Origin of the sequence: Staphylococcus sp. IVB6214 (assembly GCF_025558585.1) — a bacterium.
Taxonomy (GTDB): domain Bacteria; phylum Bacillota; class Bacilli; order Staphylococcales; family Staphylococcaceae; genus Staphylococcus.
Genome location: NZ_CP094723.1, coordinates 1,211,103 through 1,268,773, shown reverse-complemented (window position 1 = coordinate 1,268,773; position 57,671 = coordinate 1,211,103). Strand labels below are relative to the sequence as shown.

Genomic DNA, 57,671 nt, shown 5'->3' with positions numbered 1-57,671 from the left:
AGGTCTGATCGATATGGATAAAGAAATTGCACGCTTAGAAAAAGATCTGGAAAAATGGCAAAAAGAACTGGATCGTGTGAATAAGAAACTTGCAAATGAAAAATTCGTTCAAAAAGCACCTGAAAAAGTCATTCAAGAAGAACGTGACAAACAAGTGAAATATCAAGAAAAATATGATGGTGTGAAAGCGCGAATTGAACAATTAAAAGCATAGGAGTATGAACTATGAATTATCTTGATAGCTTATATTGGATCCATGAGCGTACGAAGTTCGGCATTAAGCCGGGTGTTAAGCGTATGGAATGGATGTTACAGCGACTCGGTAATCCAGAACAAAAGATTCAAGCGATTCACATTGGTGGTACGAACGGAAAAGGTTCGACAGTTGCTTACTTACGAGATGCTTTGTTGAATAATGACTATCAAGTAGGGACGTTTACCTCGCCTTATATTGAATCTTTTAATGAACGTATTAGTTTAGATGGAACACCGATTTCAAATGACGAGATTGTTGAGCTGGTTCGCCGTGTAAAACCAGTAAGCGAAGCAATGGATGAAGAGACAGAACTAGGTGTGGCGACAGAGTTTGAAATTATAACAACGATGATGTATCTCTATTTTGGCGAGATACATCCTGTCGACTTTGTCATTGTTGAAGCAGGTCTTGGTGTAAAAAATGACTCGACAAATGTAATTACCCCGGTATTGAGTGTTTTGACGAGTATCGGTTTAGATCATACAGATATTTTAGGGAGCACTTATATAGATATTGCACGTGATAAAAGTGCAATTATTAAAGAAGGTGTTCCTGTCGTCTACGCTGTGAAAAATGAAGAGTCACTGAAACTTATTCGTGATACTGCTGAAAATATGCGTGCCAAGTCTTTAGAATTTGATCGTGATATTCTTATCGTCTCAGAAGATGATGAATTTACTTATCGATATAAAGATTATGAACTTGAAAATATTGCATTAGATATGTTAGGTGAGCATCAGAAAGAAAATGCAGCATTGGCGATTACTGCACTCATAGAATTGAATGAGCAAGGTCTTATTGAGATTGATTTCAATAAAATGATTGATGGTATTGAACAGGTGAAATGGAAGGGGCGCATTGAGCGTGTATCAGAAAAACCACTTATTATTTTAGATGGTGCACACAATCAAGAAAGTGTTGACGCTCTAATTGATACAATCGAAAAGTATTATCACTTAGAAAAAGTTGATATCTTATTTTCAGCAATAGCTGGCAAACCAATTCATCACATGTTGCATGCATTCGATGAAATTGCAGAGCATATTTATGTAACACAGTTTAACTTTCCCAAAGCACTTCCTATCGAAAAGTTATATGATGAAGTAGATAGTGTACAAAAATCAATGGTTGAGGACTACGTGAGTTTTATCCAAAATTATAATGGGGATGCACTGTTGATAACAGGAAGCTTATACTTTATTAGTGAAGTGAAAACGAAGCTTGGCTATCATTAATAAAAGCTTATCATCATGGAGTGATATATACCTTAAAATATGAAGGTGTATATCGCTCTTTTTTTCATGATTATCAATTTGACGATACTTGCCGTGCACATTATAATAGTCAACAATTCAATTGACATGGAGGAATCATATGCGCATTTTGTTGTTGTTTCTTCTTGGTAGTACACTGATGAGTTTTCTGATGCAATTGGCAGATATACGCCATCTTTCAATACATCAGTTATGTTCACGTTCATGTTGTCAGACATGCGGGCAACAACTGGCTTGGCATGACATCATACCAATTTTTAGCTTTATGATGTTGAAAGGGCGTTGTCGTCACTGCTATACACCTATACCAAAAGACTTGTTTATAGCTGAAGTAACCGGTGGCCTTATTGTCATTTTGCCTATTTATACGACACTATATTTGAATACAATACAATTTTATACGATGAGTTTCCTGTTACTTGTACTTACGTTACAAGATATACGAAATCTTATCGTTCCACATCGATTTCTCTTTTTATTATTCACGTGTTCATTCTTTTTTACTGGAATATCGACATTCACCTTAATTCACTTTGTTTTTTTTGGCACTTTATTTCTATGTAGTCTTTGCTTACATCATTATATTGGTATGGGTGACTTTAAATTAATGATGATATTATCAATTTTGTTACCCCCTTCATTTGTCCTTTTTGTCATCTGGTTAACATTCCCTATTGGTTTGATACTATTTCCTTTTCTATATTATAGTCGATTATTTCATCCCCCATATTATCCGCTTGTTCCAGCGATATATCTCAGTTTTAATGTCGTTGTTTTCTTATATCCCACGTTGTTAGCTTTGTTAGGAGGTATTATATGAGTCAAATTTATGAATTATGTGTTCAAGAAAAACCGAAAGAGCGCTTGATGGCACAAGGTGCGTCGGCATTGTCAAATACCGAATTAATTGCAATTTTGTTGAATACGGGGCATTTGGGGTGTTCAAGCTTGCAATTAGCATCACAATTATTAAGTACATATCAAACATTAGAACAATTAAAAGCTTTAACTATCGTAGAACTCACATCGATGAAAGGAATTGGAGTCAATAAAGCAATTACATTGATGGCAGCTTTTGAACTAGGTGGACGTGCACATCAAGAAAGGTTTCTTAATCTTTCTGAACCAATAGAAGAACCAGAACAAATTGCAGAAAAAATGTATCACTTAATGAGTGGATATACACAAGAGCACTTTGTTGTGTTATTGCTTAACACAAAGCTTCAAGTTATACATCAGAAGACGATATTCATCGGCACATTGAATAGTGCAATTATTCATCCGAGAGAAATTTTTAAAGAAGCGGTGAAGTGGTCTGCCCATGCGATGATTGTCGTTCATAATCATCCTTCTGGAGATCCAACACCTTCACAGGCAGATATTAAAACGACCGAACGTTTAGTGGCTTGTGGAGAAGCTATGGGGATTGATGTGCTGGATCATATTATTATTGGAGACCATCAATTTGTATCCATTATGAGTGATTTCGACACCGAAAAACAACAAAAGAGATGATGGTACAGTGTCGAGAACACACATCATTCCATTCATCTCATATTATTACAAGTATTGCATCATCCATAAAAATAGTTGGTAACCTAAATATATAAGTAATAAGAAGCACCCAAGCTTAAAAGTCCATCTTAATAATGTGAAGCTAAAGCGCACAATAAACACAACCAATAATATAATTAAAAATATTGTAAGCCAACTCATGATTTGATTACCTCCTTTAACTATATTGTACACGATACGCAAAATCTAGACATCCTACTTCAGCATTGTATAGACTCGTACCTTAGTAGGATGCAGTAAAAGTATAGGTAGGATATAATAAAGCAGTATGTATAGTTGGGTGAGTTTACAATTTTAAGCCTACATACCTTTATTGATTCGGCCTATGCAAAAATAAGTAGTTAAAAGAGAGGGATATCAGTATATGACAAAGGTCATAAAAGGTTTTGTGCTGTTATTGTTAATCATTGCGCTTATCGTTACATCATTGAAATTTTTACCGAGTGTCAAAGATCAAGCATGGAATCCTTTCAATCAATCTGGCATGACACAAGCAATTGATGAATCAGGATATGCTGTCCCTGCGCTAGGGGAAACTTATGTTGTAGAAGACAATGATTTGTTTCGAAATGTACCTAAAAGCAGAAGTCGTCAAATTTTCGACTGGATTGATAAGTATGAATTTATGCAAGTAAATGAATTACAAAAAATGGCGTATGATGATGCTTATCTAATCGCTGAACAAAATTCACGTTTTATTTTATACCATTTTGGTGATGACAAGATGCGTGTATATACAACAGAACTCGATATGCAATATGATTTATATCAATTAGGTCATCAACTTGAATTACAACCAATTGCGTCTTTTCAAACAAATGATGATCGAACGAAATAACAAGCAGTGCGAAACTATTAGTCAAGTTCGTCTATTTTTATAGAAAGAAAATGCTTATCTAACAAATATTTTCAATATATTGATGAAACAAATGTGCGTTTGATACTTTATTTAACAAAAAGACTGATATAAAATAGATAGATACAAACAAATACATGTAACTTGAGGTGTTGAGGTTGTCCAATTTTTTTAGAAACAACAAACTTGTAGTGTTGTTTTGTGCAGTAATTTTATTTATCGGTTTAATTGGCTTGTCTATTAGATCCAATGTACAATCAGTACCTGAACAATACGTGAGTGATACGACTTCATTCGGACAGCGTGTGTTCTCTTACCCAGTGCATTTTGTCACTGGCTCAATCACAAACTTGCTTAGCGACAGACAACCTGCGACGAATCAAACAAAGCAACTAGAAGCTGAAAATCAACGATTGCAAGCAGAAAATAAGAAGTTAAAGAAAGAACTTGATATCAAGGATATATCTGAGTATGAGCCTGTTTCAGCTGCGGTCATTGCACGTCAACCCGATCAGTGGATGAATTCACTCGTCTTAGACAAAGGTGCCAAAGATGGTATTAAGCCTGATATGGCTGTTATGACAACAGATGGCTTAGTCGGTCAAGTCACAAAAGTGAATCAGTTTTCTTCACAAGTGAACCTTGTATCAACAAAAGGTCGACTAAATCGTCTTTCTGTTAATGTTATGCATGGAGACAATGAGGTATTCGGTCTTATCGACCATTATGATGAAAAGAATAATCGACTCGTCATTAGTGATATCGACAATAAAGAAAAAGTTGAAAAGGGCGACAAAGTTGTAACGAGTGGATTGGGAGATCAATTACCAAAAGGACTCTATGTAGGGGAAGTTGAGAAGGTACATAACGATCAGTATGGTCTGTCAAAACAAGTCTCGATTAAGACAGGTGCGAACTTGAATCAAATGCTTCATGTCTATGTGGCTAAAAGGGACCCTAAAACTATCACAGATGATGGAGGCGTAGATAAGTGAGAAAGGCATTGATATATGTACTAGGAGCATTATTATGTTTCTATTTGGATACGTTACTCGCTTTTTTATCACCTATTACAATCGGACAAGTCAAATTCATTCTCGTACCACACCTAGTATTTTTAATGCTGATGTTGATGACGGTTTATCGAAACACGAGTACGGCACTTGTCATGGGTCTTTTATTAGGAATCATGCAAGATTTGTACTTTGGGCAGATATATGGATTGTACTTATTTGGTTATTTAATTTCAATTTTAATTGCTGACAAATTTTTGAAGCCATTTTATCGAGATCATACAATGGTTTACTGTATGATTCTGTTAGGTATGATTTTTCTAGAAATATTTGTAGTCGCAGTTTACAATATGCTAGGTTTTATTTCATTTCATATGTTACCATTCCTACTATTAAGAATTATACCGACTGTTTTGATGAATGGATTATTACTAATCGTAATATACTTATTGATGGATAGACGTACAAAAGTAAACACAAGTATTGACATCAAATAATCAGAGTGATATGATGCAATAGTTGAGTAGTTTATAGCTACATACAACCGCTCAAATATAGGTTTAAGAACATAATGTCACCTATATATGGCGTGACTTAAAAATAGGAGGTGCAAAGTATGTTTGCTATTATCGAAACAGGTGGAAAACAAATCAAAGTTGAAGAAGGCCAAGAGATTTATGTTGAGAAATTAGACGTAAACGAAGGTGACACTTTCACTTTTGATAAAGTTCTTTTTGTAGGTGGAGATGCTGTTAAAGTTGGTGCGCCAACAGTTGAAGGTGCAACAGTTACAGCGACAGTTAACAAACAAGGTCGCGGTAAAAAAATTACAGTATTCACATACCGTCGTCGTAAAGACTCTAAACGCAAAAAAGGTCATCGTCAGCCTTATACTAAGCTTACGATTGAAAAAATTAACGCTTAATATATGATTCATGTAGATATCTCGTTAAATGAAGAAGGTCATATTACTGATTTCGTAATGGATGGACATGCTGATTTTGCAGAACATGGACAAGATATTGTTTGTGCAGGTGCATCAGCAGTACTTTTCGGTAGTGTCAATGCGATTATGGGTTTAACATCAGAAAGACCTGATATTGATTATTCGGACGATGGTGGCTATTTTCATGTAAGAAGTGTTGATACAAAAAATGAACAAGCACAGCTTATTTTACAAGCGATGCTCGTATCTCTACAAACAATTGAAGACGAATACAGTGATTTTATTAAACTAAATCTAAAGTGAGGTGTAACTCATGCTTAAATTAAACTTACAATTTTTCGCATCTAAAAAAGGGGTAAGTTCTACAAAGAACGGACGTGACTCTGAATCAAAACGTCTTGGTGCTAAACGTGCTGACGGACAATTTGTTACAGGTGGTTCAATCTTATTCCGCCAACGTGGAACAAAGATTTACCCAGGTGAAAACGTAGGTCGAGGTGGCGATGATACATTATTCGCTAAAATCGACGGCGTTGTTAAATTTGAACGTAAAGGTCGCGACAAAAAACAAGTATCTGTATACGCAGTTGCTGAATAATCTGTCGACATTTAACACCAGAAGGTAACTTCTGGTGTTTATTTATTAGGTCGGATTTTAATAGATATTGTTTTTATATCGTAGACATTTATCATAAAATAATAAGAAAGTGTGTCCTGGCTTGTGTGGAGACACTCATACAAAATGACATAAACATAATTGATGATGTCTCAGCTTAATGTGCATCGAAATAAATAATAGTAAAAGAGGTGAATGAGATGTTTGTCGATCAAGTTAAAATATTTTTAAAAGCAGGTGATGGTGGGAACGGTATTACCGCTTACCGTCGTGAAAAATATGTCCCATTCGGCGGTCCTGCTGGAGGCGATGGCGGCCGTGGCGCATCAGTCGTCTTTGAAGTGGATGAAGGTTTAAGAACATTAATGGATTTTAGATATCAACGTCAATTCAAAGCGAAAAAAGGTGAAAACGGGCAGAGTAGTAATATGCATGGTAAAAATGCGGAAGACCTCGTTCTAAAAGTGCCACCAGGTACCATTGTAAAGGATGTTGAATCGGAACAAACGTTAGCTGACTTAGTAGAACACGGACAACGTGCAGTGATAGCAAAAGGTGGTCGTGGAGGTAGAGGGAACTCACGTTTTGCGACCCCTAAAAACCCTGCACCAGATTTCAGTGAGAACGGTGAACCGGGCGAAGAGTTAGAAGTTGTGCTTGAATTAAAACTTTTAGCAGATGTTGGCTTAGTTGGCTTCCCGAGTGTTGGTAAGTCGACATTGTTATCGATTGTCTCAAAGGCAAAACCAAAAATTGGTGCGTATCATTTTACGACAATTCAACCTAATTTAGGTGTTGTAGTAACACCTGATCAACGAAGCTTTGTGTTGGCAGATTTGCCAGGTCTGATTGAAGGTGCATCTGAAGGAGTCGGACTTGGTCACCAATTTTTACGTCACGTTGAACGAACAAAAGTCATTGTACACGTAATCGATATGAGTGGGATGGAAGGCAGAGATCCTTACGAAGATTATCAAACGATTAATCACGAACTCAAAGCATATCAACAGCGTTTAGAAGATAGACCGCAAATTATTGTTGCGAATAAGATGGATATTCCGGAAGCGGCTGAACAGTTGGAACTTTTCAAAGAACAATTGGGTCCAGATACACCAGTTGTACCGATTTCGTCGTATACACGTGAAAATATTGATCAGCTTCTATATACGATTGCGAACACACTTGAAGAAGTGAAAGATATTGATTTTAATGAAGAAGAGACGGCAGATGAAACAAATCGTGTGTTATATAAACATACACCTTCACAAGATAAGTTTGTCATTACACGAGATGATGATGGTGCTTATGTTGTGAGTGGTAATGCGATTGAGCGTATGTTCAAGATGACTGACTTCAATAGTGATCCAGCTGTTCGTCGATTTGCACGTCAAATGCGTTCGATGGGAATCGATGATGCATTGCGTGAAAGAGGTGCTGAGAATGGAGACATTGTCCGAATTCTTGGCGGTGAATTTGAGTTTGTAGAGTAACAATCTACAAAGGGGGAGATCGAATGACATCTAAATTTTATTTAATTCGGGAAGATGTATTGCCGCTTGTTGTTGAAAAAGTATTAAAGGTAAAAGCATCACTCAAGGAGAATCCTGCAATGACGGTACAGGAAGCAGTTGTTTTACATGATTGTTCCCGCAGTGCTTTTTATAAATATAGAGATACGATTTTCCCTTTAGAAGATATGAAACAAAATCTTGAAGCATTTACAATCATATTATATGTGAATGATAAAGTCGGGATTTTAGCACATATATTAGAGAAATTGTCATCGTTAAATTTTTCGGTATTAACGATACATCAAAGCGTCCCAATTGATGAAAAAGCGTCAATTACTTTGTCGCTGAATGCAAGTAAAGCAACGCTAACTGCTTATGAAATTATCAATGAGTTACGGCAAATAGACTATGTTTATAACGTAGATATTATCGGGATGAATACGTAAGGAGAAGAATGAGTATGTATGCATATATACGTGGTACAGTAACAGAGCTACAACCTTCACACATTGTTGTTGAGACGTCATCTGGTATCGGTTATGAAATTCAAACACCGAATTCTTATCGTTTCCAGAGTCAACTACATCAACAAGTGATCGTATACACCTCTCTCATTGTTAGAGAAGATGCGCAATTGCTATATGGCTTCATCAACCAAGAAGAAAAGACGATGTTTTTGAGCTTGATTAAGGTGACAGGCATCGGGCCCAAATCTGCATTAGCCATTTTAGCAGCGAGCGCACCAGCACAAGTGAAACGTGCTATCGAACAAGAAGATGATGCTTATTTGACACAGTTTCCAGGTATTGGTAAGAAAACTGCACGTCAAATCATTTTGGATCTCAAAGGTAAAGTTACAGTAGATACACCCGTTGAAAGTGGCTTATTCGCAGTGGAATCAAACGAAAATGAACATATTTATAAAGATGCCTTGCTCGCACTGGATGCGTTAGGTTATTCTAAGCGAGAGTTACAAAAAGTTGAAAAAGCAATGCACAAAGAAGCCTTTGAATCAGTTGACGAGGCTGTTAAGTTTGGCTTAAAGCAATTGATTGGTTAGGAGGTACGTTATGGAGCATGACCGTATGATGGATGGACACGAGAATACATTTGATGATGATATAGAGCTGTCATTGCGACCTGAATATTTACGTCAGTATATTGGACAATCGGCAATTAAGTCTAACTTGGAAGTATTTATTCAAGCGGCAAAGCTTCGTGAAGAGCCGTTAGACCACGTATTATTATTTGGGCCACCCGGTCTTGGTAAAACAACGTTGTCACATATTATTGCAAATGAGATGGGCGTCAATATGCGTACCGTGTCAGGTCCTTCAATTGAACGCCCCGGAGACCTTGCAGCTATTTTAACGAACCTACAACCCGGTGATGTACTATTTATTGATGAAATACATCGATTGAGTAGTGTTGTTGAAGAAGTACTATATCCTGCGATGGAAGACTTTTTCTTAGACATTGTCGTGGGTAAAGGGGAAGAGGCGCGCAGTATTCGTATAGATTTGCCGCCTTTTACATTAGTAGGCGCAACAACACGTGCAGGCAGCTTAACAGGACCGTTAAGAGACCGCTTCGGTGTGCATTTAAGACTCGAGTATTATAGCGAGACGGATCTTCAACATATTATTATGCGTACAGCTGAAGTGCTTGGTACATCAATAGATAAAGAAAGTGCATTCGAAATTGCGAGACGTAGTCGTGGCACGCCAAGAATAGCAAATCGCTTGTTGAAGCGAATCCGAGACTTCCAACAAGTGAATCAAGATGACATGATTTATATTGATACAACAAAACATGCACTGCAATTACTACAAGTAGATGATCAAGGTCTAGATTACATTGATCATAAAATGATGGCTTGTATTATAGAACAATACAATGGTGGACCAGTCGGCTTGGATACGATTGCGGTATCTATCGGAGAAGAACGTGTCACGATAGAAGATGTGTATGAACCATTTCTCATACAAAAGGGTTTTCTAGAGCGCACCCCACGTGGTAGAAAGGCAACACCATTCGCCTATGAGCATTTCAATTATGGACAAAAGTGAGGAGTTTGCACGTTGAATATAGAAGCATTTGATTATGATTTACCAGAATCTTTAATCGCCCAGACCCCATTGAAAGATCGAGATACAAGCCGATTATTACATTTGGATAAACAGACAGGTGCGGTTGAAGATTTACATTTTAAAGATATTACAAAGTTTTTCAAACCGGGCGATACACTTGTCTTGAATGATACGAAAGTAATGCCTGCGCGCTTGTTCGGTGTTAAAGTTGAAACAAACGCACAAGTTGAAATGTTGATGCTCAATCAAGTAGAAGGTAATGACTGGGAAGTTTTGTTGAAACCTGCAAAACGAATCAAAGTTGGTCAATCTCTCAGTTTCGGTGACGGCAAGATTATTGCTACATGCGTTGATACATTAGATCAAGGTGGACGCATCATGCGCTTAGAGTACGAGGGTATCTTACAAGAACGCTTGGATGAGTTAGGTGAGATGCCACTACCACCTTATATCAAAGAACGTTTAGAGGATAAAGATCGCTATCAGACTGTTTATGCAAAAGAAACAGGATCGGCTGCTGCCCCAACGGCAGGATTGCATTTTACAGACAGTTTACTCCAAGAATTGCAAGACATGGGAGTTCGATTAGCGTTTGTCACACTTCATGTAGGCTTGGGAACTTTCCGTCCTGTGAGTGTTGATAATATCGATGATCACGAGATGCATAGTGAGTACTATATGATGTCTCAAGAAACTGCTGATCTTTTGAATCAAACAAAAGCAGAAGGCCATCGTATTATATCAGTCGGAACCACTTCGACACGAACACTTGAGACAATTCGTCGAGATCATACGCAATTTGTAGCGACAAGTGGATGGACAGATATTTTTATCTATCCTGGTTTTGAATTCAAAGCAGTTGATGGGCAAATTACAAACTTCCATTTGCCGAAATCAACACTTGTGATGCTTGTGTCAGCATTTAGTACACGTCAATTTGTATTGGATGCATATAAACATGCAGTCAAAGAATCATACCGCTTCTTTAGTTTTGGAGATGCGATGATTATTATTTAATGATAGGAGAGAACATGATGCCAGCAGTGACATATGAACATATTAAAACGTGTAAGCAATCAGGTGCACGACTTGGTATTGTTCACACCCCACACGGGTCATTTGAAACACCGATGTTTATGCCAGTCGGTACAAAAGCAACGGTTAAAACGATGAGCCCTGAAGAATTAAAACAAATGAATACGAAAATTTTGCTCGGTAATACATATCATTTATGGTTGCAACCGGGCAACGATATTGTGAAGCAAGCAGGCGGACTGCATAAGTTTATGAACTGGGATGGGCCGATTCTAACAGATTCAGGTGGTTTCCAAGTCTTTAGTTTAAGTAACTTACGAAAGATTACAGAAGAAGGTGTTGAATTCCGTCATCATACGAATGGTTCAAAACTTTTCTTATCACCAGAAGATTCTATTAAAATTCAAAATGACTTAGGATCAGATATCATTATGGCTTTTGATGAATGCCCGCCTATGCCAGCAGAGTACGATTATGTCAAAAACTCATTAGAGCGTACGACGAGATGGGCTGAGCGTTGTAAAAAGGCACATCAACGTCCAGAAGACCAAGCTTTATTTGGTATTATTCAAGGTGGCGAATACAAAGATCTTCGTCAACAGTCAGCTGAAGCATTAGTTGCGCTTGACTTCCCGGGATATGCGATTGGTGGCTTGTCAGTCGGCGAACCTAAACCCGTGATGTATGATATGGTTGAGCATACTGTTCAATATATGCCAGAAGACAAACCACGTTATCTGATGGGAGTTGGTTCTCCTGATGCATTGATTGAATGTAGTATTCGTGGAATGGACATGTTTGACTGTGTATTACCAACACGTATTGCACGTAACGGAACATGTATGACGTCACATGGACGTTTAGTCGTGAAAAATGCCCAATTTAAAGATGATTTTAGACCGTTAGATGAAAATTGTGATTGTTATACATGTAAAAATTACACACGTGCGTATCTCCGTCATTTGATCAAAGCAGATGAAACATTCGGTATACGCCTAACTACTTATCACAACTTACATTTTCTGTTAAAATTAATGGAGAACATTAGACAAGCCATTCGAGAAGATCGTCTTTTAGATTTTAAAGAAGAATTTTTTGAACAATATGGTCTAAATGTTGAAAATCCGAAAAATTTCTAGATAGGAGTTAAATTATGTCATCACTTATTAGTTTATTACCACTTATATTGCTGTTTGTTGTTATGTGGTTCTTAATGATCCGTCCACAGCAAAAGCGTGCAAAAGAGCATCGCGAAATGGTAGAACAATTACAATCAGGTCAACGTGTAACAACTATCGGCGGCATCAAAGGAACTGTTCGTGCTGTTGATGAAACAACAGCAGTCATTACAGTGAATGGTAAAGGCACTGAGCTTACTTTTGAGAAGCAAGCGATTAAACAAGTTGACCCATCATAAAAGTAGATCTAAGCACAGCTGGGGCAATATTATTTGCTCCAGCTTGTATCGTTTTTGCGCTGAATCATCATGCGGACAAAGTTTTTACGAATCCGCATGAATTTGATATGATAGTAAAGATTAATAGTTAGACTTACACAACGTCATGTTGCATTAACCCTTTTTCTACATAGGTTATATTAAAGTGTTAACTATGAAACAACAATAAAAGAGGTGTTTATGTGAAAAAAGCAAGTAGGTTGGTTGCCTTTTTCGTATTAGTTGCATTGCTATTCGGCATGATGGCAACAACATACAAAAGTGTAATCAAAGATGTTAGCCTAGGACTTGACTTACAGGGTGGTTTCGAAGTGCTCTATCAAGTTAATCCTTTGGAAAAAGGGGATAAAATTGATAGTACAGCAGTGGAATCAACTGCCAAAACATTAGAAAGACGTGTCAACGTACTCGGTGTCTCAGAACCAAAAATTCAAGTGGAAGATAAAAACCGTATACGTGTTCAATTGGCGGGAGTCAAAGACCAATCGCAAGCACGTAAAATTTTATCTTCACAAGCCAATTTAACAATTCGTGATTCAGATGACAAAGTGTTATTAACGGGTAAAGATTTAGTGCAAGGTTCTGCAAAACAAGAATTCAAACAGAATACAAATGCACCTGCTGTGACGTTTAAGTTAAAAGACAGCAAAAAATTTGCACGTGTGACACAAGAAATCTCTGAAAAAGATGAGAATGTCATGGTTGTTTGGTTAGATTTCCAAAAAGGAGATAGTTACCAAGACGAAAAGACGAAAGAAGATCCAAAATATATTTCAGCGGCATCTGTTGAACAAGCAATCGACTCAGAAAGTGTTGAAATTTCTGGTGGATTCCAAGGTGAAGATGGCATTGCAGAAGCGAAACAAATTGCCGATCTTCTGAATTCTGGTTCATTGCCAGTTGACTTAAAAGAAATCTACTCAACATCAGTTGGGGCACAATTCGGTCAAGATGCGTTAGATAAAACAATCTTTGCATCAGTACTTGGTATCGGAATTATCTTTGCCTTTATGTTATTGTTCTACCACATTCCTGGTGCGATTGCGGTGATTACATTAACAACGTACATCTACTTAACAATGGTTGCCTTCAACTTCATCGGTGGTGTGCTGACACTTCCAGGTTTAGCAGCCCTTGTATTAGGTGTAGGTATGGCAGTAGATGCCAACATCATTATGTATGAACGTATTAAAGATGAGATTCGTATTGGACGAACATTGAAACAAGCGTACAAACGTGCGAACAAAAGTTCCTTCATTACGATTTTGGATGCTAACTTAACAACCGTATTGGCAGCAACCGTTCTATTCTTCTTCGGTGAAAGTTCAGTAAAAGGTTTCGCAACGATGCTCTTGCTTGCGATCCTAATGAGTTTCGTTACAGCAGTATTCTTAACACGTATCCTGTTATCGTTACTTGTGCATTCAAACTTCTTCAAGAAGAAAATGTGGTTGTTCGGTGTGAAGAAGAAAGACATTCATGATATTAACGAAGGCTACGACGTGCCGGACCTTCATACACCATATGACAAAATTGACTTTATGAAGGTTGCCAAACCTTTATTTGCCTTGAGTGGTATGATTATCGTTGCCGGTATCGTGATCATTTCTATTTTCAAGTTGAATTTAGGAATCGATTTTACATCAGGTACACGTGTGGACTTCCAGTCTGATCAACCATTAAAACAAGCACAAGTTGAGAAGAAGATGGAAGATATTGACTTGAAACCAAACCAAATGTCAATTGGTGGAGACAAGGATCAAAATGCGTCCATGCAGTATAAGCATGATTTGACAAAAGAAGAAATTTCTACCTTGAAAGATACGTTGAATAAAGCATACAAAGCAGATCCGTCAGTGAACACAGTTTCACCAACAATCGGTCAAGAATTAGCGAAAAATGCGATGTTGGCGGTTATACTTGCATCAATAGGTATGATTATATATATCACATTGCGTTTCGAATGGCGTATGGGTATTTCATCGATTATTTCGTTATTACATGATGCGTTTATGATTATCGCTGTATTTAGCTTATTGCGTTTAGAAGTGGATATTACATTCATTGCAGCGGTCCTTACAATCATCGGTTACTCAATCAACGATACGATCGTTACATTTGACCGTGTCCGTGAGATGTTAGCGAATGTTAAAGTGATCACGAAGGAAGAACAAATCGATTACATTGTGAACAGTTCTATTCGTCAAACATTAACTCGCTCTATTAATACCGTATTGACGGTTGTTGTCGTTGTAGTTGCATTGTTAATCTTTGGTGCATCAAGTATCTTCAACTTCTCATTAGCGTTATTAATCGGGTTAGTATCTGGTGTGTATTCATCGATCTTTACAGCCGTTCCGTTATGGGGTATTTTAAAGAAACGTGAGCTACGTAAATCAGACAATCATAAGCTTGTTGTTTATAAACGCAAACGTACAAATGAAGAAAAAGTATTAGTATAATCTTTATATGAGGTATGTGTTATTTTAGTCGATAACACATACCTTTTTATTTGGGCAATTTTTAGATATAATACGGGTTGTGAAAAGAGGGATATAATCATGATAAAATCCAAATTCCAATGGTGTCATAATGAAAAAAAGCAAGAAATAGATGCGTCATTAATACAAAAATTTAATATTACACCGATTATGCAAAGAATCTTGGAAGGTAAAGGAATTGTTTCAGAATCTGAGTTGTCTGCATTGTTAAATGATGAAACAAATATTCACGATCCAAAAATGTTGAGTGACATCGACCGTGCAATTGCACGAATTCGACAAGCCGTCGCTAATAATGAAGCCATTCTCGTATATGGTGATTATGATGCGGATGGTGTCACTTCTACAACAATCATGGTTGATGCATTACGTAAAATAGGTGCGACCGTCGGCTGGTATATTCCGAATCGCTTTACAGAAGGGTATGGGCCAAGTGAAGCAGCATTTCAAAATGCAGTGGATGAAGGGGTTTCTCTCATTATTACCGTTGATAACGGGATTCAAGGTCACCATGAAATTGAGCTTGTACAACAGCAAGGTGTGGATGTGATTGTAACAGATCACCATGAGGTGGGACCTACATTGCCGAATGCTTATGCAATTGTACACCCAATGCATGATGACTATGCCTATCCATGTCCCTATTTATGTGGTGCTGGCGTTGCGTTAAAAGTGGCGAGCGTCTTACTTGGAAGTGAAATGCCCGATGCTTATTGGGGCTTGGCAGCGATTGGAACAGTGGCAGACCTTGTGCCATTAAACGATGAGAATAGAACAATTGTGAAAAAAGGTTTGAAGGTATTAAATGAAACAATGCCACCTTCAATCTCAGCATTGTTAGAACAAGCCAAGTATAGCGACCAAGTGACTGAAGAAACGATTGGCTTCTTAATTGGGCCTCGTTTGAATGCGGTAGGTCGATTAGATGATGCGGGGTTAGCAGCTGAACTTTTAATGGCTGACGAGTATGAGGATGCGTTATTTCTCGCAGAACAAGTTGAACATTTTAACGTAGAACGTAAAGAAATTGTGCAGACGATTGCAGAGGAAGCATTACAAATGGCAGCAAGTTATGTTGAACGTGGGGATCAGTTTCTAGTGCTTGCACAAGAAGGATGGCATGAAGGTGTACTCGGTATCGTTGCATCACGTATTGTTGAAATGTACCATTTACCAACGATGGTGCTGAATATCGATGATGAAAAAGGACATGCAAAAGGCTCTGCACGTAGTATTGAACAAGTATCGATGTTCGAGGCTTTAAGTATACAAAAGGATTACATTGAAAAGTTTGGCGGTCATCACATGGCGGCTGGATTGACGATGTCGATTGAGCATGTGGATAGATTGCGTGAAAGTTTGAACATTTGGATGAAGAAAATGTTTGAAGGCGTGTCATTACAGCCGACTAAGAATATTGATGCACGATTGGACTTAGAAGATGTCACAGTGGATAACATTCAAGCAATTCAACGTTTAAGACCATTTGGTATGGGATTTAATAAACCAATATTCCAATTATCAGGACTTCAAGTGCAACAAACGAAGGCGATTGGTCAGCAACAAAATCATCTAAAACTGACGTTTGATGGCACACTTTTACAAGCACTTTATTGGAATCAAGGGCAACTCGCATCAGAATTAATGGCAGGACAATCTATTGATGTTCTTGGTGAACTTCAGATAAATGAATGGAATGGTAACCGTTCAACTCAAGTCATATTGTCTGATCTAGCAAGCAATGAACGCCAAATATTAGATTATCGAAGTAAAAATAAAAAACTACCATCTTTTGAACATCAGAAGAATGTGTGTCATTTTATACACCCAAGTCGAGATAAAGAAAATGACCATCAATTTTATTATGGGGAAACGATTCCGGATAACTATGAAAAGTGTGTATTTAAAGACCTTCCTTTAACGATGGAATATATTGAAACGTCATTGCAACAACTTAATGCGTCTCAAATATATCTCGTGTTTGACCACACGCAATCTATTTATTTTGATGGGATGCCACAAATGGCAACTTTTAAACAATGTTATAAAGCAATCTTACAAAAAGGCAATATCAACCTTGCACAAGATGGACTGTCTTTATGTCAATTTTTAAATATTAAGCCAAATATCTTAAAATTTATCTTGAAAGTTTTCCTAGACTTAGGTCTCATCACTCAAAAAGATGGTATAATTGAACCTGTACAGCAATCTGATAAACGACCGATTGAAACAAGTCGTATCTATCAAGCGCGTATACAACGATTAGAAGTTGAAAAACATCTATTATATGATGAATTTAGTGCGATTAAAACATGGATTGAAGTAACGATGACCCGCACGAATTAGGAGGATATCGATGGATTTAAAACAATACGTTTCTGAGGTACAAAACTGGCCTCAAAAAGGCGTGAGCTTTAAAGATATAACGACAATTATGGACAATGGTGAAGCTTATGGCTATGCGACAGACCAAATTGTAAAATATGCAAAAGAAAAAAATGTAGACATTGTCGTGGGACCTGAAGCACGAGGTTTCATTATCGGATGTCCAGTTGCTTATGCAATGGGTATTGGCTTTGCACCTGTCCGCAAAGAAGGAAAGCTTCCTAGAGAAGTCATTCGCTATGAATATGACTTAGAATATGGTAGCAACGTATTAACAATGCATGCTGATGCAATCAAACCCGGACAACGTGTCTTAATTACAGATGACTTACTCGCAACAGGTGGGACGATTGAAGCGGCAATTAACCTTGTTGAACAACAAGGCGGTATTGTAGCAGGAATTGCATTTATTATTGAACTCTCGTACTTAAAGGGTATTGAAAAGATTAAAGATTACGATGTTATGTGTCTCATCTCATACGATGAATAGATTTTCAAGAAGTGGAATGGCTACGGCTATTCTACTTTTTTAATATCAAAACAAACATAGTGGTCGATATAAATATTATGTAAACTATGGAAAGGTTTTTACATTTGACGGTTTAAAATTTTAAGTTTTTCAGGTAACCAATATGTCATAATTTAACTAAGAATTTTCATAAAGTCCCCACTAAAAAGATAGGTTAGATAGTTCAATTATTGCAATGCTTGTAGTATGATAGAATTAATATTGATTTTTGTTGGGGGTGTCCACTTGAATAACGAATATCCATATAGTGCTGATGAGGTTCTTTACAAGGCAAAAACATATCTTAGTGAAGAACAGTATGCGTTTGTACTAAAAAGTTATCATTTAGCATACGAAGCACATGAAGGGCAATTTCGTAAAAATGGTTTACCATATATCATGCATCCAATACAAGTCGCTGGGATTTTAACTGAGATGCGTCTCGATGGACCGACAATTGTAGCGGGTTTTCTACATGATGTTATAGAAGATACACCCTATACGTTCAACGATGTGGCAGAGATGTTCAACGTTGAAATTGCAACGATTGTAGATGGTGTAACCAAATTAAAAAAAGTAAAATACCGTTCAAAAGAAGAACAACAAGCTGAAAACCATCGTAAATTATTTATTGCTATCGCAAAAGATGTACGTGTTATTTTAGTTAAACTTGCGGATCGCTTACATAATATGAGAACTCTACGCGCGATGCCTCGTGAAAAACAAATCCGTATCTCTAAAGAAACACTAGAAATATATGCGCCATTAGCACACCGCTTAGGGATTAATACAATTAAGTGGGAATTAGAAGATATCGCTTTACGCTATATCGATAATGTGCAATATTTCAGAATCGTCAATTTGATGAATAAAAAGCGCAGTGAACGTGAAGCATATATTCAAAATGCAATTCACAACATTCGCAAAGAGATGGATATTATGAGTATTGATGGCGAAATCAATGGACGTCCAAAACATATTTATAGTATTTATCGAAAAATGGTTAAACAGAAAAAACAATTCGACCAAATATTCGACTTGTTAGCAGTTCGAGTTATTGTTCATTCAATTAAAGATTGCTATGCTGTTCTTGGACTTGTTCATACACTTTGGAAACCGATGCCAGGCCGTTTCAAAGATTATATTGCAATGCCTAAACAAAACATGTATCAATCTTTGCATACAACCGTAGTAGGTCCAAATGGTGACCCACTTGAAATTCAAATTCGTACATTTGAAATGCATGAAATTGCTGAACACGGTGTTGCAGCACACTGGGCATACAAAGAAGGAAAACAAGTAACTCAAGACAGTGAAAAATATCATGAAAAACTGAATTGGTTAAAAGACATCGCTGAGACAGATCATACATCCAGCGATGCTCAAGAGTTTATTGAGTCGTTGAAATTTGACTTACAAAGCGATAAAGTCTATGCATTTACGCCAGCAAGTGATGTTATTGAATTGCCTTATGGCGCAGTCCCAATTGATTTTGCTTATGCGATTCATAGTGAAGTAGGGAATAAAATGATAGGTGCGAAAGTCAACGGCAAAATTGTTCCGATAGACTATGTGTTGCAAACGGGTGATATTGTTGAGATTCGTACAAGCAAGCATTCATATGGACCAAGTCGTGATTGGTTAAAAATCGTACGCTCATCTAGTGCGAAAAGTAAAATTAAGGGCTTCTTCAAGAAACAAGACCGCTCATCTAATATTGAAAAAGGGAAGTTTATGATTGAAGCAGAACTTAAAGAACAAGGCTTCAAAGTGGATGAAGTTTTAACTGATGCCAATCTTAAAATTGTGAATGAAAAATATAACTTTGCTAATGAATCAGATCTCTATGCGTCTGTTGGTTTTGGTGGTGTCACGTCGCAACAAATTGTCAATAAATTGACTGAACGCATACGTATTGAACAAAAGCAACGTGCATTGAACCAAGCACAAGAAGTAACCAAATCTGTGCCTATCAAAGATCATATCACGACTGATTCGGGTGTATATGTTGAAGGCTTAGACAACGTATTGATTAAACTCTCGAAATGTTGTAATCCAATACCTGGTGATAAAATACTTGGCTATATTACGAAAGGGCATGGTATCAAAGTCCATCGTACGGATTGTCCTAACATTCAAAATGAAAATGAACGTTTAATTGATGTTGAATGGGTCAAATCTAAAAATGCTGCACAAAAATATCAAGTGGACCTTGAAGTGACGGCTTACGATCGAAATGGTTTGCTCAATGAAGTATTACAATCTGTGAATAGTACATCGAGTAACCTAATTAAAGTATCAGGTCGCTCCGATATTGATAAAAATGCAGTGATTAATTTAAGTATTATGGTTAAAAATGTCCATGAAGTATATAAAGTTGCTGATAAAATCAAACAACTTGGAGACATCTATACGGTAACACGAGTTTGGAATTAGGAGTGAACTAAGAATGAAAATTGTCGTTCAACGTGTAAAATCTGCCGCTGTGACGAATACTTCAATTCATCATGAAATATCACAAGGACTCTGTCTTCTCGTTGGCGTAGGTCAAGGTGATACGATGGCAGATGTAGAAGTATTAGCAAAAAAAATAGCCAATGCGCGTATTTTTGAAGACGAAGCAGGAAAGTTGAATTTAAATGTGCAACAAATTGAAGGTGAAGTATTGTCTATTTCACAATTTACATTGTATGCAGATGTGAAAAAAGGAAACCGCCCAGGATTTTCAAATGCAATGGCACCTGATGAAGCAAATGCATTGTATGAAAAGTTCAATGATGCATTGCGTAGCTTCAATCTCAATGTCGAAACAGGGGACTTTGGAACGGATATGTTAATTGACATACAAAACGATGGCCCTGTCACGATTATTTATGAAACTGAAAATGGCAAGATTGTATGATGAAGCTGAATCAATGGCTGATACAAAGAAGGTTGAATCCTAAGCGTATCTATCTTACATTGTTAGCATTATTAGCGATTGTATTTTTGATTGTTTTGATTATTTTAACGGTGACACATGATGATGACAAAGTTCATTTAGTGGAAAATGCTGAGATTCGCACCGGCCCTAATGCTGGGTATCCGATTATATATGATGTACAAAAGGGTGATACGTTCAAAGTGTTATCACGTTCTGGCAAATGGCTTGAAGTGATATCATCAAAAAATCATCAAAAGGGTTGGATTGCTGGCTGGCATACCAATCTTGATATCAAGGAAGATGTGAACCCTGATCTGAAACCATTGAAGAACAAAACGATCGTACTTGATCCAGGACATGGTGGAAAAGATAATGGCGCATCTAGTCAAACTGCTAAAAACTCACATGAAAAAGATATCACTTTGAAAACAGGACTAGAACTGAAGAAAATGTTAGAAAAAGAAGGCGCAAAAGTGGTAATGACACGTAAAGATGACACGTTTGTAAGCCTGGAAGATCGCAAGGCAAAAGGAGACGTCTTTATTAGCATTCATAATGATGCACTAGCGTCACAAAATGCAAATGGTGCAACTGTCTATTACTTTCATAAAAAACAAGCCCCATTAGCGAAAACATTAAATGCAAGTATTCAGAAAAAAGTATTGTTATCTGATCGTGGTGCAAGACAGGAAGACTATCAAGTGTTGCGCCAAACGAAAAAACCAGCTGTATTATTAGAATTAGGATATATCAGTAATCCGACTGATGAAATATTGATGAACGATCAAAACCATCGTTATATTGTTGAAACAGCAATTGTAGATGGCTTGAAAAATTATTTCCTTTATGAATAACTTGAAAAACGACCATAAAACAGTTATGATGGTATATGAAATTTAAAAACCGTATGTATTCTTGACGATGTATAATGAGATGTGGCAATTGCCAAAGAGAGTTTATCCTAGGCTGAAAGATAAATCATTGAATTATATTGTTCTAACACAAGAAGAGGTACTTTATGAAAATAAAGTCGTGTTGCGCACGTTATCAGCAATTGAGTGGAGATGTGATATGATAGATCACATCTTAATTAGGGTGGCAACACGGCAATTGAACGTCCCTTATATGTGCGAGCATATAAGGGGCGTTTTGTTTTTACCATTGTTGCAATAAAGATGATGATCATCCAAGAAAGTAAGGAGATGTATAAAATGATTAATATCCCACGTGGAACGCAAGATATTTTACCGGAATCTTCCGCAAAGTGGCGTTATATCGAATCAAAGTTGCATGATTTGATGGCGTGTTATAACTATGAAGAAATTCGAACACCTATTTTTGAAAGCACAGAACTTTTTGCGAGAGGTGTCGGTGATTCTACGGACGTCGTACAAAAAGAAATGTATACGTTCAAAGATAAAGGTGATCGTAGCTTAACATTACGCCCTGAAGGAACAGCAGCTGTTGTACGTAGTTACATTGAAAATAAAATGCAAGGTTTACCGAATCAACCCGTAAAACTTTATTACAATGGACCGATGTTTAGATATGAACGTAAACAAAAGGGTCGCTACCGCCAATTCAACCAATTTGGTGTAGAAGCAATCGGTGCAGAAGACCCAAACATTGATGCAGAAGTCTTAGCATTGGTGATGCATATTTATCAATCATTCGGTTTGAAAAATTTAAAGCTTGTTATTAATAGTATCGGTGATGCCGAGTCAAGAGTTGAATATCAGCAAGCATTACGTGAACATTTTCAACCAGTAATTCAAAATTATTGTCCAGATTGTCAAAAACGAATTGAAACAAACCCAATGCGTATTTTGGATTGTAAAGTAGACCGCGATCAACCTGAAATGCAAACAGCACCTGCAATTACTGACTATTTAAATGATACGTCAAAAGCATATTTTGAAGCTGTAAAAGCACATTTAGATCGCTTAGGAATTCCGTATGTAGTAGATCCTAACCTTGTGCGTGGTTTAGATTACTATACACATACTGCTTTTGAATTAATGATGGACAGTGAAGGTTATGATGGGGCAATTACGACATTATGCGGCGGTGGTCGTTATAATGGTCTGCTTGAACTTTTGGATGGACCAAAACAAACAGGTATTGGTTTTGCATTAAGTATTGAGCGTTTACTATTAGCTTTAGAAGCAGAAGGCATTGATTTACCATCAGAAAATCATCTCGACTTGTTTATCGCAACAATGGGAGAAGCTGCGGATGACTTTGCTGTGACATTGCTGAATGATTTGCGTCATGCAGGTGTTAAAGTAGACAAAGATTATTTATCTCGTAAATTAAAAGGTCAAATGAAACAAGCAGACCGTCTGAAAGCAAAATACACGATTGTTATCGGTGATCAAGAGTTAGAAACACAAGAAGTCGCAGTTAAAAATATGGAAACAGGTCAATCAGAGACATTGAAATTTGAAGAAATAGCAAGTTATATCACTAAAGGAGCTTAAAAAATGACACAAAGAACAACTTATTGTGGATTAGTAACAGAATCATTATTAGGACAAGAAATTACGTTAAAAGGATGGGTACACAACAGACGTGACCTTGGTGGATTAATCTTCGTCGATGTCCGCGACCGTGAAGGATATGTACAAGTTGTATTCAACCCAGACTTTTCAGCAGAAGCACTTGAAATGGCTGAACGTGTTCGTTCTGAATATGTTGTAGAAGTAACAGGAACAGTTACAAAACGTGATGAAGAGACAGTAAACCCTAAAATTAAAACAGGTCAAGTTGAAGTACAAGCAAAAACATTAAAGATTATCAACAAATCAGAAACACCACCGTTCGCATTGAATGAAGAAAATTTAACAGTTGATGAAAACATTCGTTTGAAATATCGTTATTTAGACTTACGTCGTGAAAAGTTTGCTGAAACATTTAAAATGCGTCATAAAACAACGCAAGCAATTCGTCGTTATCTAGATAAAGCAGGTTTCTATGATATTGAAACACCTGTTTTAACAAAATCAACACCTGAAGGCGCACGTGACTACCTTGTACCTTCACGTGTACACGACGGCGAATTCTATGCGTTACCACAGTCACCACAATTATTTAAACAATTACTAATGATCAGTGGATTTGATAAATACTATCAAATCGCAAAATGTTTCCGCGATGAAGACTTACGTGCAGACCGTCAACCTGAGTTTACACAAGTCGATATCGAAATGAGTTTTGTGGAACAAGAAGATGTCATGGCATTAGGTGAAGCAATGCTGAAAGAAGTTGTTTCAGAAGTGAAAGGTATTACACTAACAGATGCATTCCCACGTATGACATATGCTGAAGCGATGGAACGTTTTGGTAGTGACAAACCAGATACACGTTTCGGTATGGAATTAATTGATGTATCTGAACTTGGTCATTCAATGGACTTCAAAGTATTCAAAGGTGCTGTTGAAGGTGGCGGGCAAGTTAAAGCGATCGTTGTTGAAGACGGTGCGAAAGATTACACACGTAAGGATATCGATGGATTAACAGAATTTGTTAATATTTATGGTGCCAAAGGTTTGGCATGGGTAAAAGTTGTAGAAGAAGGCTTAAACGGTCCAATCGCTCGTTTCTTTGAAGAGGCACATGTGGCACAGTTACAAGAATTAACAGGAGCGAAAGCAGGAGATCTTGTATTATTTGTAGCTGACTCTAAAGACGTAGTGGCACAAAGTTTGGGTGCTTTACGTGTGAAACTTGGTAAAGAACTTGGCTTGATTGATCCTGAAGCAATGAACTTCTTATGGGTAACAGACTGGCCATTATTAGAATATGATGATGAAGCACATCGTTATGTTGCAGCACACCACCCATTCACATCACCAAAACCAGAAGATGTTGAAAAGTTAGAGACAGCACCTGAAACAGCACAAGCACAAGCATATGATATCGTATTAAATGGTTATGAATTAGGTGGCGGTTCAATCCGTATTCATGACGGTGAATTACAAGAAAAAATGTTCAAAGCACTTGGATTTACAGAAGAAGCAGCACAAGAACAATTTGGTTTCTTATTAGATGCATTCAAATTTGGTGCACCTCCACATGGTGGTATCGCATTAGGTTTAGACCGTCTTGTAATGTTACTTGCTGGTCGTACAAACTTACGTGATACAATTGCATTCCCTAAAACAGCATCTGCTACAGATTTATTAACAGATGCGCCAGGCACAGTATCAGACCGTCAATTAGATGAATTGTCGTTACGTATTAAGCATTAATCATGAACGTATGATAGTCGTTTTACTTGCTAAAAAAAGAGAATGTGTTAATATGAATGTATAAGATAGTCGTCTGGGATGTTCGTAAGTTCGCTTTTTATATTTTGACCTAACACTCTTTGATCAGGGAGTCTAATTGGTTTTCTTGCAGCGCACACGCCTCATTGGAGGACGTGCTAAACAAGAAACAGGACACCCACCTGTATATAGCAGGCCAAAATGATCAAGCACTCATAAACTACGGCATCCATGGATTCTATCGGTACGCAAGACATATTATGTCTTGCGTATTTTTTTATGGGGATATCGACCTTTAAAAGCTGAAAAGAGAGGGTTATCATGACAAAGATATGCAAAGATGGATTTACGGAATGTCCGTTAAATGAACATAGAGATATTTATAATATTACCTACACACAAAATATTTTATCTGGACGCTATAAAAACATCATTGTCTGGATTCTTAAAGATGAAAATAAAAGATATTCGGACATTAAATCGTTTTTACATGGCATTTCACAAGGATCACTGACGAAACAACTGAGAGAACTAGAAGAAGATGGTATTCTTCATAGAGAAGTGTTTCCTGAAGTCCCGCCAAAAGTGATTTATAGTCTGACTGAAAAAGGGAGAGCGCTTATCAAAATTATTGAAATGATGGATCAATTTGGTGAAATTTATGGAGTGTCATCAGAAGAAACCGATATATCTTTTGAACATTAAAGGTACTACAAATAGTACTAAGACAATTTAAATTGCCTTATTTTAAAATATCACCATTTGATTTAATATGAGACTATATAAAATTAAGGAGATGTTTTTATGAAATTTGGCATTATTGGTGCTGGTCCTATTGGTGGCACGTTATCACATAAGTTACACGGTGCAGGACATGCAGTGAAAGTTGCTGATGTCCGTTCAACAGACTTTTTAGCAGATAAGGATTTTAGTGGTCAAGCAGTACCCGTAGAAGAAGTTGTGAAAGACATCGATGTATTGATTCTATCTTTACCATTGTTCGTGATTGAAAATTTAAAGCCAATTATCGATCAATTAGAGAAACATGTCATTATTGTCGACACATCAAACTATTATCCATTCCGTGATCCACAAGTGAAAGAAATTGAAGAAGGGATGCCTGAAAGTGAGTGGGTTTCTAAACAAATTGGTAGAGATGTCGTGAAAGCTTTCAATAGCCAATTAGCCTATACTTTAGCAGAACGTGGAAAAGCTGAAAATGAGTCTGGACGAATTGGAATGGCTGTGTCAGGTAATGATGATAATCAAAAAGCAACAGTTATGGCAATTGTAAATGAAGTAGGTTTTGATCCAGTAGATAATGGTACATTAGAAAATTCATGGCGTCATCAACCAGGTTCACCTGCTTATTGCACGGAACTGAATCGAGATGCATTAAAAGTGGCTTTAGAACGCGCTGATAAAAATGCTGCTCCGAAACAACGAGACGAAGTTGGGAAACACTTTAAACCTGGTATGACACATGATGATGTTGTTCAATTAAACCGACAATTGTATAAAGATTAAAATAATAATAAATGGAGATGTTTTGTGCATTTCCATTTTTGTTTTATTTGATTTTTGAGCAAATTATATGCAAATAAATTCCGAATGTATTAGTATGAATTTAACATATTGATGAAGGGATTCACATGACAAAAGTATTTGTGTTAAGTGCAAACGGTGGCGTTGGACGCTATTTAGTTCAACAATTAAAGGCACAAAATATTGATTTTACTGCAGGTGTTCGTAAAGAAGAACAAAAAGCAGCACTTGAGGCGGAAGGTATTCATGCTACATTAGTGGATGTTGAAACAGATAATGTTGAAGCATTGACTTCCAAGTTTGATGGCTATGACCAAGTTGTTTTCTCAGTAGGATCAGGCGGTCATACAGGTGCTGACAAAACAATTGCGGTAGATTTAGATGGTGCTGTTAAAGCAATTTATGCAAGTGAAGCAGCAAAAGTAGACCATTTTGTTATGGTGTCAACTTGGGATTCACGCCGAGAAGCAATTGAAGAAGGTGGTAACTTACAACCGTACGTTATCGCAAAACATTATGCAGACGATTATTTACGTCGTAGTTCACTCAAAGCAACGATTGTACATCCTGGTATTTTAGCTGATGAGCCAGGCACAGGTAAAATTGAAATTCAATCATTATTTGAAAGTCCTGATGATATTCATATTCCACGTGAAGATGTTGCGAGTGTCCTTTATGAAGTATTAACGCAACCAGAAATTCATGGAAAAGAATTCCAAATTATCGGTGGCAATGTAGAGATTCATGAAGCCGTTGCATCACACAAATAAATCGGGTTATTTTTAAAGATAGCATGTTGCATTGTGTATCATGCTATCTTTTTTATGAGATAAGATAGAAAATGATATCCAAGACTTAAGCGTTGACATTGATATTAGATTGATTTAATATACTAATTGTACCGACCGGTAGGTTTTGAAAACTGATATTTTATTGGTTTCAAAGGAGGGGAGTAGTCATGTCTAAGAATCAAGAAATATTAAAAGTAGCACGTGATGTGATTCATTCGAAAGGTTACAATGCTACATCTATTAGTGATATTCTAAATGCTGCTGATATTGGCAAAGGTCAATTTTACTATTATTTTTCTTCAAAACGAGATATGGGGTTAGCTGTGATAGACGACATCGTTGAAGAATGGACAGAACAACTATTAATAGGCCGACTTCAAGGTAGCGAAAACCCTAAAGAAAATCTAAATGCGATGTTAGATTGGTCATTAAAGTATCATGCTGATATGGTGTCAAAAGCAGGATGTCCTGTCGGCAATCTAGCACTTGAGATGAGTGAACATGATGAAGTTTTTAGAGAAAAAATAGAAGCTTTTATTGATAAATGGATTCTTACAATCAAAGAAAATTTAGATCTTCTATACGAACAGGAGCATGTAAAGGACTTTGACTCTGAAAAACAAGCACAATCTATTTTCTCAACTATTGAAGGTGCGATTATGTTGATGAAAGTTAAACAGGATACGAAATATTTAAAAAATGCAATTGACACAATCAAAAGGCAATATCAATTGACGTGATTTAAAGATCACGTAATTGTTTAAAATAATTGTACCAACCGGTCAGTTTAGAAATAAATAATGAAAGGAGTTTTGACAATGTCGCAAAATGATAGTTTATATAAGAAATCTGATTTTAAAAGATTAGCTGAGGTGAGCAAACTTGCCCCTGAAACATTTAAAAAGTTTATGGCCTTTGACAAAGCATCATTATCAGACGGGCAATTAAGTGAAAAATTGAAGGAATCTATATCTATTGCAGTAGCTCATACAACAGGTTGTCCGCACTGTATTGAACATCACGTAAAAGCATTTAAAAAGTTAGGTGGAACAAAGGAAGAAATGGCAGAGGTGATCTTTGTAGCAACAGCATTAAAAGCAGGTTCTGCAATGGCGCATAGCGTTAATGCACTTAATGCTTATGATGAAATCGATGATGATGAACTGTACAAAGCAACCTACTTCAATAGACTGAAAGAAATGGGTCAAATAGACGAAGAACGTTTTAAAGCATTTGTGCAATTTGATCAACAAGCGTTGAAAGCAGGATTATTCACTGCAAAAGAAAAAGAACTCATGGCAATTGCTGTGGCACATACAACGGGATGCCCATATTGCATTGATATTCATACAAAAGCTGCAAAAAAAGCACAGGCATCAAAGGAAGAAGTAGCAGAAGCGATTATGGTAGTAACAGCATTAAAGGCAGGGTCAGCTTTATCACATAGCGTCAATGCTTTAAATGCATATGATAATTAAAAAAGAATATATGACAAAAAGGAGATATTAACGATGGCAACTGTAACAGTAACTGAAAAAACATTTAACAAAACGATTGAAAAAGGCGTAACGCTTATAGACTTTTGGGCGACTTGGTGTCCACCTTGTCAGATGCAATCACCTGTATTGGAAGAACTTAGCAATGAGTTAGATGGGAAAGTCACAATTGGAAAAGTAGATGTTGATCAAGAACAAAACTTGGCGGAAAAATATCAAATTCAAAGCATCCCGACATTATTAATTTTTAAAGATCGTGAATTAGTTCAAAGCTTAGTTGGCTTTAACCCTAAACCAAACTTAGAAAATGTATTAGCACAGTATTTGTAGTAAATTATTGAAGTGTAAAAGGAGTTGTAACAAATGGAAAAAGTGATGAATTACAATGATTTAATGCATAAAATGGAAACAAATGACAAGTTGTTATTGTATGTCATGGCTGAAGGTTGCGGTGTTTGCCATGCTGATTTTCCAAGAGTAGATGCGTTGGCTAAAAAATATGACATGAATAGTATACAAATCATAGTAAATGAAATTCCAGAAGCTGCTGGACAATTATCACTGTTTACAGCTCCTGTTGTAATACTATTTTATAAAAATAAAGAAATGCATCGACAAGCAAGAATCATTAACTTTGAAGAGTTAGAACAACGTATCTCAGAATTAAAAGAATTTGAAAACAATTCACATGAATCTATCTTTTTATAAACCTAGTAAAATTAACGGATGTATGTTTATAAAAAAGTTATTTTGAAGGGAGTGGGACAGCAATCTTTTATAGTAAAAAAGATTGCTGTCTCACTCTTATATTTTATTGCCTTTCAAATAAAATAAATCTTAATTTTATCCATTTTAAAGATAATACTATCTATAATGAGTTGAAGGTAACATTTTGTAATAATTCTTTAATAATCGATAATAAAGAAAGTATCGTGTATTTATAAATTTTACGAGTTTTTTTCAAAAAATTAAATAACTTGTTGACAAAATTATCAGACTAATACAATAATTGTAAATAAATAGACACAAAAATAAAGGGGGAATTTTATGAATAAACGATGGCGTTCTATTTCTATTTTGTTTATTTGTATGATTGTTGTTTTAGCAGCATGTGGCAAGGGGGATTCAAATTCTGGGGGAGACAAGAGTAAAACTGAGAAAAGTGATGCAAAAGGTGGCACACTAAATGTGGGTATTCCAGAACCACCACAAGGGGAATTTCAGAGTATTTTTACTGGCTCGCAAGGTGACGATGACGTCATTAAATTTTTCAATGAATCATTAGTAGATTTTGATGATGAACTAAATATCAAACCGAAAATTTTATCTTGGGAACAAAAGAAAGACGATAAACTTACATATACGTTTAAAGTCAAAAAAGATATTAAATGGCAAGATGGTAATCCATTCACAATTAATGACTGGATTTTCACATTAGAAACGTTAGCTGATCCTGATTATGATGGTCCGCGCTATGACTATGTAGACGGTATAAAAGGTGCAGAAGCGAAGCATAAAGGGGAAGCAGATACTATCGAAGGAATCAAAAAGATTGATGACTATACGGTGGAGTTAACATTTAAAGAGAATAAAGCAAACAATTTATTGAATCTTTGGACTGGCGCAGTGATTAGTGAGAAGGTTTTTAAAGATATTCCAGTTAAAGACATGGCAAAATCACCAGAAGTTCGTAAAAACCCAATCGGTATCGGACCTTACAAAGTAAAAAATATTGTAGATGGTGAGTCAGTAACATTAGAAAAATTTGATGATTATTGGCAAGGGGAACCTAAACTCGATAAAGTCAATCTTCGTGTAGTTGAACAAACTTCAATGGCTCAGGCATTAGAGAGTGGAGAGATTGATATGTCAACATTATCACCTCCTATTGCGAAAGAGTTGAGTGACAATAGTGTAGAAAATCTTTCATTATTGCAAGCACCTTCTACTACTTATGCGATTGTAGGTTTCGTATTAAATGACTATGATAAAAAATCACAAACAATTGGTAAGGAGCGTCCGAAGTATCAAGATAAAAAGTTACGCCAAGCAATGGCGCACGCGATTAATCGTAAAGAATGGATTGACGCTTTTTATTACGGCTACGGTAAACCATTGAATGGATTAATTCCATCATCTCATTGGAGTGGCGCAAGTGAAGGTGACGTTCCAACATATGATTACGATGTAAAAAAAGCAAAAAAATTATTAGATGAAGCTGGCTACAAAGATAAAGATGGTGATGGTTGGAGAGAAGACAAAGATGGAAAACCATTCGTTATCAACTTGAAACACTATGCAGGTTCCAACCCAACATTTGAACCACGTACAGCAGCGCTTAAAGGGTACTGGGAAAAAGTTGGTTTGAAAACAAAAACTGAAATGGTTGAGTTTGGTAAGTTCAGTCAAGACTTAGAAAGTGCTGAAAAAGATATGGAAGTTTATGTAAGAACTTGGGTACAAGGTGCAGATCCAGACCCATCCGGTTTATACAAGTCTAATGCGTTATGGAATGAATCTCGATACAACAATGCAGATGCTGACAAGTTACTTGAAGATGCAGTTGATGGTGAAGTTGTTGGAGATGACAAAGAAAAACGTAAAGAGAAATATTTAGAATGGCAGAAGATAATGGCAGAAGACGTACCTGTTATTCCTATTGTTGAACTTGAAGATGTTACAGCTGTAAGCAACAAAGTGAAAAACTTTGAAGTATCTCTCAGCGGAACTAACCCAATTTATGAATGGACAGTTGAAGAATAATGCATTAGGTGTAGTGTTGTAAAGGATTGGGCGATTGTACTGCTCAATCCTTTAATTTCGCTCACAATACATATACAAGGGGATCGGGGGAACATGTATGGAAAATAAAGAACTGTTGAAAGTGAAAGATTTATGTGCAGGTTTTGAAATTAATGGTCAACGTTATAATGCGATTTCAAATATTAACTTAACCATCAATAAAGGGGAAGTCATGGGTATAGTTGGTGAGTCAGGATCTGGAAAATCTGTGCTCAGTATGTCAATTATGCGCTTGCTACCTGATAAAATTGGTGAGATTCATAGTGGTGAAGTATATTTCAAACAGAAACGAATCGACAATCTGTTAATGAATGACTTTAATAAAATTCGTGGGAATGCGTTGGCGATGATTTTCCAAGAACCAATGACGTCACTCAATCCAGTATTCACAATCGGAAACCAGATGGTCGAAATGATGATCAATCATCTTGATGTGAATAAGTCACAAGCAAAAGAACGTGCAATTAGCTTGTTGAAACAAGTAGGGATTCCCCGTGCCGAAGAAGTCGTAGATTCCTATCCGCATCAATTATCTGGTGGAATGCGTCAACGTGTAATGATTGCGATGGCAATTTCATGTTCACCAGAACTACTGATTGCCGATGAACCAACAACAGCACTCGACGTGACTGTACAAGCACAAATACTAGAACTTTTAAAATTTATTCAACAAGATAATAATATGGGAATTATTTTTATATCACATGATCTCGGGGTAATCTCCGAAGTGTGTGATAACGTCGCTGTGATGTATGCTGGAGAAATTGTTGAACGTGCAAGTGTTGAAGATATTTTCAATGAACCGAAACATCCTTATACGAGATTGTTGATTAAAGCAATTCCACGTTTGGACATTGAACAGGAAAGATTAGAGACGATTGAAGGAACAGTACCGGGGCTGGATGAACTTCCAGAAGTAGGATGTAAGTTTGCTAATCGTTGTCCTCATGCAATGGCAGCTTGTATGCAACAAAATCTTAAAACGATTCATATTAATGAAACACATCGTGTATCGTGTCATTTGTTTGATGAAACGGTAATGGCAGAAGGGGGCGTAACACATGTCGAATGATTCCATTTTAGAAGTAAAAAATTTGAAGCAATATTATCCAATTAGAGGAGGCATCTTTCAACGTAAAGTTGGAGAAGTAAAAGCAGTGGATGGCATCTCTTTTACTGTAAAAAAGGGACAAACGGTCGGACTTGTTGGAGAATCTGGCTGTGGTAAGTCATCAGCTGGTCGTACGATTTTACGATTGCAAGATGTGACTTCAGGTGAAATTCACTTTTGCAACCAAAACATTACACGGTTAAAAGGGAAAGCACTTCGTGAAGCACGGAAAGGATTTCAAATGGTTTTCCAAGACCCATATGCATCTCTTAACCCAATGCAAATGGTTGGTGACATCGTGGGTGAACCGATTCGTAACTATTATAAAAAGACACAAAAAGAAATCGAAGGAGAAGTGAAAGATTTATTGAGACGTGTCGGTTTGAACGAACAATCTTATTACAAATATGCACATGAGTTCTCTGGTGGGCAACGACAACGTGTCGGTATTGCAAGAGCACTTGCACTAAAACCTAAACTTATTATTGCCGATGAACCAGTAAGTGCGCTCGATGTCTCTGTCCAATCACAGGTGTTAAATATTATGGATGAACTTCAAGAAGAATTCGGCTTAAGTTACTTGTTTATTGCACATGATTTAAGTGTTGTTAAACATGTGAGTGATTATATTTGTGTTATGTATTTAGGACACATCGTTGAACAAGGGCCTGCCGAGTCGATTTATAATCGACCACAGCATCCTTACACACAATCTCTCATCTCAGCCATTCCAGAGATTCGTCCGGGTGAAAAGAAAGAGCGAATCTTGTTACATGGAGACCTTCCTTCACCAAGTGATCCACCCAAAGGTTGCCCATTCCATACGAGATGTCCGGTTGCTAAGCCAGAATGCGCGATACAGAAACCCGACTATCGTCAAGTTGAACCTGATCACTTTGCAGCATGTATTCTTTTAGAAGAAGAGGTGTTTCCACAATGACAACATTAATTATTAGACGTTTTTTACTGATGATTCCATTACTAATAGGTATGTCAATTGTTATCTTTATGCTTGCGAAGCTTCAGCCAGGTGATGCATTTACTGGTCAGATGGATCCGAATGTAAGTGCAAGCTATTATGAAGAGCAGCGTGAAAAGTTGGGACTCAATGATTCTATCTCTAAACAATATATGACGTGGGGTAAAAATGTTCTGCAAGGAGAACTTGGCGACTCTATTCGTTATAAACGCCCTGTGATCGATCTAATTGAAGAAAGAATGCCGAATACGATTTTGTTAGGTGTTATCAGTATTGTAATTACATACCTTATTGCATTTCCGCTTGGTATTGTATCAGGACGCAAACCGTATAGTTCGATCGATTACAGCATTCAATTTATCAACTATTTAATGCTAGCTATTCCTTCGTTCGTTGCGGGTGTGTTCGCTATTTATGTGTTTGCCTTTCAACTTGGCTGGTTCCCATTCTCAGGGTCTGTTGAGATAGGTCTTGAAAGCGGTACCTTTGAATATTATATGAGTAAATTATATCATTCCATCTTACCGGGAACAGTTCTTGGTTTATTATCAACTGCTAGTTATGTACAATTTTTAAGAAATGACATTATCGAAAATTCACGTAGAGATTATGTCAGAACTGCACGTTCAAAAGGTTTGTCAGAATCAAAAATTTATAATAAACATATTTTACGAAATTCAATTATTCCAATCGTTACATTCTTCGGAGCGGATGTATTATCTGTCTTTGGTGGTGCGGTGATTACTGAAACAATCTTCTCATATCCAGGAATTGGGAAGTTACTCATTGATGCAATCAGTGGGAAAGACTATCCGCTGATGATGGCACTCCTCCTTTTCTTCTCATTTTTAGGTTTATTAGCAAATCTGATTTCGGATATCGCATACAGCATTGTGGATCCGCGAATTAAGAGTAATTAGGAGGCGAAAATGATGTCAAAACATGTGAAACAAAAGAATCGTTCACCATATCAAATTGCATTTCGTAAATTTTTGAAAAATAAACCAGCGATGTCAGCGAGTATTATTTTAGCATTGATATTCATTATTTCGCTTTTATCACCACTTCTCGCACCACATGATCCAAACGTACAAAACTTAGTGTTAATCAAGGGACAGATGTCAGCTGAACATTGGTTAGGCACAGATTCGGGTGGTCGTGACATATTTAGTCGCTTATTGTACTCTGGTCGAGTATCCTTAACATTCGGATTGATAACGACTGTTGGATTGATGATAATTGGAATACTTGTTGGCATGATTTCAGGTTATTATGGTGGCTGGGTAGATACAGTATTGATGCGTTTTACTGAGTTTGTCATGCTCTTCCCATTCATCCCATTTGCTGTCGTATTAAATGCGACATTCAGTGGGAAGATAGAAAATCAATATGGTTCAGCAATTATCTTGGCCGTTGTGCTGATCGCATTGTCTTGGGTCGGTGTAGCACGAATTGTCAGAGGGAAAGTCATGCAAGAGAAGGAAAATGAATATTTTTTAGCCGCGAAGTCAATCGGAACACCAGTGCATAAAATTTTGTTCAAACATTTATTCCCGAATATATTAAGTGTTGTGATTGTGCAAGCGACATTAATTTTTGCAGTTCAAATTGTAGCAGAAGCAGGACTTAGCTTCTTAGGATTTGGGATTGATAAAACAGTACCGACATGGGGAAATATGTTGAGTGATGCGCAAGAAGGGGATATTCTACGTGGTAAACCATGGATTTGGATGCCACCAGCGATTGCAATTACAGTAACAATTTTATGCATTAACTTTATTGGTGAAGGACTGAAAGATGCGTTGAATCCAAAATCAAGACATTAATAAATATTTATTTTTGTAGGCACACTAAGAAATCTTTTCGTATAAGGTTTCGTAGTGTGTCTTTTTTGTGACTTGCATGATACTTTTATATCATACATACTGTAAGTAAATAATTTGGAATGAAGAGGGAGAAAAAATGAAACACCAATTTTCAAGAAATGAACTTGCGATCGGGAAAGAAGGCCTTGATCGTCTTAAAAATACAACCGTTGCAGTACTGGGTGTTGGCGGTGTCGGAACATTTGCCGCTGAAGCTTTAGCACGTACAAATATCGGACATATTATTTTAATTGATAAAGATGATGTAGATATTACAAACGTTAACCGTCAGTTACATGCATTAACAACAACAGTTGGCCAAAGTAAAGTAACGTTGATGGAAGAACGCATTAAGTTGATCAATCCGGATTGTAAAGTGACGTCATTACATATGTTCTATACTGAAGAGACATATGAACAACTATTCGATGACTATGACATTGATTATGTTGTTGATGCGAGTGATACAATCATTTATAAAGTACATTTGATGGAGCAATGTTTACAACGTGGTATCCAAATTATTTCAAGTATGGGGGCTGCTAACAAAACAGACCCAACACGTTTTGAAATCACAGATATCTCAAAAACACATACAGATCCAATAGCGCGTATTATTCGCCAAAAATTAAAACAAAAGAAAATTTATCGTGGGATTCCTGTCGTTTTCTCTGATGAAAGCCCAATCGTTATTCGTGAAGATGTAAAAGCTGTTGTCGGAGATGCACAAGGTAAAAACCGTAAAGCTCAGATGCCACCTGCCTCTAATGCTTTCTGTCCAAGTACAGTTGGCTTAATAATGGCAAGTTATGTATGTAATAAAATCGTAGAAGATATTCCTGTTACTCGTATAAAAGATAAACAATAATACAAAATGCCTCACATTGAGTGGGGCATTTTGTATTATTGTTGTTTTTTGATATTTTCATAAATTTGTTTCATTTGTTGTTCTGTCTTAGACGTTTCTTTCGGTTGATAATACTGTTTATTTTTAAGTTTGTTTGGTAGATATTGTTGTGCGACAAATCCTGAATCATAACTATGTGGGTATTTGTATCCAATTGCACGACCTAGTTCTTTGGCACCACTGTAATGACCGTCACGCAAATGATCGGGTATTTGACCGACATGGCCTTTGCGTATATCTGATAGTGCCGCATCAATAGATGTAATGGCGGAGTTGGATTTCGGTGATAAACAAAGTTCAATCACAGCTTGGCTAAGTGGGATGCGTGCTTCTGGAAATCCAAGACGTTCGGCTGCTTCAATTGCAGCGAGTGTACGTTGACCAGCACTCGGAGATGCAAGTCCAATATCTTCATAACTAATGACTAATAAACGTCGCGCAATCGTCAGAAGGTCGCCGGCTTGAATTAAACGTGCAAGATAGTGTAAAGCTGCATCAACGTCACTCCCACGAATGGACTTTTGGAAGGCACTCATCACATCGTAATGCATATCACCGTCTTTATCACTTAAGAATGCACCACGTTGTAAGCAATCCTCTGCATCTTTTAATGTGATATGAGCTGGTTTTGAATTGGCACTTAATACTGCTAGTTCCAGAGCATTCAACGCACTTCGTACATCACCTTGACTTTGTGTTGCGAAATATTCAAATGCATCGTCATCAATTGTAGGTTCATATGACTTCAAACCACGCTCGTCATCGTCCAATGCATGTTGTAAGGCTTGCTTAATATCGTCAGCTTCCAGTGGATACAATTCAAAAATCTGTGCACGTGAACGTATCGCAGGGTTAATCGCATGATAAGGGTTCGAAGTCGTTGCGCCAATAAGTACGATTTTGCCATTTTCAAGATGAGGTAATAAAAAATCTTGTTTTGCCTTATCAAGTCGGTGAATCTCATCGAGTAACAAAATGACTTGTCCCGACATTTTTGCTTCTTCTACAATCAACTGCATATCTTTTTTTGTATTTGTAACGGCATTCAACTGTCGAAACTTAAACGCTGTACTACCGGCAATCGCTTGGGCAATGCTCGTTTTACCTATACCTGGAGGGCCATAAAATATCATTGACGATAAGCGTTGCGCTTGAACCATACGTCGAATAATTCCAGTATCACCTACAAGGTGTTGTTGTGCAATCACCTCGTCGATATTGCGTGGTCGCATGCGTGAAGCTAAAGGTTCGGTTGTCATGGAATACCTCCTGTTCGTATTATCGAGTAAATGACTCAACTATTATTTGTACTCTTGTCACAATGGTATTATAATAATATAAATAGTGAAAAATTGTAAGCAAATAGGATGGATAGGTGAGATGATTTAATGAAAATATCGACTAAAGGTAGATATGGTTTAACATTGATGATTGCTTTAGCAAAAAGAGAAGGTACAGGATGCGTGTCTTTAAAAACAATTGCTGAAGAAAATGACCTCAGTGATTTATATCTGGAACAACTTGTCGGTCCGCTACGTAATGCAGGATTAATTAGAAGTGTACGTGGTGCAAAAGGTGGCTATGAATTAAACATGTCATCTGAAGAGATTACAGCAGGTGATATTATTCGACTACTTGAAGGACCATTGACAATTGTAGAACGCATTGAGTCCGAACCCCCTGCACAACAGCAGTTGTGGCTGAGAATGCGAGATGCTGTGAAAGAAGTTTTAGATAAGACTACATTGCAATCATTAGCAGCATATGAAGATACGACAGATTTAGAAGGGTATATGTTCTATATTTAACGAACCTTCAACTATTATGAAAAAATATTGAACCTTATGTTTATCAGAATAGCAGGTGGGGTATAGTTATTTGTAATTACTATTAGGAGGTAATGTATTATGACAAACGAAGAAAGTAAATTCGATCAATTAAAAGGTAACGTGAAAGAAACTGCAGGTAATGCAGTAGGCGATAAAACGTTAGAAAACGAAGGTAAACAAGACAAAGCAGCTGGAAAAGTTAAAGAAGCTGTTGAAAATGTAAAAGAAAAAGCAACAGATGCAATTGACAAATTAAAAGGCGACAAATAATCGCCTGAAATATTGAGCAGTAGAGACTATATAAAGTTTCTACTGCTTTTTTGATTAAGCATCCAAATCGTTTTATATAAGTCAGATGGATGCTTAATTATATATTATTCAATTTCTTCATTTAGTTCATCTAATACTTCCTTAAAATACTGATAAGATAGCGTTTGTTTTTCTTTATCATAGATGTAGCTGACACCCATGATTTCATCTATTTCGCCATAATAGTTTACAAAATCTTTAATCTGCTGTTTAACAGCGGCTTTATCGCCAACTAATGATTGTTGAATACGTGCATCTGCCATTGCAACTTCTTGTGGTGACATAACACTGTTTAAGTCTTTCACAGGTGGTTGCATTTTTTGCATGCGCCCTCTAGTAATACCTGTAAACATTTGTGCTTGTGTTGTAGCTAAATATAAAGCTTCATCATGTGTCTCTGCCATAATAACGTTTAAACCAACCATAACGTATGGGCTGTCAAGATACTCAGATGGCTCAAAAAGTTCACGATAAATAGCTAAAGCTTCTTTCATTTGTTGTGGTGCAAAGTGACCTGCGAATACATAAGGTAAGCCTTCACGTGCTGCAAGATGCGCAGAGTCAGTTGATGAACCTAAAACATAGACAGGGATTTCTGAACCAACAGCTGGGATGGCTTTGACGTATCCTTGTTTTGTATCAGGACCCATGTAATGAATGAGTTGTTTCACTTCTTCAGGGAATTGATACACACCATCATGTTTGTCACGACGTAACGCATTGGCTGTTGCCATGTCAGTACCTGGCGCACGTCCTAATCCGATATCAAGGCGGTCACCGTATATTTGATGTAAAGTGCCAAACTGTTCTGCCACAACGAGTGGGGCGTGGTTTGGTAACATAATACCACCTGAACCAACACGTAACGTGTTCGTATGTGACAATGTATGTTGAATGAGGATTGATGTTGCAGAGCTCACTAACGTTGGGGCGTTGTGATGTTCTGCAATCCAATAGCGTTCATATGACTTCTCTTCTAATGATTGTGCTAATTGTACCATTTCATCAATAGCTTCTCGTTCGTTGGAACCTTCTCTGATTGGAACAAGGTTTAATGCGGAATAACGAATCTTTTTCATGATGCAATACACTCCTTTTCTGACGTTAGTATAGCACCTGTTTTATTTCATATCTTCAAAATTGCTTACAGCGTTTCGTTGCAGTTCATCCTTGTTCGTCATACAATAGAAGTGATTGAAATGGAGAGTCAGAAACAGACTACTAGCAAATTAAAAAAGGCAATGCTAAAATAGGACCATTGATTATCAGAAAGGACTGTCGTTAAATGGCGATTTATGCAGATTATGCAGCGACTACACCAGTGAAACCACAAGTAATTGAGTCTATGATGCGCATTTATCAAACGCATTATGGTAACCCATCTTCAATTCATACGCAAGGAAGAGATGCACGCCATTATTTAGATTCTGCACGACGTGATGTTGCCAAAATAATAAATGCAGAACCGAGCGAAATTATTTTTACGAGTGGTGCAACCGAATCTAATAATACGGTGATAAAAGGAATTGCCCAAGCTAACCGTCAACAAGGTATGCATATAGTTACAACTAAAATCGAACATCATTCAGTATTACATGTTTTTGAACAATTAGAACGAGAAGGCTTTGAAGTTACGTATTTAGATGTTGATGATTCAGGACTTGTAGATGTTCAACAACTGAAACGCGTTTTACGTGATGATACGACACTCGTTTCTATTATGCTTGTAAATAATGAAGTTGGAACGGTACAAGATATTGATACAATACAAGAAATCGTATCGGAATCAAACGCATATCTCCATACAGATGCTGTACAAGCTATGGGTCATTTGCCGATTGATGTAAAAGAACTCAATGTTGACGCATTAAGTCTAACAGCACATAAATTTGGAGGACCCAAAGGTGTAGGTGCCTTATATGTCAAGAAGAATACATTGATTCGCTATCAGCAACAAGGGGGCGAACAAGAAACAAAACGACGTGCAGGTACAGAAAATGTCCCACAAATTGTCGGTCTTTCTGAGGCATTAAAATTAGCTGATGAAGAACGTGATATGCATAATATCCATGTTGCACAATTAAAGGAACAACTTATCGTTGGATTACAAGATAGAGCGATTCCTTTTGAAGTAAATGGTTCAATGGTGGAGACGACGAATCATATCGTAAACCTTTATTTTCCATTTATAGATATTGAAACCTTGCTCACTTTATTAGATTTAGCAGGGATTTATGTATCATCCGGGTCTGCATGTACAGCTGGATCAACAATCCCGTCACATGTGCTTTCTGCGATGTATGGGAAAGATGATCGTGTGACGCATTCTGTACGAATTAGCTTAAATGAATTAATGACAACAGAAGATATCAATCGAATCATTATAGAGATACAAAAAATATATTTAAAATTTAAATAGGAGGAACGTTCGTGACAAATAAAAACACGCGTGTTGTTGTCGGTATGTCTGGCGGTGTTGACAGTTCTGTAACAGCACATTTATTAAAAGAACAAGGGTATGATGTCATCGGTATTTTTATGAAAAACTGGGATGATACGGATGAGAATGGCGTGTGTACGGCAACGGAAGATTACAATGACGTGATTGCGGTATGTAATCAAATTGGTATTCCATATTATGCGGTGAACTTTGAACAAGAATATTGGGATAAAGTTTTCACATACTTTTTAGATGAATATAAAAAAGGACGCACGCCAAATCCTGATGTGATGTGTAATAAAGAAATTAAGTTTAAGGCTTTCTTAGAGCATGCGTTGAAGCTTGGTGCGGACTATGTTGCGACAGGTCACTATGCACGTGTGAGACGCAATGAAGATGGTAGTGTAGAAATGCTACGTGGTGTAGACCAAAACAAAGACCAAACATATTTCTTAAATCAATTAACAGAAGCACAATTACAAAAAGTAATGTTCCCAATTGGTGATATTGACAAAAAAGAAGTGCGCAAAATTGCATTAGAACAAGACTTGGCTACGGCGAAGAAAAAAGACTCAACAGGAATTTGTTTCATTGGTGAACGTAACTTCAAAACATTCCTATCACAATATTTGCCAGCACAATCGGGTGAAATGCGTACACTGAATGGTGAATTAAAAGGTCAGCATAGTGGACTTATGTATTACACAATTGGACAAAGACATGGCTTAGGTATTGGTGGCGATGGCGATCCATGGTTCGTAGTCGGCAAGAACTTGGAAGATAACGTATTGTATGTCGAACAAGGGTTCCACCACGATGCCTTGTATAGTGATTATCTTGTTGCATCTGACGTATCATTCGTAAATCCAATAGATTTGTCTGAGCCGTTGAAATGTACAGCGAAATTTAGATATCGTCAACAAGATACAGGTGTAACTATCACGAAAGAAAGTGATGATGCTATTCGTGTGACATTTGATGAACCAGTACGTGCGATTACACCAGGACAAGCAGTTGTTTTTTATGACGGTGATGTTTGCCTAGGTGGCGCAACAATTGACGATGTATACAAAAATAGTGGTCAACTAAGCTACGTTGTATAATCATATTCATATAAAATAGGGAGATACTGTAAAATGTTGAATTTTACCGTGTCCCCCTATTTTAGTTATGTGATGTTTTGATGTACAATTGAGTTTGAAACAGAAAATGTAAAGGTGAGTCAAAGATGGAACAAGAACAAATACATAACTTAATTAAACAAGGACAATTCGATAAGGCCTTGCAAGCTTGCTTTGATAATATCGAAGCGGCTCCTGAACAAGTTGAAAATTACATTAATTCCGGAATTTTATTAGCGGAAGCAGGAGAAATTGAAAAAGCTGAGAGATTTTTTCAACGCGCAATAGAATTGCAATCGGATAATGGAGTTATTTATTATAACTTAGCCAATGTGTACTTTAATGAAGGACGTTTTCAAGAAGCAATTAAGCTTTATCAAATGGCGATCAGTAAACAGTTAGAATCAAAAGATGTATATTTCATGCTCGGCATGTCTTTCATTCAGTTAGAGGCAAAAGAAAAGGCACTTCCGTTTTTAATGCGTGCTTCAGAGTTAGATACAAATTTTGAAGATATTGAAGCACAATTTCAATATGGATTAGTGTTGTGTGAACTTGAAATGTTTGATCAAGCGATTCCATTATTAGAACGCATTTTAGAAGAAGATCCGAAACATGCAGATGCTCAATATAATTTAACGCTAGCTAAATATATGACGGATGAAGATATCGACGCTGCGATACAAGGTTTTGAAAACGCAATCGAAATGGATGATGCACATATGTTAAGTCATCATGCGTTAAAGACGTTTAAAATGATTCAAGAACAGGAGGGATAATGGTGGAAAACCCAACGCTACTAGATAGTACTTATGTAAAAGGTGAAGTGGTTCTTATCCTTTTTCAAAATACGGACAATTTTTATACAGTATTAAAAGTTGAAGTTGATGATACGAATGGCGATTTTGAAGATGAAGTGACAGTCGTTGGGTATTTTCCAGATATCGTTGAAGATGAAACGTATCTTTTTAAGGGTTATGTTGTACAGCACGCACGATATGGGCAACAGTTAAAAGCTGAAACATTTCAAAAAGAACTCCCTCAAACGAAAGATGCGGTGATATCGTATCTCTCTAGTTCACTATTTAAAGGGATTGGTGTCAAAACAGCAGAATCAATTGTTGAAACACTTGGAGAAGATGCCATTCATCAAATATTAAATGATGCATCATGCTTGTCTCGTGTACCGCGCCTGTCAAAAGATAAACAAGAACAAATTGCCCAACAAGTATACCAAAATCAAGAAAGCGAACAAATTATGATTCGTTTGAACGAACTCGGTTTTGGTTCAAAACTTGCAATGGATATATATAAGTTTTATCAGGCAGATACATTAAAAGTTCTTGATAATAATCCATATCAACTTGTTTATGATATTAAAGGAGTTGGTTTTCAAAAGGCGGACCAATTGGCACAGCAACTAGGAATTCATCCGATGCATCAAGACCGCTTGCGTGCAGGGATTCTCTATGTTGTGGAAGAGACATGCCTTAAAAATGGACACACTTATTTACCAGCTGATGCATTAATTCATGCAGCAATTGAATTGCTCTCGAAAAACCAGCCTGAAACAATAGAAGAGCCACCTATGCATGATTGTATGACGCAACTTGTTGAAGAACAGAAACTAATCGCAGTTGATGACATTGTGGCAATTCCAAGCTTGTACTACTCAGAACTAAAGAGCACGCAGAATTTATTTAAAGTCGCAAACCATAAACAAGCATTAACCCAATTTGATTTATCTGATATACAACTACATATTGGTGAAATTGAAGAAATGAATGAAGTGAGTTATGCAGCATCACAAAAAGATGCATTGGAATGTGCGTTACAAAATAAAGTGATGTTGTTAACAGGCGGGCCGGGTACAGGTAAAACCACTGTAATTAAGGGCATTGTTCAATTATACGCTGAAATGCACGGTCTCTCACTTGATTATGATGATTATGACGAAGGAGAAGCTTTTCCAGTCGTACTTGCTGCACCAACAGGGCGTGCATCGAAGCGACTTCATGAGTCAACAGGACTTGAAGCAATGACAATTCATCGGCTTATCGGTTGGAATCAAGAGACGAAGCCAGATGACTTGTTGGAACATGAAATTGATGCAAGGTTGATTATCATCGATGAGATGTCGATGGTGGATACGTGGCTCTTTCACCAATTCATGAATGCTGTGCCACTGGATGCTCAAATTGTACTGGTAGGCGATGAAGACCAATTACCATCTGTCGGACCAGGACAAGTGTTTAAAGACTTAATAGACGCCGATGTGTTACCGAGAATTAACTTAACAGAAGTGTATCGTCAACAAGATGGATCGAGCATTATAGATTTGGCACATCGCATTAAGTTAGGTCAAGATGTAGATATTACGAAAAGATATCACGACCGCTCATTTATCGCATGTCAAACACATCAAATTCCAGAGATTGTCGATAAAATTGTATCCAATGCAGTTGGCAAAGGATATACAATGTCGGATATTCAAGTACTCGCACCGATGTATCGAGGGAGTGCAGGGATTCAAAAACTCAATCAAGTTCTTCAAAATATATTGAATCCCAAAGAAGGCGATGATCATCGTGAAGTCGCATTCGGTGATGTGTTATTCCGTAAAGGTGATAAAGTGTTACAGTTAGTGAACCGACCGGACGACAATGTGTTTAACGGAGATATCGGTGAGATTATCGGTATCTTTTGGGCAAAGGAGAATGCCTTGAATAAAGATGTCGTTATTGTTGATTATGAAGGGAACGAGATTACCTATATGCGATCCGACCTTACAGAATTAACACATGCTTATTGTACGTCGATTCATAAGTCGCAAGGATCAGAGTTTCCAATTGTCATTATGCCGATTGTCAAACAGTATTATCGCATGCTCCAGAAGCCAATATTGTATACAGGACTAACACGTGCAAAACAATCACTCGTATTCTTGGGTGATGCGGATGCGTTTAACATGGGACTACAAACTGAAGGGCAGACACGTTTAACGCAGTTACAAACTTTTTTAACGATGTACTTTAAAGGAGATACGGAAGACAGTGAGACGAACGATGCAGTTGAGACAACATTTGTGCTAACTGAGTCAAATATGTATCAAGTCAATCCGATGATTAATATGGGTGAAACAACACCTTATGATTTTTTAGAAATTGACAAAAGATGAGAATTTTTTATATAATCACTATTAAGTAAAGTGGATAGCCGAGTAGATGAATTAGTGACTTCACAGAGACGTATCAGTGCTGAGAGATACGAGTCATATCATTGAACGCTACTATGCGCATAGTTCAATAACAGTTTACAGAGTGATAGTTGCATAGCGACTATAACTAGGGTGGTACCGCGAGACATTCGTCCCTTTGATGAGACGAGTGTCTTTTTGTTTGATGAAAGAGAATAGGGAGTTGACAGAATGAAAAATTTAAAAGCTAGTGATATACGACAAATGTATCTTGATTTCTTCGTTGAGAAGGGACATATGGTAGAGCCATCAGCACCTTTAGTACCTATTGATGACGATTCATTGTTATGGATTAACTCAGGTGTTGCGACGTTAAAAAAATATTTTGACGGCCGTGAAGTACCGAAAAAACCACGTATTGTGAACGCACAAAAATCAATTCGTACAAACGATATTGAGAATGTTGGTTTTACAGCACGTCACCATACATTCTTTGAAATGTTAGGTAACTTCTCAATTGGTGATTATTTCAAAAAAGAAGCTGTATCATTTGCATGGGAGTTTTTAACAAGTGACAAATGGATGGCAATGGAACCGGAAAAACTTTATGTAACAATCCATCCTGAAGATACAGAAGCTTATGATTTATGGCATGACATGATTGGACTATCAGAAGATCGTATCATTCGAATTGAAGGGAATTTCTGGGATATCGGTGAAGGTCCGTCTGGTCCAAATACTGAGATTTTCTATGATCGTGGTGAAGAATATGGCAAAGAGGATCCAGCAGAAGAAATGTATCCAGGTGGAGAAAACGAACGCTATCTAGAAGTGTGGAACCTTGTATTCAGTGAGTTCAACCATAATAAGGATCATAGTTATACACCACTACCAAGTAAAAATATTGATACTGGCATGGGGCTAGAGCGTATGGCCTCAATATCTCAAAATGTTCGTACAAACTACGAGACAGACTTGTTCATGCCAATTATGCAAGAAATTGAGAAAATCTCTGGTAAGCATTATTTAAAAAATGCACAAGATGATGTTGCTTTTAAAGTAATTGCAGATCATATCCGTACAATTGCATTTGCGATTTCAGATGGTGCATTACCAGCTAACGAAGGACGTGGCTATGTATTACGACGTTTATTACGTCGTGCAGTTCGTTTCAGTCAAACGTTGAACATCAACGAACCATTTATGTATCGATTAGTGGAAATTGTTGCGGAAATCATGGAACCATATTATCCAAATGTAAAAGAAAAACAAGACTTTATTGCACGTGTCATCAAGTCTGAAGAAACACGCTTCCACGAAACATTAGAAGAAGGACTTTCTATCTTAAACGGCTTAATTGCACAATCAAAAGAACAAGACGGTATGATTGCAGGTGAAGATGCGTTTAAATTGTATGATACGTATGGTTTCCCAATTGAATTAACACAAGAAATTGCAGAAAATGAAGGATTAACAATTGATATGTCTGGCTTTGAAACACACATGGAAGCACAGCGTAATCGAGCACGTGAAGCACGTCAAAATAGCCAATCTATGCAGGTTCAAAGTGAAGTGTTAAAGCAAATTGACACAGACAGTACGTTTGTTGGTTACGATCAACTTGAAACGACAGCACGTTTGACAGACATTATTGTTGATGGTACACGTGTATCAGAAGCGGATGCAGATCAGACAGTATACTTTATTTTAGATCAAACGCCATTCTACGCAGTGAGCGGTGGCCAAGTTGCAGATAAAGGCGTTATAGCGACTGATGATTTTGAAATCGAAGTGACGGAAGTTATTAAAGCACCTAATGGTCAAAACTTGCATACTGGTTATGTGAAGTTTGGTACAGTGGCTGAAGGTGCAGAAGTGACTGCAACAGTTGACAGCAAATCTCGTAAGGCGATTATGAAAAACCACAGTGCGACACACTTGTTACATGCAGCCTTAAAAGAAGTACTAGGTAGTCATGTTAACCAAGCAGGTTCTTTGGTAGACAGTGAGCGTTTACGTTTCGACTTCTCACATATTGCAGCAATGACACAAGAAGAGTTACAACTTGTTGAGCAACGTGTGAATGAAGAAATTTGGAACAGTATTGATGTCTCAATCAACGAAATGCCTATCGACGAAGCGAAAGCACAAGGTGCAATGGCATTGTTCGGTGAAAAATATGGCGACGTCGTTCGTGTTGTAGATATGAAACCTTTCTCAATTGAGTTGTGCGGTGGTACACATGTTAAAAATACATCTGAAATTGGCCTGTTTAAGATTACAAGCGAATCAGGTACTGGGGCAGGAGTGCGCCGTATTGAAGCGGTGACAGGGCAAGCGGCATTTATGTATTTAGAACGTTACTTAGAGCGCTTTAATTCCATCAAAGCACAAGTAAAAGCAAAAGCAGACGAACAAGTGATTGAGAAGGTTGAAAACTTGCAAGTACAAGAAAAAACATTGCAACAAACAATTGAAGCGAAAAACAAAGAAATTAACGCATTAAAAATGGGTAACATTGAGGATAAAGTGACACATATTAATGATATGCCAGTGTTAATTACGGAAGTTGAAGTGGATAATGCGAAAGCGATGCGTACAACAATGGATGATTTTAAATCTAAATTGCAAGATGCGATTATTGTATTAGCTAGTGATGTTGGCGGTAAAGTATCTATCGTTGCAACTGTACCAAAACAATATGTTGAACGTGTCAAAGCGGGAGATATTATTAAAGAAATGGCACCGATTGTTGGTGGTAAAGGTGGCGGTCGTCCAGATATGGCACAAGGCGGCGGTACAGATCCAAGTCAGATAACAGCAGCATTACAATTTGTTGAAACTTACATTAAATCATTATAAAAATAGATGTATTTCGTGTAGAATAGAGAGTGTAATCTATTTATGGTTTAAGGAGTGTTATGACAATGGCAAATTTTGATAAAACAATGAAGTTTAACCACGACGATATCCCAAAAGCAGATGTTGATGCAGTTCTAAACAATGTGTATAACACATTGGAAGAACGTGGCTACAATGCTGTCAATCAGATTGTAGGCTACCTACTATCAGGTGACCCAGCGTACATTCCACGTCATAACGAAGCGAGAAATCAAATTCGACACATTGATCGCGATGATATTATGGAGGAACTTGTGTCGTTCTATTTAAAGCATAATAGCGAAAAAGAACATAATGCTTAAACATAAAATTATTGGATTAGATGTTGGGAGTAAGACTGTGGGTGTTGCGATAAGCGACATGATGGGTTGGACAGCACAAGGATTGGATACACTCCGTATTAACGAAGAACAGAATGAACTCGGATTAGACACCTTAATTGAGATCATTGAACGAGAGCGTGTAGGGACCGTCGTGATCGGATTGCCGAAAAACATGAATAATTCGATTGGCTTCCGCGGAGAAGCATCGTTACATTATAAAGAAGCATTAGCTGAACGCATGCCGCAACTCGAAATTGTCATGTGGGATGAGCGTTTAAGTACTTCTGCAGCGGAACGTTCGCTGCTTGAAGCGGATGTTTCTAGAGCAAAACGAAAAAAAGTAATTGATAAGATGGCGGCTGTATTTATTTTACAAGGCTATTTAGATTCACTAAATTAAGGAGAGATCTACGATGACAAACGAAAACCATAATATTAACGAATTAGAAATTAATAACGATGAAGCTTTATTAACATTATACGACGAAGAAGGTAACGAAGTATTATACCGTAAAATGTTAGAATTCTATCATCCAGAATTTGATAAAGAATATGTCATTTTAGCTGAAGAAGGCGCACAAGCAGATGACGATGATTTAATCGAATTAGTCCCAATGATTAACGAACCAGATGAATCTGGTGACGGTGGTCGTTTCGTAGCAATCGAAACAGAAAAAGAATGGGATATGATTGAAGAAGTTGTAAATACAAACTTCGATGAAACAGAAGAATAAGAAGTTTTCAAAGCTGATGTGGCAAGATGCACATCAGCTTTTTTGGATTCATCTGAATTGAACAACACAGAAAAAGTGATGGAGAAATATTATGTTAAGAGACTCGAATCATCTTAACTAGGTGTACAGAAATATTTCTTTTCACATAATGACTTGTCAATTTGGTTTCAAGTTGCTTAAGTTCATAATGTGTAATAGTTTGTGATGAGATTTATAAATGATTTCATAGAGATACCCTTATTTTTCAATTCATTTTGTGTTAGAATAATATGAAGTTATTTGAAGGTATGTAGAAGTGGAGTGGTATGCACTTTGTTTAGAAGCTCTGAAAATGTCTTATATTACATACTTAATACGATTTGACGTGCTGGGGTGGAACCCAAAAATCTTTAAGGAGATCACATTGTTCCACTCCCGTTTTTTGATGATTTTTATCAGAATTTAACTAAAGGAAGTCTTAAGATGGAAAATTTAAATCAATCTTATTTTTTAGGATTGCAAACATATGACAGCGATTTGGATCAATTGCGTCATTTTGCAGAAGAAAACAAAGTGCCTATTGTTGATCAACTATCGCTTGATTTAGTAAAACAAATCATTCGTATACATCAGCCGACAGAGATTTTAGAGTTAGGTACGGCAATTGGATATAGCAGCATGCATTTTGCGTCTGTGTCATCGGATATTCGTGTGACGACAATTGAACGTAACGATGAAATGATTGCTTATGCTAAACAAAATTTTTCTCAGTTTCAATATACAGAACAGATTAGGTTGATTGAAGCAGATGCAGCACAAGCATTTTCAATGGTAAATGATCGGACATATGATATGATTTTTATCGATGCAGCAAAGGCACAATCTAAAAAGTTTTTCGAGCTTTATAGTCCTTTGTTAAATGAAGGTGGCATCATCATTACAGACAATGTGTTATATCATGGTTTTGTTGCGAATATTGATATTGTACGCAGTCGCAATGTGAAACAAATGGTTAAAAAAGTACAGAAATTTAATCAATGGCTAAGTGAACAATCTGATTTTAAAACGAATTTTATAAATATGGATGATGGTTTAGCTATTTCAATAAAGGAGCGCAAAAATGACTGAATTACTAGTGACACCCAAATCTCTCAGCCATATAGAAACACTGATTGAAAAAGGTGCAGATGCCTTTGTAATCGGTGAAGAGAAGTTTGGCTTACGTTTGGCTGGTGAATTTAATAGAGAGCAGATGAAACAAGCGGTTGATATGATCCATGCTGCGGGTAAAAAAGCCTATGCGGCAGTGAATGGGATCTTCCATAATTATCATATTCCAGCTGTTGAAGATTATATCAATTTCTTGCATGAGATTCGTGTTGATCGCATTATTTTTGGTGACCCTGCGATTGTCATGATCGTCAAGCAACAAGAAAATCCAATTCCACTTCACTGGAATGCGGAGACACTTGTTACGAACTACTTCCAATGTAATTATTGGGGTAAACGTGGCGCAAGTCGTGCAGTTTTAGCACGTGAATTAAGTTTGGATGAAATCTTAAACATTAAGGCAAATGCTGATGTAGAAATTGAAGTACAAGTACACGGCATGACATGCATGTTCCAATCAAAACGTATGTTATTAGGTAATTACTATACGTTCCAAGAGCGTCAGATGAAGATTCAACGTGAAGATTTGGATGAGCATACACAGCTGTTGTTATATGATGAAGAACGTGATAACAAATACCCTGTATATGAAGATTATAACGGTACACATATTATGTCTCCGAATGATATTTGCTTAATTGAAGAATTGGCACCATTATTTGAAGCAGGTATCGATAGCTTAAAGATTGACGGTTTGTTACATTCAGAAGAATATATTAATACCGTTACAGAACAATATCGAGAAGCAATCGATTTATATGAAGAAGACCCAGAAGTTTATGAAGATGAGAAGTTTATGCTAGTAGATCCAATTGAAGCGATTCAGCCTGAACATCGTCCATTTGATGAAGGATTCTACTATAAACAAACGGTATATTAATATAAGGAGAGATAGCATATGACGGTATTAGAAGCAGTGAATACTGATGCGAAACCTAAAGTAAAAAAACCCGAATTGCTTGCACCGGCCGGTAACCTTGAAAAGTTAAAAATTGCGATTCATTACGGTGCAGATGCTGTATTTCTCGGTGGACAAGAATATGGTTTGCGTTCAAATGCAGATAACTTCACGATTGATGAAATTCGTGAAGGTGTTGAGTTTGCGAATAAATATGGTGCAAAAATATATGTCACAACAAACATCATCGCTCATGATGAAAATATTGAAGGGCTTGATGAATACTTAATCCAGTTAGAAGGAACTGGTGCAACAGGCATTATCGTTGCAGACCCTTTAATTATCGAAACATGTAAACGTGTCGCCCCAAACCTTGAAATTCATCTTTCAACACAGCAATCACTCAGTAACTATAAAGCGGTTGAGTATTGGAAAGAAGAAGGTTTGGATCGTGTTGTACTTGCACGTGAAACAGGTGCAATGGAAATGAAAGAAATGAAGGAAAAGGTAGATATCGAAATAGAGGCATTCATTCACGGTGCGATGTGTATTGCTTATTCAGGACGCTGTACATTGAGTAATCATATGACGGCACGTGACTCTAACCGTGGCGGTTGTTGTCAAAGTTGTCGCTGGGATTACGATCTTCTTACAGTTGATGAAGATGGTGAGTTGGATGTTTACTATGAAGATGGTTCAGCAGTCCCATTTGCGATGAGTCCACGTGACTTAAAATTAATCGAATCTATTCCAAATATGATGGACTTAGGTATCGATTCATTAAAAATCGAAGGCCGTATGAAGTCAATTCATTATATAGCGACAGTTGTATCTGTTTATCGTAAAGTGATCGATGCCTATGCGGCAGATCCTGAAAACTTTAAAATCAAACCGGAATGGTTAAGCGAACTTGATAAATGTGCAAACCGTGATACAGCACCTGCTTTCTTCAAAGGAACACCAGGCTATGAAGAGCAAATGTTCGGGAATGAGTCTTCTAAAAAATCACCGTATGACTTTATCGGACTTGTTCTAGCATATGATGAAGAAACACAAATTGCGACAATTCAACAGCGTAATCATTTTAAACCAGGACAAGAAGTTGAATTTTTTGGGCCTGAAATCGAAACGTTTACGCAAGTGGTTGAAGCGATTTATGATGAAGAAGGAAACGAATTGGATGCTGCACGTCATCCGCTTCAAATCGTTCAAATTAAAGTAGAACGTCCGATTTATGTAAATAATATGATGAGAAAAGAGGTATAGCGCAATGGCGCCTACAACAATTATTGGTATTGCAGGTGGCTCGGGTTCTGGGAAAACTTCAGTCACAAATAAGATTATGAATAATTTAGAAGGCCATAGTGTGGCGTTAATTGAACAAGACTATTACTATAAAGATCAATCTCATCTTACGTTTGAAGAACGTTTAGAAACGAATTATGATCATCCATTTGCGTTTGATAATGATTTATTGATTCAGAATTTACGAGACTTGTGCGCAGGTCATGAAGTAGAAGTGCCAACTTACGATTATACAAATCATACACGCAGTGAGAAAACCATTGCATTTCAACCTAAAGATGTTATTATCGTAGAAGGTATATTTGCGCTTGAAAATGAAGAACTTCGCAATCTCATGGATGTGAAGATATATGTCGATACGGATGCCGACTTACGAATTTTACGTCGATTATTGCGTGATACACGTGAACGTGGCCGTACAATGGATTCAGTGATAGATCAGTATCTTAGCGTTGTTCGCCCAATGCATAATCAGTTTATTGAGCCGACGAAAAAGTTTGCTGATATTATTATTCCAGAAGGCGGTAGTAATAAAGTTGCTATCGATATCATGACAACAAAAATTCAAGCACTCGTTCAGAAGAAAGATTAATTCATTAAAAAGGAAGATGAACATATGGAAAACCAAAAACAATACCCAATGACACAAGAAGGTTTTGAAAAACTCGAACAAGAATTAGAAGAGTTAAAAACCGTTAAACGACCTGAAGTCGTTGAAAAAATCAAGGTTGCACGTAGTTTTGGTGACCTATCTGAGAACTCTGAGTATGATGCTGCTAAGGATGAACAAGGTTTCATCGAGCAAGACATTCAACGTATCGAAACAATGTTACGTCACGCTCTTATTATTGAAGATACTGGCGATAACAATGTTGTTCAAATTGGTAAAACAGTCACATTTGTTGAATTACCTGGTGATGACGAAGAAAGCTACCAAATCGTTGGTTCTGCTGAATCTGATGCATTTAACGGTAAAATTTCAAATGAATCTCCAATGGCACAAGCTTTAATTGGGAAGCATTTAAATGATGAAGTACGTGTCCCACTTCCAAATGGTGGAGAAATGAACGTTAAAATTACAAACATTCAATAATCATAGACAAAAGGCTAGAGCATGGTTTCATGCTTTAGTCTCTTTTTTTAGTTTTTACACAAATTATACATGAAGACTATCCTATAATGATTCATAAAACTTATAGTTAAATCATTCGTTTGTAAGTGTTTAACGAGTAATGTCAATATAAAAATATAATAGTTTTATGATATTTATATTTCATCACTCTAAATTGATATAGTTTTATGATTATAAAATCATTGATATAAAGCGGTTTGTACCGCTAACAATTACATTTTACATGTTTTGAATTTTGTTCATTTATACAAAAATGCGTTGTACCGCTTATTATCTTGAGAAAACATTGAATTGTCAGTGCATACCAATGATGATAAAATATTTTAATGTAAGGGATTACGGAAGGGGGATGAAGATGGAATTTAAACAAATTAGTGAACAATCTTTTATGATATATTTCGATGCAAAGATTAATGAAGAAATATTCAATCAAGTCAATGCGATAGCTGACTATTTGAAATCATTAAATCATCCGCATATACAAGAGATTGTTCCATCATATCGAGCCATACTTGTTTATTTCGATGGCATCTCAATCACTTATGAAGCAGTTTTAGAAGAGCTTGGATTGTCTACATATGAATTATCTACAACAGAAGTTAATAAACCGAGACGTGTTGTCAATATCCCTGTGTTATATGGTGGGAAATGGGGACCAGATTTAGAGTATGTAGCAGAATATCATAAGCTATCTGTTGAAGAAGTGATTCAATATCATATTGAAGGCTACTATCTTGTTTATATGATTGGCTTTATGCCAGGTTTTCCATTTTTAGGTGGACTGAATGCACGTATTCACACACCACGTAAGGAAGAGCCGCGTTTGAAGATTCCAGCAGGTTCTGTGGGAATTGCGAATAATCAAACTGGGCTTTATCCAGCTGATTCACCAGGTGGATGGCAAATTATAGGACGTACACCGATTGATGTATTCGATATAAATCGAAATCCTAAAATTCTCTATCAACCTGGAGATAAAATTAAATTTTATGCAATTAATGAAGAAGAGTTTTTACATATTCAAAAATATGTGGAAAAAGGACGATTAAATTATGATGAGTGGGTGAGAATCAGCTATGAGCATTAAGATATTGAAGCCAGGATTATTTACAACTGTTCAAGATTTAGGACGTTTTGGACATCAATCTGAAGGATTCTCTCCAGCAGGTGTGATGGATCGTCCGAGCTATGAGATTTTGAATGCACTTCTTGAGACAGATCAACAGCCAGCATTGGAAATTACAATGATTGGACCCAAAATCAAGTTCCTGTCTCAAAATTTATTTGCGATTACGGGTGCAGAGTTTTCAGCCACGCTTAATGGTGAAGCAATTCCACATCAGACGGTTATCAAGGCTGAAGACGGCGATGTCTTAGATTTAGGAGCAGCAAAAGAAGGAATGCGAGCATATATCGGTTTTGCTGAGCAACTTGATATTCCTTCAGTGGAAGGGAGTTATTCAACGCATACACGCACACATGTTGGTGGCTATAAAGGACGTGTGCTTAAAGAGAATGATATTATTCCAACACGTCCAATAAATATGGATATCAGTCTGATTGGTCGTTCGAGTGACTTTAGAAGTTACAGCCCAAACAGTAATCTACCAATAGGTATCATGGATGGACCACAGCTAGATTCATTCTCAAAACGAACAATTGCAGAAATTGAGCATATTGAATTCCAAGTATCAGAAAGCTCAGATCGAATGGGGTATCGTTTAAAGGGTGGTTCAATCAAGCCGATGGAAAGTGCGGATATTATTTCTGAACCCGTTGCATTAGGAAGTATACAAGTACCTAAGGATGGCAATCCCATCATCTTGTTAAACGATCGTCAAACAGTAGGCGGTTATACAAAAATAGGTACCGTTATTGATAGCGACCTTGTAGATATTATTCAAAAGCGACCTGGTGAAAAAATACAGTTTGAATGGGTCACTTTTAATGAAGCTAATGAAATTCTTGCACGCAAAGGCCGCAAACTTGCCGATGCAAAAGAGAAATTGCGACGTTATCCACAACGTTATTTGAAAAATATACGACCAACACAACGAAAAATAAAAACAGTATTAAAAGGAGATAGTATACCATGGACTTAAAACAAATTGAACAAACACTCACGTTATTAAAAACATATGGTGTGAAGCACTTCAGATATGGGGATGAAGACATGGAGTTGGAACTTGACCTTCCAGCGACACAACAAAATGAAGGCATTCAAGTTGCACCAACAGCGCCTGTACAGTCACCTACACAAGTAACGCCATCACAAGAAGAAACACCAGAAGCATCATTTAAAGAAATTCGCTCTCAAATGATTGGAACATTCTATCTACAAGATGAGAAAGAACTCACTAAACCAGTCATTAAAGTGGGCGATGTGATTCAGAAAGGTGATATTATTGGATACGTTGAAGCGATGAAAGTAATGAATGAAGTAACTGCTGATGAAAGTGGTGAAATTGTAGAAATCCTTGTTGATCATGGCGAAAATATTGAACACAATCAATGTATCGTTAAATTAAAGTAAGGGGGCGTACTGATGTATCGAGTATTAGTCGCAAATAGAGGAGAAATTGCAGTAAGAATTATTCGTGCATTGCGTGAAATGAATATGGAATCTGTTGCTGTTTATGCAGTAGGTGACGAAGATAGTTTACATGTAAAACTTGCAGATCACGCAGTATGTATCGGAAATGCAAACCCACTAGATAGTTACCTTAATATTCATAATATCCTTTCTGCTGCTGAAATAACGAATGCAAACGCCGTTCATCCGGGATATGGCTTTTTATCTGAGAGTCCTGTTTTTGCAGAGAAGGTTGAAAATGAAGGATTATATTTCATTGGGCCAACAAAGTCTACAATGGAATTGATGGGGGATAAAATTACAGCACGTCAAACAGTTGATCAAGCGGGTGTTCCTATCATACCAGGTTCAAAATCATCAGTAGAATCGGTGGATGAAGTGAAAACACTAGCTGAATCACTAGGTTATCCACTTGTGTTGAAAGCAGCAAGTGGAGGCGGAGGTAAAGGAATCCGTATTGTTAAAGATGAAAATATGTTAGAACAGGCATTTAAAGAAGCGAAGAGTGAAGGGAATAAGTACTTTAATGATGATCGTGTATATGTCGAAGCCTTTATTCCTGTTGCCAAGCACGTTGAAGTACAAGTTTTGGGTGATGGGAAAACGAATTTTATTCACTTAGGAGAACGCGACTGTTCTGTTCAACGTAAAAACCAAAAGTTGATTGAAGAATCACCTTGTAGTGCTTTAACGCCTGAAAAGCGTGAAAAAATGTGTAATGATGCGGTAAAAGTTGCACGTGCATCAAATTATCGTAGTGCAGGTACTATCGAGTTTTTAGTGACAGAAGATGCCTATTATTTCATTGAGATGAATGCGCGTATCCAAGTCGAACATACTGTTACTGAAATGCGTACAAATGTTGACCTTGTATGCGAACAATTACGTATTATGGAAAATGGAAACTTGTCACTAAAGCAAGAAGACATTCCTTTTGAAGGTCATGTCATCGAAGCACGTATTAATGCAGAAAATCCAGAACAAGCCTTTAGACCAACGCCAGGGACTGTTCAAAGACTGCATTTGCCACAA

59 protein-coding genes, 1 other RNA gene and 1 other annotated feature (2 of these 61 cut by a window edge) are annotated in these 57,671 nt (G+C 37.0%); of the genes, 58 read left to right on the top strand and 2 right to left on the bottom strand.

Annotated elements, in window-relative coordinates:
- The 39 genes from MUA51_RS06185 to MUA51_RS06000 form a co-directional block, all read left to right on the top strand.
- Positions 1-214, top strand: the final stretch of a protein-coding gene (locus tag MUA51_RS06185; protein ID WP_262558889.1) for a valine--tRNA ligase. 2,417 nt of this gene lie to the left of the window's left edge; the window shows 214 of its 2,631 coding nt (coding positions 2,418-2,631); its start codon lies beyond the left edge, outside the window; its stop codon occupies positions 212-214.
- An 11-nt stretch (positions 215-225) separates the two neighbouring features.
- Positions 226-1,491, top strand: a complete 1,266-nt coding sequence (locus MUA51_RS06180; protein WP_262558887.1) for a bifunctional folylpolyglutamate synthase/dihydrofolate synthase — start codon at positions 226-228, stop codon at positions 1,489-1,491.
- Positions 1,492-1,630: 139 nt separating this feature from the next.
- Positions 1,631-2,350 (top strand): prepilin peptidase, encoded by a 720-nt coding sequence (locus MUA51_RS10880; RefSeq protein WP_481906497.1) that lies wholly within the window; start codon positions 1,631-1,633, stop codon positions 2,348-2,350.
- Positions 2,347-3,045 (top strand): RadC family protein, encoded by a 699-nt coding sequence (gene radC / locus MUA51_RS06175; protein ID WP_262558886.1) that lies wholly within the window; start codon positions 2,347-2,349, stop codon positions 3,043-3,045. The genes MUA51_RS10880 and radC overlap by 4 nt, the downstream gene beginning before the upstream one ends.
- Before the next feature lie 424 nt (positions 3,046-3,469).
- Positions 3,470-3,943, top strand: a complete 474-nt coding sequence (locus MUA51_RS06170) for a DUF4930 family protein (protein WP_262558884.1) — start codon at positions 3,470-3,472, stop codon at positions 3,941-3,943.
- A 176-nt stretch (positions 3,944-4,119) separates the two neighbouring features.
- Entirely contained in the window at positions 4,120-4,956 is an 837-nt protein-coding gene (gene mreC / locus MUA51_RS06165; protein ID WP_262558883.1) for a rod shape-determining protein MreC, read from the top strand.
- Positions 4,953-5,471, top strand: a complete 519-nt coding sequence (gene mreD / locus MUA51_RS06160) for a rod shape-determining protein MreD (RefSeq protein ID WP_262558881.1) — start codon at positions 4,953-4,955, stop codon at positions 5,469-5,471. The genes mreC and mreD overlap by 4 nt, the downstream gene beginning before the upstream one ends.
- Positions 5,472-5,506: 35 nt before the next feature.
- Positions 5,507-5,579: a sequence feature (ribosomal protein L21 leader region), on the top strand.
- Between the two features lie 11 nt (positions 5,580-5,590).
- Positions 5,591-5,899: a 50S ribosomal protein L21 gene (gene rplU / locus MUA51_RS06155; RefSeq protein WP_044360228.1), complete on the top strand. Its 309-nt coding sequence runs from the start codon at positions 5,591-5,593 to the stop codon at positions 5,897-5,899.
- Between the two features lie 3 nt (positions 5,900-5,902).
- A complete protein-coding gene (locus MUA51_RS06150) occupies positions 5,903-6,223 on the top strand; it encodes a ribosomal-processing cysteine protease Prp (protein WP_262558875.1) in 321 nt (106 codons plus the stop codon).
- 10 nt (positions 6,224-6,233) lie between these two features.
- Positions 6,234-6,518 (top strand): 50S ribosomal protein L27, encoded by a 285-nt coding sequence (gene rpmA / locus MUA51_RS06145; RefSeq protein WP_014613716.1) that lies wholly within the window; start codon positions 6,234-6,236, stop codon positions 6,516-6,518.
- A 218-nt stretch (positions 6,519-6,736) separates the two neighbouring features.
- The gene (obgE, locus tag MUA51_RS06140; protein ID WP_262558848.1) at positions 6,737-8,026 is read left to right on the top strand and encodes a GTPase ObgE; all 1,290 of its coding nucleotides are present in this window, start codon (positions 6,737-6,739) and stop codon (positions 8,024-8,026) included.
- A gap of 23 nt (positions 8,027-8,049) precedes the next feature.
- Positions 8,050-8,493, top strand: coding sequence for an ACT domain-containing protein (locus tag MUA51_RS06135; protein WP_262558846.1), 444 nt, complete (start codon positions 8,050-8,052; stop codon positions 8,491-8,493).
- Between the two features lie 14 nt (positions 8,494-8,507).
- Positions 8,508-9,107: a Holliday junction branch migration protein RuvA gene (ruvA, locus tag MUA51_RS06130; protein WP_262558845.1), complete on the top strand. Its 600-nt coding sequence runs from the start codon at positions 8,508-8,510 to the stop codon at positions 9,105-9,107.
- Positions 9,108-9,117: 10 nt separating this feature from the next.
- On the top strand, positions 9,118-10,116 hold the full coding sequence (ruvB, locus tag MUA51_RS06125; protein ID WP_262558844.1) for a Holliday junction branch migration DNA helicase RuvB: 999 nt from the start codon (positions 9,118-9,120) through the stop codon (positions 10,114-10,116).
- A gap of 12 nt (positions 10,117-10,128) precedes the next feature.
- Positions 10,129-11,154 (top strand): tRNA preQ1(34) S-adenosylmethionine ribosyltransferase-isomerase QueA, encoded by a 1,026-nt coding sequence (gene queA, locus MUA51_RS06120; protein WP_262558840.1) that lies wholly within the window; start codon positions 10,129-10,131, stop codon positions 11,152-11,154.
- A gap of 17 nt (positions 11,155-11,171) precedes the next feature.
- On the top strand, positions 11,172-12,311 hold the full coding sequence (gene tgt / locus MUA51_RS06115) for a tRNA guanosine(34) transglycosylase Tgt (protein ID WP_262558837.1): 1,140 nt from the start codon (positions 11,172-11,174) through the stop codon (positions 12,309-12,311).
- A gap of 14 nt (positions 12,312-12,325) precedes the next feature.
- Positions 12,326-12,589 (top strand): preprotein translocase subunit YajC, encoded by a 264-nt coding sequence (gene yajC / locus MUA51_RS06110; RefSeq protein ID WP_262558835.1) that lies wholly within the window; start codon positions 12,326-12,328, stop codon positions 12,587-12,589.
- A 221-nt stretch (positions 12,590-12,810) separates the two neighbouring features.
- Entirely contained in the window at positions 12,811-15,090 is a 2,280-nt protein-coding gene (gene secDF, locus MUA51_RS06105; protein WP_262558834.1) for a protein translocase subunit SecDF, read from the top strand.
- A gap of 99 nt (positions 15,091-15,189) precedes the next feature.
- The gene (gene recJ / locus MUA51_RS06100; RefSeq protein ID WP_262558832.1) at positions 15,190-17,475 is read left to right on the top strand and encodes a single-stranded-DNA-specific exonuclease RecJ; all 2,286 of its coding nucleotides are present in this window, start codon (positions 15,190-15,192) and stop codon (positions 17,473-17,475) included.
- Positions 17,476-17,485: 10 nt separating this feature from the next.
- Positions 17,486-18,004 carry an adenine phosphoribosyltransferase gene (locus MUA51_RS06095; protein ID WP_262558830.1) on the top strand — a complete coding sequence of 173 codons (519 nt, stop codon included), beginning with the start codon at positions 17,486-17,488 and terminating at the stop codon, positions 18,002-18,004.
- A 264-nt stretch (positions 18,005-18,268) separates the two neighbouring features.
- Positions 18,269-20,458, top strand: coding sequence for a RelA/SpoT family protein (locus tag MUA51_RS06090; protein ID WP_262558828.1), 2,190 nt, complete (start codon positions 18,269-18,271; stop codon positions 20,456-20,458).
- Between the two features lie 13 nt (positions 20,459-20,471).
- On the top strand, positions 20,472-20,924 hold the full coding sequence (gene dtd / locus MUA51_RS06085) for a D-aminoacyl-tRNA deacylase (RefSeq protein WP_262558827.1): 453 nt from the start codon (positions 20,472-20,474) through the stop codon (positions 20,922-20,924).
- Positions 20,921-21,799: an N-acetylmuramoyl-L-alanine amidase family protein gene (locus MUA51_RS06080; protein ID WP_262558825.1), complete on the top strand. Its 879-nt coding sequence runs from the start codon at positions 20,921-20,923 to the stop codon at positions 21,797-21,799. Before dtd ends, MUA51_RS06080 begins: the two co-directional genes overlap by 4 nt.
- A 357-nt stretch (positions 21,800-22,156) precedes the next feature.
- A complete protein-coding gene (gene hisS, locus MUA51_RS06075) occupies positions 22,157-23,425 on the top strand; it encodes a histidine--tRNA ligase (RefSeq protein ID WP_262558822.1) in 1,269 nt (422 codons plus the stop codon).
- Between the two features lie 3 nt (positions 23,426-23,428).
- On the top strand, positions 23,429-25,195 hold the full coding sequence (gene aspS / locus MUA51_RS06070) for an aspartate--tRNA ligase (protein WP_262558820.1): 1,767 nt from the start codon (positions 23,429-23,431) through the stop codon (positions 25,193-25,195).
- Positions 25,196-25,262: 67 nt separating this feature from the next.
- A non-coding RNA gene (ssrS, locus tag MUA51_RS06065) (6S RNA) lies at positions 25,263-25,455 on the top strand.
- A 79-nt stretch (positions 25,456-25,534) separates the two neighbouring features.
- Positions 25,535-25,918: a winged helix-turn-helix transcriptional regulator gene (locus MUA51_RS06060; RefSeq protein WP_262558819.1), complete on the top strand. Its 384-nt coding sequence runs from the start codon at positions 25,535-25,537 to the stop codon at positions 25,916-25,918.
- A 99-nt stretch (positions 25,919-26,017) separates the two neighbouring features.
- A complete protein-coding gene (locus MUA51_RS06055; RefSeq protein WP_262558816.1) occupies positions 26,018-26,740 on the top strand; it encodes an NADPH-dependent F420 reductase in 723 nt (240 codons plus the stop codon).
- Positions 26,741-26,865: 125 nt separating this feature from the next.
- The gene (locus tag MUA51_RS06050) at positions 26,866-27,528 is read left to right on the top strand and encodes an SDR family oxidoreductase (protein ID WP_262558814.1); all 663 of its coding nucleotides are present in this window, start codon (positions 26,866-26,868) and stop codon (positions 27,526-27,528) included.
- A gap of 188 nt (positions 27,529-27,716) precedes the next feature.
- The gene (locus MUA51_RS06045; RefSeq protein WP_262558810.1) at positions 27,717-28,289 is read left to right on the top strand and encodes a TetR/AcrR family transcriptional regulator; all 573 of its coding nucleotides are present in this window, start codon (positions 27,717-27,719) and stop codon (positions 28,287-28,289) included.
- A gap of 78 nt (positions 28,290-28,367) precedes the next feature.
- The gene (locus MUA51_RS06040) at positions 28,368-29,027 is read left to right on the top strand and encodes a carboxymuconolactone decarboxylase family protein (RefSeq protein WP_262558808.1); all 660 of its coding nucleotides are present in this window, start codon (positions 28,368-28,370) and stop codon (positions 29,025-29,027) included.
- Positions 29,028-29,060: 33 nt separating this feature from the next.
- Entirely contained in the window at positions 29,061-29,375 is a 315-nt protein-coding gene (gene trxA, locus MUA51_RS06035; protein WP_262558806.1) for a thioredoxin, read from the top strand.
- Between the two features lie 33 nt (positions 29,376-29,408).
- Positions 29,409-29,753 (top strand): thioredoxin family protein, encoded by a 345-nt coding sequence (locus MUA51_RS06030; protein WP_262558804.1) that lies wholly within the window; start codon positions 29,409-29,411, stop codon positions 29,751-29,753.
- 339 nt (positions 29,754-30,092) lie between these two features.
- Positions 30,093-31,808, top strand: a complete 1,716-nt coding sequence (gene opp4A, locus MUA51_RS06025; protein WP_262558801.1) for an oligopeptide ABC transporter substrate-binding protein — start codon at positions 30,093-30,095, stop codon at positions 31,806-31,808.
- A 97-nt stretch (positions 31,809-31,905) separates the two neighbouring features.
- Positions 31,906-32,919 carry an ABC transporter ATP-binding protein gene (locus MUA51_RS06020; protein WP_262558799.1) on the top strand — a complete coding sequence of 338 codons (1,014 nt, stop codon included), beginning with the start codon at positions 31,906-31,908 and terminating at the stop codon, positions 32,917-32,919.
- Positions 32,909-33,898, top strand: a complete 990-nt coding sequence (locus MUA51_RS06015; protein WP_262558798.1) for an ABC transporter ATP-binding protein — start codon at positions 32,909-32,911, stop codon at positions 33,896-33,898. Before MUA51_RS06020 ends, MUA51_RS06015 begins: the two co-directional genes overlap by 11 nt.
- Positions 33,895-34,857 (top strand): oligopeptide ABC transporter permease, encoded by a 963-nt coding sequence (gene opp4B, locus MUA51_RS06010; RefSeq protein WP_262558797.1) that lies wholly within the window; start codon positions 33,895-33,897, stop codon positions 34,855-34,857. The genes MUA51_RS06015 and opp4B overlap by 4 nt, the downstream gene beginning before the upstream one ends.
- 12 nt (positions 34,858-34,869) lie before the next feature.
- Entirely contained in the window at positions 34,870-35,763 is an 894-nt protein-coding gene (gene opp4C, locus MUA51_RS06005) for an oligopeptide ABC transporter permease (protein WP_262558795.1), read from the top strand.
- Between the two features lie 136 nt (positions 35,764-35,899).
- Positions 35,900-36,670, top strand: a complete 771-nt coding sequence (locus tag MUA51_RS06000; RefSeq protein ID WP_262558794.1) for a tRNA threonylcarbamoyladenosine dehydratase — start codon at positions 35,900-35,902, stop codon at positions 36,668-36,670.
- Between the two features lie 35 nt (positions 36,671-36,705).
- Here the strand turns inward: MUA51_RS06000 and MUA51_RS05995 are convergent, their stop codons facing one another.
- Positions 36,706-37,968, bottom strand: a complete 1,263-nt coding sequence (locus MUA51_RS05995) for a replication-associated recombination protein A (RefSeq protein WP_262558793.1) — start codon at positions 37,966-37,968, stop codon at positions 36,706-36,708.
- A gap of 129 nt (positions 37,969-38,097) precedes the next feature.
- Here MUA51_RS05995 and cymR point away from each other — a divergent pair, with 129 nt between their 5' ends.
- Positions 38,098-38,517: a cysteine metabolism transcriptional regulator CymR gene (gene cymR / locus MUA51_RS05990; protein ID WP_262558792.1), complete on the top strand. Its 420-nt coding sequence runs from the start codon at positions 38,098-38,100 to the stop codon at positions 38,515-38,517.
- A gap of 99 nt (positions 38,518-38,616) precedes the next feature.
- Positions 38,617-38,808 carry a CsbD family protein gene (locus MUA51_RS05985; RefSeq protein WP_262558791.1) on the top strand — a complete coding sequence of 64 codons (192 nt, stop codon included), beginning with the start codon at positions 38,617-38,619 and terminating at the stop codon, positions 38,806-38,808.
- 104 nt (positions 38,809-38,912) lie between these two features.
- Here MUA51_RS05985 and MUA51_RS05980 read toward each other — a convergent pair whose 3' ends face one another.
- A complete protein-coding gene (locus MUA51_RS05980) occupies positions 38,913-39,926 on the bottom strand; it encodes an LLM class flavin-dependent oxidoreductase (protein ID WP_262558789.1) in 1,014 nt (337 codons plus the stop codon).
- Positions 39,927-40,132: 206 nt separating this feature from the next.
- Here MUA51_RS05980 and MUA51_RS05975 point away from each other — a divergent pair, with 206 nt between their 5' ends.
- The 17 genes from MUA51_RS05975 to MUA51_RS05895 form a co-directional block, all read left to right on the top strand.
- Positions 40,133-41,266, top strand: coding sequence for a cysteine desulfurase family protein (locus MUA51_RS05975; protein ID WP_262558786.1), 1,134 nt, complete (start codon positions 40,133-40,135; stop codon positions 41,264-41,266).
- Positions 41,267-41,277: 11 nt separating this feature from the next.
- Positions 41,278-42,390 carry a tRNA 2-thiouridine(34) synthase MnmA gene (mnmA, locus tag MUA51_RS05970; RefSeq protein ID WP_262558784.1) on the top strand — a complete coding sequence of 371 codons (1,113 nt, stop codon included), beginning with the start codon at positions 41,278-41,280 and terminating at the stop codon, positions 42,388-42,390.
- A gap of 125 nt (positions 42,391-42,515) precedes the next feature.
- Positions 42,516-43,187 (top strand): tetratricopeptide repeat protein, encoded by a 672-nt coding sequence (locus MUA51_RS05965; RefSeq protein WP_262558783.1) that lies wholly within the window; start codon positions 42,516-42,518, stop codon positions 43,185-43,187.
- A 2-nt stretch (positions 43,188-43,189) separates the two neighbouring features.
- Positions 43,190-45,586, top strand: coding sequence for an SF1B family DNA helicase RecD2 (gene recD2, locus MUA51_RS05960; RefSeq protein ID WP_262558781.1), 2,397 nt, complete (start codon positions 43,190-43,192; stop codon positions 45,584-45,586).
- A gap of 249 nt (positions 45,587-45,835) precedes the next feature.
- The gene (alaS, locus tag MUA51_RS05955; protein WP_262558778.1) at positions 45,836-48,466 is read left to right on the top strand and encodes an alanine--tRNA ligase; all 2,631 of its coding nucleotides are present in this window, start codon (positions 45,836-45,838) and stop codon (positions 48,464-48,466) included.
- Between the two features lie 65 nt (positions 48,467-48,531).
- Entirely contained in the window at positions 48,532-48,807 is a 276-nt protein-coding gene (locus MUA51_RS05950; protein WP_262558776.1) for an IreB family regulatory phosphoprotein, read from the top strand.
- Positions 48,800-49,228 (top strand): Holliday junction resolvase RuvX, encoded by a 429-nt coding sequence (ruvX, locus tag MUA51_RS05945; protein ID WP_262558774.1) that lies wholly within the window; start codon positions 48,800-48,802, stop codon positions 49,226-49,228. The genes MUA51_RS05950 and ruvX overlap by 8 nt, the downstream gene beginning before the upstream one ends.
- Before the next feature lie 13 nt (positions 49,229-49,241).
- Entirely contained in the window at positions 49,242-49,562 is a 321-nt protein-coding gene (locus MUA51_RS05940; protein ID WP_262558772.1) for a DUF1292 domain-containing protein, read from the top strand.
- Positions 49,563-50,024: 462 nt separating this feature from the next.
- Positions 50,025-50,669: an O-methyltransferase gene (locus MUA51_RS05935; protein ID WP_262558771.1), complete on the top strand. Its 645-nt coding sequence runs from the start codon at positions 50,025-50,027 to the stop codon at positions 50,667-50,669.
- On the top strand, positions 50,662-51,591 hold the full coding sequence (locus tag MUA51_RS05930) for a peptidase U32 family protein (RefSeq protein WP_262558768.1): 930 nt from the start codon (positions 50,662-50,664) through the stop codon (positions 51,589-51,591). Before MUA51_RS05935 ends, MUA51_RS05930 begins: the two co-directional genes overlap by 8 nt.
- An 18-nt stretch (positions 51,592-51,609) precedes the next feature.
- Positions 51,610-52,875, top strand: coding sequence for a peptidase U32 family protein (locus tag MUA51_RS05925; protein ID WP_262558767.1), 1,266 nt, complete (start codon positions 51,610-51,612; stop codon positions 52,873-52,875).
- 4 nt (positions 52,876-52,879) lie between these two features.
- Positions 52,880-53,506 carry a uridine kinase gene (gene udk, locus MUA51_RS05920; protein WP_095116683.1) on the top strand — a complete coding sequence of 209 codons (627 nt, stop codon included), beginning with the start codon at positions 52,880-52,882 and terminating at the stop codon, positions 53,504-53,506.
- A gap of 24 nt (positions 53,507-53,530) precedes the next feature.
- The gene (gene greA / locus MUA51_RS05915; RefSeq protein WP_095116685.1) at positions 53,531-54,007 is read left to right on the top strand and encodes a transcription elongation factor GreA; all 477 of its coding nucleotides are present in this window, start codon (positions 53,531-53,533) and stop codon (positions 54,005-54,007) included.
- 394 nt (positions 54,008-54,401) lie between these two features.
- Positions 54,402-55,133: a 5-oxoprolinase subunit PxpB gene (pxpB, locus tag MUA51_RS05910; protein WP_262558763.1), complete on the top strand. Its 732-nt coding sequence runs from the start codon at positions 54,402-54,404 to the stop codon at positions 55,131-55,133.
- The gene (locus MUA51_RS05905; RefSeq protein ID WP_262558760.1) at positions 55,123-56,148 is read left to right on the top strand and encodes a 5-oxoprolinase subunit C family protein; all 1,026 of its coding nucleotides are present in this window, start codon (positions 55,123-55,125) and stop codon (positions 56,146-56,148) included. Before pxpB ends, MUA51_RS05905 begins: the two co-directional genes overlap by 11 nt.
- Positions 56,139-56,579, top strand: coding sequence for an acetyl-CoA carboxylase biotin carboxyl carrier protein (locus MUA51_RS05900; RefSeq protein WP_262558758.1), 441 nt, complete (start codon positions 56,139-56,141; stop codon positions 56,577-56,579). Before MUA51_RS05905 ends, MUA51_RS05900 begins: the two co-directional genes overlap by 10 nt.
- Positions 56,580-56,591: 12 nt before the next feature.
- Positions 56,592-57,671, top strand: the 5' portion of a protein-coding gene (locus MUA51_RS05895; RefSeq protein ID WP_262558756.1) for an acetyl-CoA carboxylase biotin carboxylase subunit. Its footprint extends 285 nt past the window's final position; 1,080 of the gene's 1,365 nt are visible here — the first part of the coding sequence; it begins with the start codon at positions 56,592-56,594; its stop codon lies beyond the right edge, outside the window.

Bases quoted from the DNA above. Each gene is read 5' to 3' on its own strand.
- MUA51_RS06150 (WP_262558875.1), top strand. From the start codon at position 5,903: ATGATTCATGTAGATATCTCGTTAAATGAAGAAGGTCATATTACTGAT.
- MUA51_RS05950 (WP_262558776.1), top strand. From the start codon at position 48,532: ATGGCAAATTTTGATAAAACAATGAAGTTTAACCACGACGATATCCCA.
- MUA51_RS05995 (WP_262558793.1), bottom strand. From the start codon at position 37,968: ATGACAACCGAACCTTTAGCTTCACGCATGCGACCACGCAATATCGAC.
- MUA51_RS05985 (WP_262558791.1), top strand. From the start codon at position 38,617: ATGACAAACGAAGAAAGTAAATTCGATCAATTAAAAGGTAACGTGAAA.
- MUA51_RS05930 (WP_262558768.1), top strand. From the start codon at position 50,662: ATGACTGAATTACTAGTGACACCCAAATCTCTCAGCCATATAGAAACA.
- hisS (WP_262558822.1), top strand. From the start codon at position 22,157: ATGATTAATATCCCACGTGGAACGCAAGATATTTTACCGGAATCTTCC.
- MUA51_RS06015 (WP_262558798.1), top strand. From the start codon at position 32,909: ATGTCGAATGATTCCATTTTAGAAGTAAAAAATTTGAAGCAATATTAT.
- opp4C (WP_262558795.1), top strand. From the start codon at position 34,870: ATGTCAAAACATGTGAAACAAAAGAATCGTTCACCATATCAAATTGCA.
- MUA51_RS06080 (WP_262558825.1), top strand. From the start codon at position 20,921: ATGATGAAGCTGAATCAATGGCTGATACAAAGAAGGTTGAATCCTAAG.
- MUA51_RS05980 (WP_262558789.1), bottom strand. From the start codon at position 39,926: ATGAAAAAGATTCGTTATTCCGCATTAAACCTTGTTCCAATCAGAGAA.
- radC (WP_262558886.1), top strand. From the start codon at position 2,347: ATGAGTCAAATTTATGAATTATGTGTTCAAGAAAAACCGAAAGAGCGC.
- MUA51_RS05940 (WP_262558772.1), top strand. From the start codon at position 49,242: ATGACAAACGAAAACCATAATATTAACGAATTAGAAATTAATAACGAT.
- ruvX (WP_262558774.1), top strand. From the start codon at position 48,800: ATGCTTAAACATAAAATTATTGGATTAGATGTTGGGAGTAAGACTGTG.
- recJ (WP_262558832.1), top strand. From the start codon at position 15,190: ATGATAAAATCCAAATTCCAATGGTGTCATAATGAAAAAAAGCAAGAA.
- MUA51_RS05900 (WP_262558758.1), top strand. From the start codon at position 56,139: ATGGACTTAAAACAAATTGAACAAACACTCACGTTATTAAAAACATAT.
- opp4A (WP_262558801.1), top strand. From the start codon at position 30,093: ATGAATAAACGATGGCGTTCTATTTCTATTTTGTTTATTTGTATGATT.
- rpmA (WP_014613716.1), top strand. From the start codon at position 6,234: ATGCTTAAATTAAACTTACAATTTTTCGCATCTAAAAAAGGGGTAAGT.
- MUA51_RS05905 (WP_262558760.1), top strand. From the start codon at position 55,123: ATGAGCATTAAGATATTGAAGCCAGGATTATTTACAACTGTTCAAGAT.
- udk (WP_095116683.1), top strand. From the start codon at position 52,880: ATGGCGCCTACAACAATTATTGGTATTGCAGGTGGCTCGGGTTCTGGG.
- alaS (WP_262558778.1), top strand. From the start codon at position 45,836: ATGAAAAATTTAAAAGCTAGTGATATACGACAAATGTATCTTGATTTC.
- MUA51_RS05935 (WP_262558771.1), top strand. From the start codon at position 50,025: ATGGAAAATTTAAATCAATCTTATTTTTTAGGATTGCAAACATATGAC.
- MUA51_RS06050 (WP_262558814.1), top strand. From the start codon at position 26,866: ATGACAAAAGTATTTGTGTTAAGTGCAAACGGTGGCGTTGGACGCTAT.
- greA (WP_095116685.1), top strand. From the start codon at position 53,531: ATGGAAAACCAAAAACAATACCCAATGACACAAGAAGGTTTTGAAAAA.
- MUA51_RS06040 (WP_262558808.1), top strand. From the start codon at position 28,368: ATGTCGCAAAATGATAGTTTATATAAGAAATCTGATTTTAAAAGATTA.
- MUA51_RS06170 (WP_262558884.1), top strand. From the start codon at position 3,470: ATGACAAAGGTCATAAAAGGTTTTGTGCTGTTATTGTTAATCATTGCG.
- MUA51_RS05965 (WP_262558783.1), top strand. From the start codon at position 42,516: ATGGAACAAGAACAAATACATAACTTAATTAAACAAGGACAATTCGAT.
- MUA51_RS06045 (WP_262558810.1), top strand. From the start codon at position 27,717: ATGTCTAAGAATCAAGAAATATTAAAAGTAGCACGTGATGTGATTCAT.
- MUA51_RS05925 (WP_262558767.1), top strand. From the start codon at position 51,610: ATGACGGTATTAGAAGCAGTGAATACTGATGCGAAACCTAAAGTAAAA.
- MUA51_RS05975 (WP_262558786.1), top strand. From the start codon at position 40,133: ATGGCGATTTATGCAGATTATGCAGCGACTACACCAGTGAAACCACAA.
- ruvB (WP_262558844.1), top strand. From the start codon at position 9,118: ATGGAGCATGACCGTATGATGGATGGACACGAGAATACATTTGATGAT.
- MUA51_RS10880 (WP_481906497.1), top strand. From the start codon at position 1,631: ATGCGCATTTTGTTGTTGTTTCTTCTTGGTAGTACACTGATGAGTTTT.
- tgt (WP_262558837.1), top strand. From the start codon at position 11,172: ATGCCAGCAGTGACATATGAACATATTAAAACGTGTAAGCAATCAGGT.
- MUA51_RS06020 (WP_262558799.1), top strand. From the start codon at position 31,906: ATGGAAAATAAAGAACTGTTGAAAGTGAAAGATTTATGTGCAGGTTTT.
- MUA51_RS06095 (WP_262558830.1), top strand. From the start codon at position 17,486: ATGGATTTAAAACAATACGTTTCTGAGGTACAAAACTGGCCTCAAAAA.
- obgE (WP_262558848.1), top strand. From the start codon at position 6,737: ATGTTTGTCGATCAAGTTAAAATATTTTTAAAAGCAGGTGATGGTGGG.
- yajC (WP_262558835.1), top strand. From the start codon at position 12,326: ATGTCATCACTTATTAGTTTATTACCACTTATATTGCTGTTTGTTGTT.
- aspS (WP_262558820.1), top strand. From the start codon at position 23,429: ATGACACAAAGAACAACTTATTGTGGATTAGTAACAGAATCATTATTA.
- rplU (WP_044360228.1), top strand. From the start codon at position 5,591: ATGTTTGCTATTATCGAAACAGGTGGAAAACAAATCAAAGTTGAAGAA.
- cymR (WP_262558792.1), top strand. From the start codon at position 38,098: ATGAAAATATCGACTAAAGGTAGATATGGTTTAACATTGATGATTGCT.
- pxpB (WP_262558763.1), top strand. From the start codon at position 54,402: ATGGAATTTAAACAAATTAGTGAACAATCTTTTATGATATATTTCGAT.
- ruvA (WP_262558845.1), top strand. From the start codon at position 8,508: ATGTATGCATATATACGTGGTACAGTAACAGAGCTACAACCTTCACAC.
- opp4B (WP_262558797.1), top strand. From the start codon at position 33,895: ATGACAACATTAATTATTAGACGTTTTTTACTGATGATTCCATTACTA.
- trxA (WP_262558806.1), top strand. From the start codon at position 29,061: ATGGCAACTGTAACAGTAACTGAAAAAACATTTAACAAAACGATTGAA.
- MUA51_RS06055 (WP_262558816.1), top strand. From the start codon at position 26,018: ATGAAATTTGGCATTATTGGTGCTGGTCCTATTGGTGGCACGTTATCA.
- MUA51_RS06000 (WP_262558794.1), top strand. From the start codon at position 35,900: ATGAAACACCAATTTTCAAGAAATGAACTTGCGATCGGGAAAGAAGGC.
- dtd (WP_262558827.1), top strand. From the start codon at position 20,472: ATGAAAATTGTCGTTCAACGTGTAAAATCTGCCGCTGTGACGAATACT.
- MUA51_RS06060 (WP_262558819.1), top strand. From the start codon at position 25,535: ATGACAAAGATATGCAAAGATGGATTTACGGAATGTCCGTTAAATGAA.
- MUA51_RS06135 (WP_262558846.1), top strand. From the start codon at position 8,050: ATGACATCTAAATTTTATTTAATTCGGGAAGATGTATTGCCGCTTGTT.
- MUA51_RS06180 (WP_262558887.1), top strand. From the start codon at position 226: ATGAATTATCTTGATAGCTTATATTGGATCCATGAGCGTACGAAGTTC.
- MUA51_RS06030 (WP_262558804.1), top strand. From the start codon at position 29,409: ATGGAAAAAGTGATGAATTACAATGATTTAATGCATAAAATGGAAACA.